At 70.4% G+C, this 51,890-nt stretch carries 37 protein-coding genes and 1 tRNA gene; 26 read left to right on the top strand and 12 right to left on the bottom strand.

Annotation, left to right across the window (positions count from 1 at the left end; all coding sequences use genetic code 11):
• Positions 1-161: 161 nt before the first annotated feature.
• A complete protein-coding gene (locus AB0M92_RS35280) occupies positions 162-542 on the top strand; it encodes a recombinase family protein (protein WP_366106444.1) in 381 nt (126 codons plus the stop codon).
• A gap of 63 nt (positions 543-605) precedes the next feature.
• Here AB0M92_RS35280 and AB0M92_RS35275 read toward each other — a convergent pair whose 3' ends face one another.
• A complete protein-coding gene (locus AB0M92_RS35275) occupies positions 606-3,563 on the bottom strand; it encodes an Ig domain-containing protein (RefSeq protein ID WP_366106443.1) in 2,958 nt (985 codons plus the stop codon).
• A 477-nt stretch (positions 3,564-4,040) separates the two neighbouring features.
• Positions 4,041-4,799, bottom strand: coding sequence for a DeoR/GlpR family DNA-binding transcription regulator (locus AB0M92_RS35270; protein WP_366106442.1), 759 nt, complete (start codon positions 4,797-4,799; stop codon positions 4,041-4,043).
• Between the two features lie 204 nt (positions 4,800-5,003).
• Between AB0M92_RS35270 and AB0M92_RS35265 the strand changes: the two genes are divergently transcribed.
• Genes AB0M92_RS35265 through AB0M92_RS35250 form a run of 4 tightly spaced genes read left to right on the top strand, consistent with a single transcriptional unit; the run spans position 5,004 to position 8,635 of the window.
• Positions 5,004-5,876: a sugar isomerase gene (locus tag AB0M92_RS35265; RefSeq protein WP_366106441.1), complete on the top strand. Its 873-nt coding sequence runs from the start codon at positions 5,004-5,006 to the stop codon at positions 5,874-5,876.
• Between the two features lie 49 nt (positions 5,877-5,925).
• Positions 5,926-6,843: an ROK family protein gene (locus AB0M92_RS35260; RefSeq protein WP_366106440.1), complete on the top strand. Its 918-nt coding sequence runs from the start codon at positions 5,926-5,928 to the stop codon at positions 6,841-6,843.
• Positions 6,840-7,787 (top strand): 1-phosphofructokinase family hexose kinase, encoded by a 948-nt coding sequence (locus tag AB0M92_RS35255; protein WP_366106439.1) that lies wholly within the window; start codon positions 6,840-6,842, stop codon positions 7,785-7,787. Before AB0M92_RS35260 ends, AB0M92_RS35255 begins: the two co-directional genes overlap by 4 nt.
• Positions 7,778-8,635 (top strand): class II fructose-bisphosphate aldolase, encoded by an 858-nt coding sequence (locus AB0M92_RS35250; protein ID WP_366106438.1) that lies wholly within the window; start codon positions 7,778-7,780, stop codon positions 8,633-8,635. The genes AB0M92_RS35255 and AB0M92_RS35250 overlap by 10 nt, the downstream gene beginning before the upstream one ends.
• A gap of 52 nt (positions 8,636-8,687) precedes the next feature.
• Here the strand turns inward: AB0M92_RS35250 and AB0M92_RS35245 are convergent, their stop codons facing one another.
• Entirely contained in the window at positions 8,688-10,694 is a 2,007-nt protein-coding gene (locus tag AB0M92_RS35245; RefSeq protein ID WP_366106437.1) for a family 20 glycosylhydrolase, read from the bottom strand.
• 345 nt (positions 10,695-11,039) lie between these two features.
• On the opposite strand from AB0M92_RS35245, the gene AB0M92_RS35240 reads away from it, so the two are divergent.
• On the top strand, positions 11,040-13,994 hold the full coding sequence (locus AB0M92_RS35240; protein WP_366106436.1) for a glycoside hydrolase family 2 TIM barrel-domain containing protein: 2,955 nt from the start codon (positions 11,040-11,042) through the stop codon (positions 13,992-13,994).
• Here AB0M92_RS35240 and AB0M92_RS35235 read toward each other — a convergent pair.
• Positions 13,981-15,153, bottom strand: a complete 1,173-nt coding sequence (locus AB0M92_RS35235; RefSeq protein ID WP_366106435.1) for a LacI family DNA-binding transcriptional regulator — start codon at positions 15,151-15,153, stop codon at positions 13,981-13,983. The two genes, AB0M92_RS35240 and AB0M92_RS35235, sit on opposite strands and share 14 nt — an antisense overlap.
• A 132-nt stretch (positions 15,154-15,285) precedes the next feature.
• Between AB0M92_RS35235 and AB0M92_RS35230 the strand changes: the two genes are divergently transcribed.
• The 7 genes from AB0M92_RS35230 to AB0M92_RS35200 all read left to right on the top strand — a co-directional run bounded on the left by AB0M92_RS35230 (position 15,286) and on the right by AB0M92_RS35200 (position 24,562).
• Complete coding sequence (locus AB0M92_RS35230) at positions 15,286-16,599, top strand: extracellular solute-binding protein (protein ID WP_366106434.1); 1,314 nt, start codon at positions 15,286-15,288, stop codon at positions 16,597-16,599.
• Between the two features lie 89 nt (positions 16,600-16,688).
• Positions 16,689-17,597 (top strand): sugar ABC transporter permease, encoded by a 909-nt coding sequence (locus AB0M92_RS35225; protein WP_366106432.1) that lies wholly within the window; start codon positions 16,689-16,691, stop codon positions 17,595-17,597.
• Between the two features lie 29 nt (positions 17,598-17,626).
• The gene (locus AB0M92_RS35220) at positions 17,627-18,571 is read left to right on the top strand and encodes a carbohydrate ABC transporter permease (protein WP_366106431.1); all 945 of its coding nucleotides are present in this window, start codon (positions 17,627-17,629) and stop codon (positions 18,569-18,571) included.
• Between the two features lie 226 nt (positions 18,572-18,797).
• Positions 18,798-20,123 (top strand): alpha-glucosidase/alpha-galactosidase, encoded by a 1,326-nt coding sequence (locus AB0M92_RS35215; protein ID WP_366106429.1) that lies wholly within the window; start codon positions 18,798-18,800, stop codon positions 20,121-20,123.
• Positions 20,123-21,052: a carbohydrate kinase family protein gene (locus tag AB0M92_RS35210; RefSeq protein WP_366106428.1), complete on the top strand. Its 930-nt coding sequence runs from the start codon at positions 20,123-20,125 to the stop codon at positions 21,050-21,052. Before AB0M92_RS35215 ends, AB0M92_RS35210 begins: the two co-directional genes overlap by 1 nt.
• Before the next feature lie 159 nt (positions 21,053-21,211).
• Positions 21,212-24,373 (top strand): putative Ig domain-containing protein, encoded by a 3,162-nt coding sequence (locus AB0M92_RS35205; RefSeq protein ID WP_366106427.1) that lies wholly within the window; start codon positions 21,212-21,214, stop codon positions 24,371-24,373.
• A 115-nt stretch (positions 24,374-24,488) separates the two neighbouring features.
• Positions 24,489-24,562: transfer RNA gene (locus AB0M92_RS35200), tRNA-Met, on the top strand.
• An 85-nt stretch (positions 24,563-24,647) separates the two neighbouring features.
• Here the strand turns inward: AB0M92_RS35200 and AB0M92_RS35195 are convergent.
• The 3 genes from AB0M92_RS35195 to AB0M92_RS35185 all read right to left on the bottom strand — a co-directional run bounded on the left by AB0M92_RS35195 (position 24,648) and on the right by AB0M92_RS35185 (position 29,220).
• Entirely contained in the window at positions 24,648-26,759 is a 2,112-nt protein-coding gene (locus AB0M92_RS35195; RefSeq protein ID WP_366106426.1) for a phosphocholine-specific phospholipase C, read from the bottom strand.
• A gap of 544 nt (positions 26,760-27,303) precedes the next feature.
• Entirely contained in the window at positions 27,304-27,582 is a 279-nt protein-coding gene (locus tag AB0M92_RS35190) for a hypothetical protein (protein ID WP_366106425.1), read from the bottom strand.
• A gap of 345 nt (positions 27,583-27,927) precedes the next feature.
• Positions 27,928-29,220, bottom strand: coding sequence for a hypothetical protein (locus AB0M92_RS35185; RefSeq protein WP_366106424.1), 1,293 nt, complete (start codon positions 29,218-29,220; stop codon positions 27,928-27,930).
• 977 nt (positions 29,221-30,197) lie between these two features.
• Here AB0M92_RS35185 and AB0M92_RS35180 point away from each other — a divergent pair.
• The 4 genes from AB0M92_RS35180 (at position 30,198) to AB0M92_RS35165 (ending at position 37,108) form a co-directional block, all read left to right on the top strand.
• Entirely contained in the window at positions 30,198-31,436 is a 1,239-nt protein-coding gene (locus AB0M92_RS35180) for a DNA/RNA non-specific endonuclease (RefSeq protein WP_366106423.1), read from the top strand.
• 843 nt (positions 31,437-32,279) lie between these two features.
• Positions 32,280-33,260 (top strand): hypothetical protein, encoded by a 981-nt coding sequence (locus AB0M92_RS35175; protein ID WP_366106422.1) that lies wholly within the window; start codon positions 32,280-32,282, stop codon positions 33,258-33,260.
• A 483-nt stretch (positions 33,261-33,743) separates the two neighbouring features.
• On the top strand, positions 33,744-35,114 hold the full coding sequence (locus AB0M92_RS35170; protein ID WP_366106421.1) for an MFS transporter: 1,371 nt from the start codon (positions 33,744-33,746) through the stop codon (positions 35,112-35,114).
• Between the two features lie 32 nt (positions 35,115-35,146).
• The gene (locus AB0M92_RS35165; RefSeq protein ID WP_366106420.1) at positions 35,147-37,108 is read left to right on the top strand and encodes a helix-turn-helix domain-containing protein; all 1,962 of its coding nucleotides are present in this window, start codon (positions 35,147-35,149) and stop codon (positions 37,106-37,108) included.
• Here the strand turns inward: AB0M92_RS35165 and AB0M92_RS35160 are convergent.
• Positions 37,090-37,983 (bottom strand): MBL fold metallo-hydrolase, encoded by an 894-nt coding sequence (locus tag AB0M92_RS35160; RefSeq protein WP_366106419.1) that lies wholly within the window; start codon positions 37,981-37,983, stop codon positions 37,090-37,092. The genes AB0M92_RS35165 and AB0M92_RS35160 overlap by 19 nt on opposite strands.
• A gap of 200 nt (positions 37,984-38,183) precedes the next feature.
• Between AB0M92_RS35160 and AB0M92_RS35155 the strand changes: the two genes are divergently transcribed.
• Positions 38,184-39,110 (top strand): AraC family transcriptional regulator, encoded by a 927-nt coding sequence (locus AB0M92_RS35155; protein WP_366106418.1) that lies wholly within the window; start codon positions 38,184-38,186, stop codon positions 39,108-39,110.
• A 90-nt stretch (positions 39,111-39,200) separates the two neighbouring features.
• Here AB0M92_RS35155 and AB0M92_RS35150 read toward each other — a convergent pair whose 3' ends face one another.
• The gene (locus AB0M92_RS35150; RefSeq protein ID WP_366106417.1) at positions 39,201-39,881 is read right to left on the bottom strand and encodes a DUF4360 domain-containing protein; all 681 of its coding nucleotides are present in this window, start codon (positions 39,879-39,881) and stop codon (positions 39,201-39,203) included.
• Positions 39,882-40,098: 217 nt separating this feature from the next.
• Between AB0M92_RS35150 and AB0M92_RS35145 the strand changes: the two genes are divergently transcribed.
• Entirely contained in the window at positions 40,099-42,042 is a 1,944-nt protein-coding gene (locus AB0M92_RS35145) for a galactose oxidase-like domain-containing protein (RefSeq protein ID WP_366106416.1), read from the top strand.
• A 76-nt stretch (positions 42,043-42,118) separates the two neighbouring features.
• Here the strand turns inward: AB0M92_RS35145 and AB0M92_RS35140 are convergent, their stop codons facing one another.
• Positions 42,119-42,628, bottom strand: a complete 510-nt coding sequence (locus AB0M92_RS35140; protein WP_366106445.1) for a MarR family transcriptional regulator — start codon at positions 42,626-42,628, stop codon at positions 42,119-42,121.
• A gap of 84 nt (positions 42,629-42,712) precedes the next feature.
• Here AB0M92_RS35140 and AB0M92_RS35135 point away from each other — a divergent pair, with 84 nt between their 5' ends.
• The 6 genes from AB0M92_RS35135 (at position 42,713) to AB0M92_RS35110 (ending at position 49,104) form a co-directional block, all read left to right on the top strand.
• The gene (locus AB0M92_RS35135; protein ID WP_366106415.1) at positions 42,713-43,630 is read left to right on the top strand and encodes an EamA family transporter; all 918 of its coding nucleotides are present in this window, start codon (positions 42,713-42,715) and stop codon (positions 43,628-43,630) included.
• 233 nt (positions 43,631-43,863) lie between these two features.
• On the top strand, positions 43,864-45,945 hold the full coding sequence (locus AB0M92_RS35130; protein ID WP_366106414.1) for an RICIN domain-containing protein: 2,082 nt from the start codon (positions 43,864-43,866) through the stop codon (positions 45,943-45,945).
• A 140-nt stretch (positions 45,946-46,085) separates the two neighbouring features.
• Positions 46,086-46,721 (top strand): hypothetical protein, encoded by a 636-nt coding sequence (locus AB0M92_RS35125; protein ID WP_366106413.1) that lies wholly within the window; start codon positions 46,086-46,088, stop codon positions 46,719-46,721.
• Positions 46,722-46,876: 155 nt separating this feature from the next.
• The gene (locus AB0M92_RS35120; RefSeq protein WP_366106412.1) at positions 46,877-47,761 is read left to right on the top strand and encodes a pirin family protein; all 885 of its coding nucleotides are present in this window, start codon (positions 46,877-46,879) and stop codon (positions 47,759-47,761) included.
• A gap of 145 nt (positions 47,762-47,906) precedes the next feature.
• The gene (locus AB0M92_RS35115; protein WP_366106411.1) at positions 47,907-48,266 is read left to right on the top strand and encodes a DUF6204 family protein; all 360 of its coding nucleotides are present in this window, start codon (positions 47,907-47,909) and stop codon (positions 48,264-48,266) included.
• Between the two features lie 73 nt (positions 48,267-48,339).
• Positions 48,340-49,104 carry a hypothetical protein gene (locus AB0M92_RS35110; protein WP_366106410.1) on the top strand — a complete coding sequence of 255 codons (765 nt, stop codon included), beginning with the start codon at positions 48,340-48,342 and terminating at the stop codon, positions 49,102-49,104.
• A 100-nt stretch (positions 49,105-49,204) separates the two neighbouring features.
• Here the strand turns inward: AB0M92_RS35110 and AB0M92_RS35105 are convergent, their stop codons facing one another.
• On the bottom strand, positions 49,205-49,495 hold the full coding sequence (locus AB0M92_RS35105) for a hypothetical protein (protein ID WP_366106409.1): 291 nt from the start codon (positions 49,493-49,495) through the stop codon (positions 49,205-49,207).
• 134 nt (positions 49,496-49,629) lie between these two features.
• Positions 49,630-51,138 (bottom strand): MFS transporter, encoded by a 1,509-nt coding sequence (locus tag AB0M92_RS35100; RefSeq protein ID WP_366106408.1) that lies wholly within the window; start codon positions 51,136-51,138, stop codon positions 49,630-49,632.
• A 137-nt stretch (positions 51,139-51,275) separates the two neighbouring features.
• On the opposite strand from AB0M92_RS35100, the gene AB0M92_RS35095 reads away from it, so the two are divergent.
• Positions 51,276-51,719 (top strand): MarR family transcriptional regulator, encoded by a 444-nt coding sequence (locus AB0M92_RS35095; RefSeq protein ID WP_366106407.1) that lies wholly within the window; start codon positions 51,276-51,278, stop codon positions 51,717-51,719.
• The last annotated feature ends 171 nt before the right edge of the window (positions 51,720-51,890 follow it).

Genomic DNA, 51,890 nt, shown 5'->3' with positions numbered 1-51,890 from the left:
CCGGGCGACACCCGCACCAGCTGCCCCTGACGCCCTGACCCACCCGGCGTCCCCACCGGAGAACCGTCGCCATGAACACGGCGACGGCTCTCCCCATGCCCGGAAGCGTTCGCCCCCACCCCTGCCGGCCTTCCACCGGCTCCGAACAGTCGGACATCCCCATGCCCAGCTCCCCTGCCCTCCCGAACCTGTCCCCCGCCGCGTACCTGCGCTGCTATCCCCGCGACCCCGCCGGCATGCGCGCGCATCATGAGGTCATGCACCGGTTCGCCGCTCGGCTGGGCATGCCCGCGCCCGTCGTCTACGTCGACGACGGTGTTCCCTGCACGGGACTGCGGCCCCAGTTCGAGCAGCTCACCCGGGCCGTGGCCGCCGGCCGCCACCGCGTCCTGCTCGTACCGGGCCCCTGGGTCTTCAGCCCCGACGACGCCAGGGCACGCACAGCGCTCCGCATGCTCACCGCCGCCGGTTGCCGCCGCATCCTCCAACTGCCCCGTAGTGCGGCACAGCAAGGACGGCGCCCCACCTCGGGAACTCGATGAACAGGGTGGTCCCACGCGTCACGGACGCGTGGGACCACCCTGTTCACACTGCCGGTGCAGCCGTCATGAGCCTCGAACGACGGTGAGGGCGAAGGTGTGGATCTTCTGGTTGGCAGGCAGGGTCACGGTCGCGATGGTCTTGGCGGGGTCGAGCGCGATCTCGTTGTGGAAGAGCCGGTAGCTGTTGGCGGTGTTGGCATAGCCGGCCTGCGTGTTGCGGCCGGTCGTGGAGAAGGCCAGCGTCGATCCGAACTCGGTGGCGCTGGAGGTCGTCCAGTTCGGGAAGCCGATCGATCCGGTGGACGTGGTGCCGTCGGTGTAGGTGACGGTCACGGTGTCGGTGACGTCGCCGGCCTCTGATCCGAGGAAGGCGAGCTTGTTGCCGCTCCTGCCGTTGCCCTGGATCACCGCGGAGCCGCCGGCGATGTTGTTCGGGGTGCCGGTGGCCGCGCCGGGCCAGGTGAAGCTCACCCCGTTCGCGGTCACGGTCGCACCGGGCGTCACCCCGACCGAGGCCAGCTGCTCGGCGGAGAAGCTGTTGCCGATGCCGTCGAAGTTGCCTGGCGCGACCGCGCTCTGCGAGGTGACGCCGACGTTGTTGTAGGCGGACGAAAGGTCCAGCGGACCCGCGGCGGCGGCCACCGCGACGGTGAAGCTGCGCTGGGCGTCCGCCGTACCGGGCGCACCGTAAGCGGTGATGGTGAAGGTGGCGGCGCTGGTGGCGGTCGGCACGCCGGTGATGCCACCGGTGTCGGCGTTGAGCTTCAGACCGGCCGGCAGCGCGCCGGCGGTGACGGCGTAGCGGACGGTCGTGGGGACGTTCGTCTGCACCCGGGCCTCGTAGAGGCTTCCGGTCTGCAGGGCGGGCAGGGAGGTGGTGGTGAACGCCGCGGTGGGGACCGCGACGGACTGCGCGCCCCCGATGGGGTTGCCGGAGGCGTCGACTTGTTGCAGGGACCAGGTCTTGCCGGCCGTGACGACGCTGAGCTTCCAGTGCTTGGACACGTCCTGGAGCTGCGTGCGCTGGGCGGCGGTGAACGCGCCGAGGTTGCGCGCGGTGTCCCACTGCTTGATGGCGTCCAGCAGCACCGGGGTGTTCGATCCGGTCAGCTTGGACAAGGAGGTCTGGAAACCGGCCCCTGCGTTGAGGCCGGCCCCGCGGGCCAGGGTGTCCTGGAGGGTCTGGAGGTTGTCGGTTCCGCGGAGCCCGATCCAGCCGAGCATGCCGGGCAGGTAGTTGTCCCGGTAGTACGCGTTGTTGACGAACACCTGGTTCATGCTGGTGATGCCGATCTCGCCCCAGCTGGCCCGGGAGACACCGTCCCAGATGTTGGAGCCCATCCGGCTGGCCTCGGCGATGAGGCCGTCCTTGGAGGTCCGCTGGCGGTAGGTCCCGTTGACGAGGCTGGCCATTCCGTACGCGCCCCAGCCGGACTGGGAGGCCGACTCCAGCCCGTCGTAGGACATCGCCTTGATGCCGGTGGTGTTCCACGCGGTGGCGAACCGGCCGGCGATGGTGTTGATGATGTTCAGGTTGCCCAGGGCCCCCTGATACCCGTTCTCTGCAATGCGGGAGGCGGTCTTGCCGACCGGGTAAGAGGCAGCGACGGAGCTCCACTGGTGGCGGGCCAGGCCGGTCACCTGACACTCGCTGCCCACCTGCGCGAAGCCGGTATAGGTGACGTACTCGGTGCCGATCAGCAGCCGCTTGCCGTTCATGCCGCCGGCCATCGGAGCGCAGCCGGCGAGGTACGCGGTGGTGTCGGTGGCAGCGAGGGCGCGGGTCAGCGAGGAGCTCTGTCCGACGACGAGGTCCGGGCTGGGCGTCGGCGTGACGTACCCGTCGTGCGGCTCGATGAAGTCGGACAGGGTGTGCACGCCCAGGTTGACGCCGTTGGCCTTCGCCTGGTTCACCGCGTCGGCCGCGCCGCTGTCGCTTCCGCCGAGGGTCGAGTCGAACTCGAAGTGGCCGCTGGACTTCCACGGCCCCTGGTTCCTCATCGAGTAGATCACGTTCATCCCGGCGGCTTTGGCGAGCCCGGCGGCCTGGGGGATGTTGCCGGTGTTCAGATCGTCGAGGACCAGGATCGACTGGGACGTGGCCTGGGCGGTCTTCTGCCATTGGCCGTTGATCGTCGGGTACGGCAGGTTCTCGCCGGTCGCGATGCCCGAGAGCACCGTGGGCGCCATGTCAGGCGTCGTTCCGAACAGGGCGATCTTCGATCCCACGACGCTGCCCTGCCCGGACGGCAGAGGCGGAACCGTGATCGGGTAGCCGGTACCGCTGTACACGACGGTCGAACGGGTGCGCTGCTTGGTGTAGTCGAAGGTGAACGCGCGGAGCAGGGTCCCCCAGGAGGTACGTGCTCCGGCGCTCCACTGCTCCAGCGGGGCCACCTGGAGGTTGGACGGGTTGCCCGAGACCTCGTTCTGCCAGCCCATCCCGGTGTACTCGCGGGGCCAGCCGCCTTCGGTACGGTCGGTCAGCGGCTTCATGCCGATGGCGAAGTCGCCGTTGCGGACGATGCCGACGGACTCGCCCAGGGTCTGGGTGACGCTCGTCGGGATCGGGCCCCACAGCAGCGTCTGGACGTCCGCGCCTTCGGGTGCGATGACCTTGGTGACGGTGAGGGTCGAGTAGACGGACTGGTCCTGGACCGCCACGTGCACTTCGTAGCCGGCTGCCGTGTTCTTGAAGACGAGCGAACCGTCGGTGCCGAGTGCCAGGGACGTCGGCTTCACCTGCTGCCCGCCGATCACCAGGCTGACGAGGGGAGCCGTGCCGTGCCCGCTCGCCAGGTGGTTCTGGGCCGTGCGCCTGTCGACCAGGCTGGTGACCTGGCCCGTGGCGTCCATCCCCAGGCGCAGGTATCCGGCGTCCACCACGACACTCCCGGAAGCGTCCGAGACGACCGCCGCCGAGACGGTGCCCGCGCTCAGGCCGGTGAACGTTGCGGTGATCAACGCTGCGGCCGCGAGGGCGGCCATGGTGCGTGTTCCGAATTTCGGTGCAAGTTGCATGGGACATCACTTCCTCGTGAGGTAACTGCCGTGCCACTGCTGTGGTGCCGTGCCGCGCCGTCCCCCCGCGAGGGCAGGGCCGAAGGTCCGGAAGGTGGGTGCGCGGCTCCCGCTGGGCTGTCGCTCGACAGCGGGGGGGGGTGGGTGGCCTGCGAAGCAAACCGATCAGCAGGTTGATCGAAACTGCTTGAAATCTGCCGTTTGTGAGCAGATATGAGAAGCCGGTCTGCGGTGGGGTGAGTATTAACGAAGGGGACCGGCCAGGTCTAGCCACCGTTATCGGACCGTTGCCCGGCATCGCTGCGGAAATCGGAAGCCGTTCGGCCTGGGTGGAGCCCTGCTCACGGTGGCGAACCCACCGGTTAGCGGAATGTGTTCGACGGACGGTCGGGCCACGGAAGTGCTCCGGACCCGACCATGGTCTGCCCGCACTCGAACGTCGGCCGCGCCGCCGGGGCGAGCCGGCCGACGGGGATCTCAGGCGCGCAGGACCCGGACGCCGCAGGCGGCGATGGCCTCTTCCTGATCCGCGGTCAAGTGATCGTCGGTGACCAGATCGTGGACCTCCGAGAGCGGGCAGATTTCCGCGAAGGTCACCCGGCCCACCTTGGTGCTGTCGGCCACGACCACGGCTCGGGCGGCGCTGCGCAGGAAGGCCCGGTCGGTGTGGCCCTCCATTTCGTCGTACGTCGTGCAGCCCTCGCTCGCGGTCAGGCCGTCCACGCCGATGAAGGCGATGTCCAGGTGGTACTGCGACAACATGCGCTCCGCAGCCGGGCCGACCAGTTCGTAGCTCGCGCTGCGCGCGTTGCCACCCACCACGACCAGACGGATCTCCGGCCTGACGATGAGGTCGGCGGCGATGTTGACGGCGTTGGTCATGATGGTGATCCCGCCGCGTTCGGCCAGGACGCGGGCCAGCTCACTGGTCGTCGTGCCGCCGGTCAGCCCCACGACGGCACCGTCCGGCACCAGCCGCTCGGCGGCCAGGGCGATGCGCCGCTTCTCCGCCTGCTGCTTGCCGTGCCGGTGGCGCAATGGCAGTTCCAGATTGACGTTGCCGACGACCGCGCCACCCCGCGTCCGGTGCAGCCGCCCCTGATCGTGAAGTTCCTGGAGGTCGCGCCGGACCGTCGCGGCCGAGACGTTCAGCAACTCCGCCAGCGCATGCACGTCGGCGCTGCCCACCTCGGCGACGTGGGAGAGGATCCGGGCGGTGCGGTCGGCTTTGAGCATGGCGAGAGTCTAGAGCAGGCCGTTCGAGCGGCCCGCTGAGCGTGCCTCAAGGGCCTCGTACACCCGCTCCGGCCCCGGCCGACCACCCGATCCGCGTCCCCGTGGAGCCACGGCCCCTTGCTCACACTTGCGCGTTCTTGCTCAAAGAGGCTATACATCACTCATCTTTGAGCAGCACCGTTCAATTTTGCACAGGAGGACGTCATGGCCCACGTCGATGCGGAGATCGCCAGTCAGCCGGAGTGCTGGCAGCGTGCCCTCGATCTGACCCCCAAGGGTCTTCCGGAGTCCGGCGAGCGCGTCGCGGTCGTCGGCTGCGGCACGTCGTTGTACATCGCACAGGCCTACGCGGCCTTGCGTGAGGCCAGGGGCGCCGGCGAGACGGACGCGTTCGCCGCTTCCGAGTTCCCGGCCCGGCGCCGGTACGACCGGGTCGTCGCCCTCACCCGCTCCGGAACCACCACCGAGGTGCTCGACGCCCTGGCCCGCAGCGGTGACACCGCGACCGTCGCGATCACCGGGGATGTCGCGACGCCCGTGGTCGATGCGGCGCAGGACGTCATCGCCCTGGACTTCGCGGACGAGCAGTCCGTCGTACAGACCCGGTTCGCGACCACTGCGCTCGTCCTGCTGCGCGCGCACCTCGGCGCCGTCCCGGCGAACCTGCCCGCACAGGCCGAGCAGGCCCTGGCCGCTCCGCTGCCCGAACGAGCCCTCGCTTCTCAGCAGTTCACCTTCCTGGGCACCGGCTGGTCTTGCGGCGTCGCCCACGAGGCGGCGCTCAAGGTCCGTGAGGCGTCGTCCTCGTGGACCGAGTCCTATCCGGCCATGGAATACCGGCACGGCCCGATCAGCGTCAGCGGACCCGAGAGCACCGTCTGGTTCTTCGGGCCGCCGCCGGCGGGCCTGCCCGAGCAGATCGCGCGGACCGGCGCCCACGCCGTGATGTCCACGGTCGACCCGCTGGCCGAGCTGATCCGGGCCCAGCGCCTGGCCGTGGAACTGGCCAAGGCCCGCGGCCTGGACCCCGACCGCCCGCGCAACCTCACCCGCTCCATCGTGCTGGACCAGCCGTGACCCCTCGGTGCGACGTGACCGGGCCGGGCCCCGCCGAGGCAGGCAGACGGTGAGCGTCATCGCCCTCGACGTCGGTGGCACCCACATCAAGGGGACCGTCGTCGAGGAAGGGCGGATCCTGAGCCACGCGCACTGGCACACCCGGGCCGAGCGCGGTCCCGACGCCGTCATGGACACCGTCCTCGGCTGCGCCGACGCGCTCGTGGCCCGCGCTCGGCGTCACGGCTCCGAGCCGCGGGCCGCCGGGGTGGTGGTGCCCGGGCTGGTGGACGACGAGGAGGGCACCGCGGTCCTCGCCGCCAACCTCGGCTGGCACGACACTCCCGTACGCCTCTGGATGACCGAGCACCTGGACCTCCCGGTTGCCTTCGGTCATGACGTCCGGGCCGGCGGGATCGCGGAGGGCCGTCTCGGGGCCGGCCGCGGTCACTCCGATTTCGCCTTCGTCCCGGTGGGGACGGGGATCGCCGCCGCGCTGATCATCGGCGGCCGCCCGTTCGCCGGGGAACACGGCTTCGCCGGGGAGCTCGGCCACCTGGTCGTGCGCCCCGGCGGCCACCTCTGCTCCTGCGGGAACCGCGGTTGCCTGGAAACCCTGGCCTCCGCCTCGGCCATCGCCCGCCGCTACGCCGCCACGACCGGCGAGGCCGGGGTCAGCGCGAAGGACGTCCATCTGCGGGCGCAGGCGGGCGACCCCCTGGCGGCATCCGTCTGGACCGACGCGGTCGATGCGCTGGCCGAGGGCCTGGCGGCCCTCACGACCGTGCTCGATTTCGGGCGCATCGTCATCGGCGGGGGACTCGCCGAAGCGGGCGATCCGTTTCTGGGTCCGTTGCGGACGGCCGTCGCCGATCGCCTCACCTTCCGCGGCCCGCCGGAACTGGTCGCCGCCGAACTCGGCCACCGCGCCGGGAGTCTGGGGGCGGCCCTGCTCGCGCAGGACCTGCTGGACGGCAGCGATCGATGATCCTCACCGTGACCCTCAACACCGCCCTCGACCTCACCTACCGGCTTCCCGAGGTCCGCCGGCACGCCAGCAACCGCGTGCGCGAGGCCAGCCAGCAGGCCGGCGGCAAGGGCGTCAACGTGGCCCGCGTGCTGGCCGCGCTGGGACACGCCGCGGTCGTCACCGGCTTGGCCGGAGGGGCGACCGGACGAGCGGTGCGTGCGGACCTCGCCTCGGCAGGACTGCACGACGAACTGGTCGAAGTGGCCGGAGAGACCCGCCGCACCGTGGCCGTGGCCGAAGAACTGGACGGCGACACCACGATCTATCTGGAGCCGGGCCCGCTGGTCTCCGCGGCGGAGTGGCACGACTTCCTGGAGCACTACGAGCGCCTGCTGCCCGGGGCGTCCGTGGTCGTGCTCTCCGGGAGCCTGCCGCGCGGACTGCCGACGGACGCCTACCGGATGCTCGTCGAACGGTCCACGGCCCACGGCGTTCCGGCTGTGCTGGACGCCGACGGTCCGGCACTGCTGCACGGGCTCCCGGGCCGTCCTGCCCTGATCAAGCCGAACGCCCATGAACTGGCCGCCACGTCCGGAACCCAGGACCCGCTGGAGGGTGCCGAATTCCTCCGCTCCGGCGGAGCTGCGGCTGTCGTCGCCTCGCTCGGGCCGCGAGGCCTGCTCGCCTGCACCCCGCAGGGCCGCTGGCAGGCCCGCCCGCCGGGCCCGATCTCCGGCAATCCGACCGGTGCGGGCGACTCCGCGGTCGCCGCGCTGGCCCTCGGGCTGGCCACCGGGGCCGCATGGCCGGACCGGCTCCGGCACGCGGTCGCCCTGTCGGCCGCCACCGTCCTGGCACCGCAGGCCGGCCGCTTCGACGCCGCTGCCTACGACCGCCTGCTCAACCTCGTCCGAGTCGAGGAACTCGGCCCGGCACATCATCGAGGAGAACCATGCCCCTGACCGCAACCGGCGAGATCGTCGACCCTGCGCGCCGAAGCGGCCGCGGCGTCGGAGCCTTCAACGTCATTCAACTGGAGCACGCCGAGGCGATCGTCGCGGGAGCCGAGAGCGCCGGCGCCCCGGTCATCCTTCAGATCAGCGAGAACGCCGTGCGCTACCACGGCGGCTTGGCACCGATCGGCCGCGCCACCCTGGCGGTGGCACAGGGCGCCGGCGTGCCGGTGGCCGTCCACCTCGACCACGCCACCGACCGGTCGCTGGTCCAGCAGGCAGTCGCGCTGGGCTTCACATCAGTGATGTTCGATGCCTCGGTTCTCGACTACGAGCAGAACGTGCGGGCCACCGCCGAGGTCGCGGCCTTCTGCCACGACGCCGGCGTCTGGGTGGAGGCCGAGCTCGGCGAGGTCGGGGGCAAGGACGGCGTCCACGCGCCCGGCGCCCGAACCGACCCGGGCGAGGCCGAGGCGTTCACGAAGCGCACCGGTGTGGACGCACTGGCCGTGGCCGTCGGCACCTCGCACGCCATGCTCACGCGGGACGCCGTCCTGGACCTGGAGCTGACGGCCGCCCTGCGTGCCGCCGTCCCGGTGCCGTTGGTACTGCACGGCTCCTCGGGCGTGGCTGACGAGAACCTGGCCGCAGCCGTCACCCACGGCATGACCAAGATCAACATAGCGACCCACCTGAACCAGGCCTTCACCGCGGCCGTCCGCCGGCGTCTGAGCGCGGACTCCGTCCTGGTCGACACCCGGGCCTACCTGGGTGACGGCCGCGCGGCCGTCACCCAGGAGGTGTCCCGCCTGCTGCGGATCCTGACGGAGCCCCACGCCGGACGGGCCACCGGCTGAGCCAAGGAATGACCCGACCCCGCGGGGTCGGGTCATTCCGGGAGCTCCGTGCTCAGCGGTAGACCTCGACGCCGTACAGGGAGTAGCCGTAGACGGTTCCGCGCTGGGTGAGACTGAGCCTCAGGAACCGGCCAGACCCGACGAGGCCGGTCAGATCGTCCACCCCGCCGTCACCAACAGCGGTCGAGTAGATCGTCGTCCAAGTACCGCCGTCCTCGGAGGTCTGCACCTCGTACGCCTTGCCGTACGCCACCTCCCAGGACAACCGCACCCGCCCGATGCGCTGCGAGGACCCCAGATCCACCCGCAACCACTGCGGATCACTCCGCAGACTCGACCACCGCGTCAGCCCATCCCCGTCAGTGGCGTTTCCGGCCGCGTAGTGGTCGGTGAGGGTCGTCGTTCCGTCGGCCCGCATCACGGCTTCGGTGCTGGAGGCGGCGGCGGGCCGGTCCTGGGCGAGGTTGCCGGGGACCGCAAGCGGAGGGTTGCCGGGGGCACGGCCGGCCGCTCCGATGACCGGCAGGAATTCGGCGAAGGTGGCGGTGGGCTTCGGGGATCCCCAGGTCTGCTGGGCGAGTACCCGCAGCGCCTTGGCCACCCCTGCGGCGACCTGCTCCTCGGTCTCCGCTGACGGGGTGTCGCACCAGATGTGGAGCTTGGCGCCACGGTTGCGGGTGGCTTCCGTGACCGTAGTGCCGTCGTCGAAGGTGTCGGGCCTCCAGCTCTCGTACAGGGCTGCGGTCGGCGGCTTGTACCGTCCGAGGACGTAGTACAGCCACGAGCGGGCCTCGTTGGTGACGGTGTGACCACGGGCGATCAAGGTCTGGGCGGAGAGGCCACTGGAGTTCCACTTCTCGCCGAGGATGCCGGGGGCCGGCTCCACGGTGCCATCGCCCTTGATGCCGTCGGTCCAGATCCGGGTGGTCTTCCCGGCGGCGCGCACGAGTTCGTCCACGTGATTGATGAACCCGTAGTAGGTGTCGACGGCCTTGGCGCCGCTGCCGTACTGCTCCCGGGCGTAGGCCAGAAGCTGCGGGTACCGCTGGTAGTCGGTGACGTACTCGTCCGCCCCGGTGTGCCAGTAGGGGGCGGGGAACAACGGCAGGTATTCGGTGACCAGGTCGTCCACCATCCGGCGGGCTGCGGGCAGGGACAGGTCGATCCTGCCGTCGGCCGCCCTGCCCAGGGTGTCCTTGAGCTGGAGTTCCGGGTGGGCTGCGATGACCGGGGCCATGTGGCCGGGCGCATCGATCTCCGGGACGACCATGACGTGGAAACGGGAGGCATAGGCGATCAGGTCGGTGATCTCCCGCTTGCTGTAGTGCTGCGCGGAGACGATCTCGGGGTGGCCGGCGCTCTCGATCCGGAAGCCCTGATCGTCGGACAGGTGCAGGTGGAGGTAATTGAGCTTGAGATGGGCCATCTCCCGGATTTGCTCCTGGAGCCAGTCCACGGTGAAGTATTTGCGGCCGACGTCCACCATGAGGCCGCGCTCTACCTTGTCCGGCCAATCACGGGCGGTGCCCCCGGGGATGGCCGGGCTCTGGTGCAGCAGTTGCAGGAGGGTCCGCGTTCCGTGAAACACCCCGGTGTCCGTCCGGCCTCTGACCGTCAGTACGGTGGCGGAGGTGAGGCTGTAGCCCTCTTCGCCGAGTTGGGGGTCGGTGGATCCGAGAGTGAGGACGATGTCACCGGTCCGCGCGTGGCCGGGTGCGGCGGCCTTCACGGGTGCGTCCACGGCGGTCAGCTCTCGGAGATCGGCTGCCAGTTGTCTTCCCTCGTCGCCGAGTTGGGCTGTGTAGACGGGGTCGATCAGGATCCGGGCCGCCGAGGTGAGGACGAAGCCTCCCGGCGAGGGCGCCCACTGCTGGAGGGCCGGAACCGTTCGAGGGGCGGCGGTGGCTGCGATGGCGGCCGTTTCACCGCGCGCGGGCGCCGCGCCCGGGACTGAGAGCCCAGTGACGACGAGAGCCGCTCCGGCGAAACCGGCGAGACGGCGGACCAGCGGAAAACGGGGACCCTTGCCGGCGGGCGCACAGGTGGGGACGGATGCCACGGGCGACTCCTTCGTGTGGCCGGGCTGCGAGGCGGCCCGGTGAGTCGGTCGGACTGCGAAATGGTCGGGAGCCGCCGTTCCCGCGCTGCGTGCACACCGCCGCCGGCTCCACCTCTGGCCCAAGTCATGGGATGTATTGGACCGATGCACTGGGCCCTCACCATGACAGCGCGGCTAATTACGGGCAAGACGCGTGTGGGACATGGGATGAATTACCTGTCGAAGCCTTGACGAGCAGCCGGGGAGCCGCCATAAGATCTCTCGCACAGTTGAGTGAATGTGGCTCGAAGCCCGGCCATCCAGGCACCTGCGTGCAGCACTCCTCCGTGGAACAGGAGCGTCACCGTGTCGCCTTCCCTCCCGCTGCCGAAGCCGTCTCGCCGAGCCGTGCTCGGCGCTGCGGCACTGGCCGCAGCGCCGTTCCGGCCGGGCACCGCCGCCCCCGCAGTCGCGCCGCTCACCTTCCTGCGGCCCACCGCCCGTGAGTTGACCGGACTGACCGACGTCGAGGTGTCCGCACCACCGGGGACCACCGCCGTCCGCTTCAGCCTCGGCGGGATCGCCTTCGCGGAGCTCACCGACCTCTATGCCCGGGGTACCGCCACCGCTCCGATCTGGCGCACCGCCACCGATGCCGCCTGGTTCCCTCCCGGCGCGCAGTCGCTGCGAGCGGAGGCAGACGTCCCCGGTGGCACGCTCAGCGCCGAATGGGCCGTCACGGTCACCGCCCCGGCGCCCGCGCCCCCCGGGAGGACCTTCCTCAACGGCGGCTGGCGCGTGGCCGCGCAGGCCGAGCTGCCGACCGGGGCGCTGGCCGGCGGCTCGCCCCCGGCGTGCCGGCCGGCGTTCGACGACGGCGCACTGACACTCGCCGTCGTCCCGGGCTCGCTCGGCGCGGTCCGTCAGCGCTGGAACGATGCGGCAGGCCTGGTCGCCCTCTACCGCCGCACCGTCGATCTGCCCGCGGCGGCAGCCGGCGAGCGCACCTTGCTGACCTTCGCATCCTGCTACTTCACACTGCGGCTGTTCATCAACGGCACGGCGGCCGGTTCGGCGACCGGCGGCTACCTGCCGGAGACGTTCGACGTCACCGATCTCGTCAAGGCCGGCCCCAACACGGTGGCCGTCGTCGTGGACCACCGGGCGAGCGAACTGTTCCCGCTCAATCCGGCGCTGTACTGGAACTACGGCGGCATGATCGGCGAAGTGCACCTCGACCGCACCGGTCCACTGGCCCTGACCGACATCACCGCGACCGGCACCGCCGGCGGGGAGCTGACCCTGCGGGGCGCCGGAGTGAACACCACCGGGTCCAGTCGGCAGGTCGCCGCGACGGTCCAGCTCACGGGACCGGACGGAGTCGACCTGCCCCCCGCTCCGGTCGTCCTGGTCCTCCCCCACGGCCAGGGCCGGGTCGCGTCCGCCCCCGTGACGGTGACCGTCCCCGCACCGAAACTCTGGTCCCCCGAACGACCCGCGCTGTACACCGTCCGGCTCTCACCGCGCTCGGGCCGACCACTCACCACCCGGACGGGCTTCAGGGACGTGCGCGTCCAGGGCGATCAACTCATGCTCAACGGCGAGCCGGTGACGGACCTGCAGGGATTCAACCGGCACGCGGACCATCCCGGGCTCGGTCGCACCCAGCCGGACGCTCTGGCCCGCAGAGAGCTGGCCCGGCTGCGCGCCAAGGGCTTCAGGCTCTACCGGCCCGGCCACTACCCCGCCACCCCCGGCGAGCTGGACGCCGCGGACGAGCTGGGACTGCTGGTCATCGAGGAAATCAACGTCACCCAGCGCAGCGCGGCCCAGCTGACCAGTCCCGCCGTCGTCGCGTTCGCCAAGGAGCGGCTGACGAAGACGATCGAGCGAGACCGTTCCCATCCGTCGATCATCGCGTGGTCGGTCGGCAACGAGAACGGCACCCACGTCGCTTCCGGCGCCGACTACGTCCGCCAGCTCACCGGCTTCGGCCGCGCCCTGGACCCCACCCGGCTGTACACCCATGTGACCGGCTGGGGCGCGGGGGATGCCGCCTTCGCCCATGACGACCTGGTCTGCGTCAACGTGTACGACGGCTGGTACTACGGCACCTTCGGCACCCTGACCGACCCGTCCGGCGGCGACTACGGCCTCCCCGCGATCCAGAGCAGAGCGGGCACCAAACCCGTCCTGCTCAGCGAGTACGGCGCCGAGGCCGTCGCCGGCAATTCCGGCCTGGGCATGGGCACGGAGCACTACCAGGGCTTGCTGATCGACGAGTACGACCGCCTGCTGACCGGTCGCAAGGGCGTCATAGGCCGGATGTACTGGACTTCCAGCGAGTTCGCCCTCAACCCGACGGGCGGCGGCGGCAATCCCCGACCGGTGCCCGGGTACCACAACAAGGGTTTGCTCACCTACTGGCGAGAGCCCAAGCTCGGCTGGCGGGTGATCTTCTCACCCGCCCGGATCGACTGCCTGCCGCCCCTGCTCCTGCCCTCAGGCGCGGAGGTGCCCTTCACCGTCACCGTCCGGGACACACACGGGCACGGCGTGCAGGGGACGCTGCTGATCACACCACCGGCCGGATGTACCGTGGCGCCCGCCTCCTCCCGGCTGGCCATCGCGCCCGGCGCCAGCACCACCGTCACGGTCCGACTGCGCGGCGAGGCGCCGCCGGACGGGGCGGCGGGCCTGGTCCGGTTCGTGATCGACAGCGACACCGAGGCCCAGCCGAGGCCGTTGCGGCCGGCCGAACCCTCCCCCTCACTGGCTGCGGCCTTCAACAACGTGGGCATCACCGACGCCTCCGCGCCGGACGCCTCGACCTTCACCACGAGCAAACGCAGCTACTCCGCGGAGGCCCTGGCGTCCCTCGGCATCCTCCCGGGCCGGACCCTCACCCACCGCGGTACCGCATTCGCCTGGCCGGCCACCCGGGCGGGGCAGCCGGACAACGTCGCCGCCACCGGCCAGTTGATCCGCCTCGACCGTACGGGCAGCGTGATCAGCATCTTGGCGGCGGCCACCTACGGCGCGCAGGGCGGGCCGGGCACCGTCCACTACGCGGACGGGACGACTTCCTCGTACACCCTTCGCGTCGGGGACTGGTACACCACCGCGTCCGCCGACCGGGAGGCGGCCGTCGCCGTGACGCCGTACCACCACGGTCCGGCCGGCAGGATCGACGGCGCGGTGACTCTCTGGCGTGCCGACGTCCCGGTGGACGCGGCGCGCCGCGTCCACGCATTACGCCTGCCCGACAGCGGGACGCCGCCGACGGGATGCCTGCACGTCTTCGCCGTCACCGTGGCCTGAGCCCGGACATCGATGGTGGCGGCGCCGTGGAGTCACGCACCACCACGTGGGCCGGAATCTCGACGGGCCCGGGGGCGCTGTCCTGTTCGATGATCTGCAGGAGCGTTTCCACAGCTTTCGCCCCGATCTGATCGACGTCCTGGTGGACGGTGGTCAGAGCGGGCCGCATCAGGGTGCACAGGTCGAGGTCGTCGAAGCCGATCACCGACACGTCCTCCGGCACCCGCAGCCCCTGGTCGGTGAGAGCACGGATCACGGCGAACGCCTCGATGTCGCTCTCCGCGACCACCGCGGTGAACTGCACGCCGCTGTTCAGCAGGGTGACGGTCGCGTCGTAGGCGCCTTCGGGTGTCCAGTCGGAGGCGATCACCAGTCTGGGATCCTCCGTCACACCCCTCTCGGCCAACGCCGCCCGCGCACCGGCGATACGGTCGCGCCCGGGCAGGACGGCTTCGGGTACCGCGATCCGGGCGATTCTCCGATGCCCCAGCTCAAGGAGGTGCCGTACTGCTTGCCGGGCCCCGTCGACGTTGTCGGAACTGACGTAGGTCGCTTTCGGCCCCGATCCGACGGCGTCGATGAACACGGTCGGGATGGCGGATTCCAGCAGCGCCTGCCTCTGCGCCTCCTCCGGGGCCCCGAGTGTGATCACCCCGGCGACCTTGCGCGAGCGGAGGCGGCGGACGTAGCTGCTGCTGTCGGGCCGTTCGGGCCGGGACGGCATCAGCAGGTCGTAGCCGACATCCGTGGCGCGGGTCTGCAGGGCCCGCAGTACACCGATGTAGAAGTACAGATCGGGTCGCGTCAGGAGGGACAGCAACGCCTGGTCGTGGCCGAAGGCGCCACTGAGGGCGATCGTCTTGGACGTCGACCTGACGAGGCTCTGGGCCGCGGCGTCGGGCTCGTACCCCAACGTCGCCGCGGCGGCCTCGACCTTGGCGCGGGCGGCGTCACTCACCCGTGCCGAGCCCGAGAACGTGCGCGACACGGTGGCCTGGGAGACACCCGCCAACCGCGCCACGTCTTCACTGGTGACCATCGCATTCCTCTCCGGATGGCTCATAGCCTGGACACGGCCTGAATGCGCATGCATTGCTTGATGCGCCCCATGCTGCCGACGAGTGTGAACCTTGTCAACCAACGCCATGAACTGGTGCAACAGCAGGTCTTGACGGAGGCGTTCCGCATGGTTAGCGTCTGCGCCACCTTGAATACGCATTCACAGAGTGCTTGAGGGGTTCGTGCCTATCGCCGCCGGCCTTCGTCGGCGGCCATGCAGAGGAGCACCACCATGTCCAGACGCTCCCGTCGGCTTTTGTCCCTCTCCGCGTGGGCCGCCGCCGTCCTCACCCTGACCACGGGCTGTGCGGCCGGTGGCGGTTCGACGGCGAAGAGCGGCGACACGTCGGCGAACGGCGACGTCACGCTGACGTTCCTGACGTTCGAGACTCCGAACCTGACCACCGAGTACTGGGACGCCGCGATAGCGCGGACCAGTGCGAGGGTCCCGGGCGTCAAGATCAAGAAGCTGGTCTCGCCGAACACCGACTACACCGGGTACGCCAAGCAGCTACTGGCCTCGGGCCAGCTGCCCGACCTGATGATCGGCATCGCGCCGACCGACTTCGTCAAGGCCGGCGCGCTGGCACCGTACTCGGCCGACCAGCTGAGCACCTTCGTGGACCCCACGGCCGGCGCGATCAACGGCAAGAGCTACCAGTTGCCGTGGGCCACCCAGGCCGTGCCGCTCGTCTATTACAACAAGGACGACTTCGCCAAGGCCGGCATCGCGAGTCCGCCGAACACGTGGGCGGACTTCCTCGCCACGTGCGCCAAGCTCAAGGCCGCCGGCATCACCCCGATCGAGATCGGTGGTGGCGGCACGGACACCTGGGCCGATCAGTACCCGCTGGTCGCGACGGTCAGCACCGACCTCTACCCGTCGGATCCGACCTTCGTGGCGGACCTGGCCTCCGGCAAGGCGTCCTTCACCGATCCGAAGTTCGTCGCCGCCGTCCGCAAGGTCGCGACGCTCGCGTCGAGCGGATACCTGGACAAGGCGGGCCTCAGCCGCAGCTACGACAACACCGAGCAGGCCTTCCGCGACAACAAGGCCGCGATGTACCCGATGGGCAGCTGGTTCCCGGCTTCGGCGGACACCAAGCCGCCGTCGTTCGGAGTCGGCGTGTTCCCGTGGCCGACGGACAGCGGGCAGACCGTACTGCCGGTCGACACCGGCGGTGGAGTGGCGGTCAGCGCCAAGGCCGCAGACGTCGCACTCGCGCAGAAGTGGGCGCTGGCCTTCTCCACCGACACGGCCAACCTGGACGCCGCGGTGAACGCCGACGGGGTGTTCATGGCGATCAAGGGCTACACCCCGCCGGCTGACGCCGGCCCCAACTACCTCGCGAGCTACAAGCTCTACCAGGACGCTCTCGCCAACAAGCAGACGGTCAAGGCGTTCGCAACCAACGACGCCCTGCCTTCCGGTGTCACCGACGACATGACGAAGTCCCTCGTCGATCTGATCAACGGGAGCAGCAGCCCGGAGCAGTTCGCCCAGAACCTGCAGAACTCCTACAAGAAGAACACCAACGGCGGCTGACAGCCGGTCCGCACCTCGAACCGGTGCGGCGCCCGCCGGGGAGGCGCCGCACCACCCCGGACCACCGTCCGTTGATCTGGAGGAGAACAGTGCCCAGAGCACTCGCCATGGCACCCAAGGGCAAACGGCTGCGCACAGGAACGTACTGGCTCGGCTTCGCGGGTCCCGGGATCCTTGTCTACCTGGCCTTCGTCACGATCCCCACGGTCATGGCGCTATGGCAGAGCTTCACCAACAAGAACGTGTTCAACCCTCCGACCCGGTGGATCGGGCTGGCGAACTACCGCGATCTGTTCGCCGACCCGGCGTTCCAGCACGCACTGGCCAACACCATGATCCTGGCCGTACTGACGATCGTCATCCCCAACGTGCTGGGACTGGGACTGGCGATGCTGATCGACCGCACGCATCGCTTCTACCGGGCCCTGCGCAGCGTCTTCTTCGTGCCGGTCATCCTGTCCGGTGTCGTGGTCAGCGTCATCTGGCAGTCGATCCTGGCCGACGGCGGGATCCTGGACACCGTGCTCGTCCAGGTGGGCGTGAACGACCCGCCGGGATGGCTCACCGACCGCCACCTCGCGCTGTACAGCGTGGCCACCGTAGCCATCTGGCAGAGCCTGGGCTTTTGCATCGTCGTCTACCTGGCCGGCCTGCAGACCATTCCGACCGAGCTGAACGAGGCTTCCGCCATCGACGGCGCCTCCGCCTGGCAGCGATTCCGGACCGTCACGTGGCCGCTGCTCGCGCCGGCCACGACCATCAACACGGTCATGCTGCTGATCAATGCGTTCAAGACCTACGACCAGGTGCAGGTGATCACCAACGGCGGCCCGGGCACGGACGCGACCACCACCCTGGCCTACAACATCGTCACGATCGGCTTCACCGGCAATCGCGTCGGCTACGCCTCGACCTACGCCGTGGTCATGCTCGTGCTGACCGCCGTGGTGTCGATGGTGACCCTGCGGCTGCTGCAACGGCGGGAGCGGCACCTGTGAGCACCCACACTTCACCTCAGGACACTGCCATGGACATCGACGCCGAGCCCGCCCCGGCCCCCCGCACGCCGCGTACGCCCGGTACGGAGACCTCGTACGTCCGGACCCGGGAAGCCCGTCCGGACCGCCGCTCGCTGCGGCGCTGGTCCGACGACCGGATCCCGTGGCTGCGCCCGGTGCTGTCGCTGCTGTGCGCGACGCTCTATTCCGTTCCCCTTTATCTGGTCGTCGCCAACGTGTTCAAACCCGGCGAGCAGATCAGCGCCACGCCGTGGACGCTGCCGGTGCGCCCCACGACGGCGAACCTGCGCCAAGTGCTCGGCGGCCCGGACCACCTGTTCTGGACCGGGTTGCTCAACAGCGTGCAGATCACCGTGGTCTCCATGGTCGCCGCCACCGTCATATCCGCCATGCTGGGCTACGCGATAGCACGCTCGCGCCACGTCGCCGCCAAGATGCTCCTGTTCTTCCTGCTGGCCGGGCTGATGGTGCCGGGAGTGGTGATCCTCAACCCGCTGGTCCAGGTCCTGGACAGCATCGGCCTGATGAACACGCTGCCCGGGCTGGTCCTGTGCAACATCGGGTACTACGTACCGTTCGGCGTATTCCTGTTCGCCGGCTTCGTACGGACCGTTCCGATCGAGTTGGAGGAGGCCGCAGCGCTCGACGGCGCCGGCCGCACGTACGTCTTCTGGCGCGTCGTCTTCCCCCTGCTGCGACCGGCCACCGCCAGCGTGCTGATATTCCTGGGCGTCTGGATCTGGGGCGACTTCCTGGCCCCGCTGATCATCCTCGGCCCGGAATCCGGCACCACCGTCACCGTCGGCGTCTACCGCGCGGTGGGAATGCACTCAGCCGACTACGGGCAGCTGTTCGCGTTCATGCTCCTCGCCTCGCTGCCCATCCTCATCCTGTTCCTCGCCTTCCAGCGGCACTTCGTCAAGGGGCTCACCACCGGAGCCTCCAAGGGCTGACGCCCCGGGCGCGGCCGGTGGTCCGGGACCGCGACGACGGCCACCACCTGGAAAGGGCCCCGCCCCCGCGCCCGCCGAGAGGCCGGCTCCGCCCGACCGCACGCTCAACCGCTCGGCCGCCCGACCCGACCCGGCGCGGCCGCCCGGTCGATGGGTCGCGCCCGGACACCGGAGCCCGGAGCCTCTCGCCCTTCCCGCCATTCACGGACAACGAATCGAGCATTCCATGACCCGCATCGCCTTCGTCGGCGCCGGCTCGGTGGTCTTCACCCGGCAGCTCTTGAACGACATCCTTTCCTACCCCGAGCTGTCGGGCGTCGACATCGCCCTGCACGACATCGACCCGGAGCGGCTCGAAGTCGCCGCCGCCCTGGCCGCGCACACCGCCCGGACCCTCGGCGCCAAGCCGACCATCACGGCCACCACCGACCGCCGCACCGCACTCGCCGGCGCGGACTTCGTGGTGAACATGATCGCCGTCGGCGGACATCAGGCGACGATCACCGACTTCGAGGTCCCCGCCGCTGCCGGACTGCGCCAGACCATCGGGGACACCCTCGGACCCGGCGGCATCTTCCGAGCTCTGCGCACCTTCCCGGTACTCGACGCCATCGCGGCCGACATGCTCCAGGTGTGCCCGGACGCATGGCTGCTGAACTACACCAACCCGATGGCCATGAACATCCAGTACCTGGCCGCCGTCGCGCCACGCCTCAAGGTCGCAGGCCTGTGCCACTCCGTGTACTACACGGTGAAGAGGCTGTGCGAAATCGTCGGAGTTCCCCAGGACGAGGTCGACGTCCTGTCCGCGGGCGTCAACCACCAGGCGTGGATCCTGCGCTGGCAGCACCAGGGGCGCGACCTGTACCCGATGCTCGACGTCGCCATCGCGGCCGATCCCGAGTTGGCCCGACGGCTCCGGATCGACATGTACCGGCGCCTGGGCTACTTCCCCACCGAGAGCAGCGAGCACGGCAGCGAGTACGTGCCGTGGTATCTCCACGACGACCGCGAGATCGCCCGGCTGCGGCTCCCCGTCGACGAGTACATACGGATCAGCTCGCAGAACCTGGCCACCTACACCGCCCTGCGCGACACGATCACCGCCGGTGGCGACCCGGCCGGCGACTGGGAGAGCACGGCCGTCGAGTACGCGCCCCAGATCATCCACAGCCTGACCACCGGCACCCGGCGCACCATCCAGATCACCACCGCCAACACGGGCCTGATCACCAACTTGCCCGACGGCGCCGCCGTGGAAGTCCCCGCCACCCTCGACCGCCTCGGCATCCACCCACACCACGTCGGTGCACTGCCCGTGCAGCTCGCGGCACCGAACCGGCACTTCCTCAACGTCGTCGAACTCGTCGTCGCCGCCGCCACGCAAGGCGATCCCCGCCACATCCGGCACGCGGCCATGGCCGATCCCGCCACCGCGGCGACACTGACAGTGGACGAGATCTGGCAGCTGTGCGACGACATGGTCGTCGCACACGGCGAGGCCCTGCCCGAGCCGCTGCGTCGTACCCTGCCGGCCGTGCGGGGCCGATGATGGGCACCTTCGACCTCGTGGTCGTCGGGGATGCCAATCCGGACGTACTCATCGCCGGCGCGCCCGCCGTCCCGGCCTACGGCCAGACGGAGACCCTGGTCCGGGCCGGCACCCTGGCGCTGGGCGGATCAGCGGCGATCGTCGCCCACGGAGCGGCCAGGCTCGGCCTGGCCACGGCCTTGGTCTCGGTCGTCGGCCGGGACTCCGCCGGCTCCTTCGTTCTGGACACGCTGGCCTCCGCCGGAGTCGACGTCAGCCGCGTCACCCGCCACGACGAGGAACCCACCGCCCTCACCGTGTGCCTGGGCGGCCCGGACGGTGACCGAGCCATCCTCACCGCCACCGGCGCTCTCGCCTCCTTCGATCCGCGCGAGCTGCCGCGGGCGCGCCACGTCCACGCGGCCTCGTACTTTCTCCAGCCGCGTCTGGCCGGGCGACTGACCGGACTGTTCCGCGACGCCCGCGACCTCGGCGCCACCACTTCCCTCGACACGAACCACGACCCGTCAGGCCGCTGGAACCTGGCCCCGGGGCTGCTCGGGGCGTGCGACTACGCCTTGCCCAACGAGTCCGAAGCCCTGGCTCTGTCCCGCACGGGCAGCGTGGCGCAGGCGATGGCTGCGCTGGCCGGGTCGGGGACCACGCCGGTCGTGAAACGCGGTCGGGACGGTGCGGTGGCTCTGACCGAGGGCGGCGTCGTCACCGCCCGCAGCCATCCCGTCGACCCCGTCGACACGGTGGGTGCCGGAGACAGCTTCGACGCGGGGTTCCTGGCCGGCCTGCTGGACGGCGGCGACCTGACCCGGGCCCTCGCACTCGGCTGCGCCTGCGGCGCCCTCTCCACGGGGGCCGCAGGCGGCACCGCTGCCCAGCCGGCGTGGGAGCAGGCCTTGGCTTTCGCGCGGCAAGGCCATGAGGAGGGGAGGTGATAGCAGGGCGCTCGCCGGGGGGCGGCGTCTCCACGAGGAGCCCGGGCTTACCGGTCGATCGGCCGTCCCCGGCCGATCGACGCAGGCGCCGCAGGACGGCGCCACACATCTCATGCCGACAAGGGAGCTTCCATGCGAAGAAGAACGATTGTCCCGGCGATGGCTGTCATCGGCCTCGCCGTGAGCCTTGTGTCCCCGGTACCGCGAGCGGTGGCGAGTCCGCCGGCCACCACCAATCTGACGAGCGACGGCGGGTTCGAGTCGGGGGCGCTGGCCTCCTACGAGAACAGCTACGGGTCGGGCATGTCAACGGCCGCATTCCAAGGGGCGTACGCGGCCCGTGTAGGAAATGACGGAGCCGCCGGAGCGGTGTCCCAGGTCCACACCGGTCTGGTGCCGGGCGGCGACTACGTGGCATGGGTGACGGGGCGTACCACCGACGCGGCATCGGCCCTCAAGCTCACGGCCTCCCAGCCCGGCGGAAACGACGTCTCGGCACAGTCCGCGTCCACCTCTTGGGCGCCCCTGACCGTGGACTTCACGGTCGCGGCCGGAAACGACCGGGCCGCCGTCTACTGCTACAAGGACGCGACGCCCGGCTACGGCCTCTGCGACGAGATGAACGTGCACCGGGTCAACAAGATCGCCGTGGCGGACGCGGGCTTCGAGTCCGGCTCGCTCGGGGCCTGGACCCACAGCTACGGGTCCTCGGTGACCGACGCGACCGCCCACACGGGAACCCGTTCCGCCAAGGTCGGCTCGTCGGGCGTTGCGGGCGCCGTATCGCAGCGCATCAACGGGCTCAAACCGAACACCTCGTACGTGGCCACCGCTTGGGCGATGACGAGGGACTCCAGCGTCGCCCTCGTCGCCTCCCAGTACGGCGGGCCGGATGTGAGCCACTCGCTCCAGTCCTCGCAGTTCGCCCCCGCGCGGGTCATGTTCACGACCGGCCCGACCGGGACCGGGGTCAACCTGTACTGCGCCAAGGGTGCGACCGGTGAGGCGTGGTGCGACGACTTCGCGCTGCGGGAGCTACGCCCCAACGTGGACGATCCGGTGACCGGCACCCTCCAGATCCCGGCCGGATACCTCACGGTCGGCCTGGACTCCGCGGGCACGGTCGTCGACCTGGTCGATTCGCGAAGCGGAGCCGACCGCATCGCGCCGGGCAAGCGCACCTCCCTGGTCAGCCTGGTCGTCAACGGCCAGACGTACCAGTCCACCTCCGTGACCCGGTCGCCCGGCGACGCCGATCTCTACACCTTCGCCAACGCGCAAGCGGGGTACCAGGTCGATGTCCGCACGGCCACCAAGGCCGGCTACACCACGCTGGAGGTCACCCGTGTGACCGCCCCCGCCGGCGCGGACGTGCAGACGCTGCTGTGGGGCCCGCTGCCCGTCGCCATCGGCCAGACCGTCGGCGAGTCCGTGGGCATCGTGCGCGACAACGGGTTCGCCATCGGCCTCAAGCCCCTGACGGACCGCACCGAAGGCGCGTGGCCCAGGGAGTACAAGCAGACCGGTTGGCAGAGCGACGTCATCGCCAACCCCTACTACCTCCAGGACGACGAACAAGAGGAATGGAGCGCCGCGGCCAAGACCACCTGGGGATCGCAGCTTCGAGCCTTCACGTTCGACTACACCAAGGAACGCCTGCGCAAGAACCGTCTCGGGCACGCCATCCCGGTCGGCCCGCTGACCGCGGAGCCCACGGTGGTCGGGTCCAAGATCGCGCTGTTCGGCATGGCGCCCGAGCTGGCGCCCACCGTGCTCTCCTCCGTCGCACTCGGCGAGAAGCTGCCCTACCCCAGGCAGAACGGCCAATGGCAGAAGGCTTCCCAGGCCAGCAGCCAGTCGCTCCTCGTCCTGGAAGACCTGCACGCGGACAACATCGAGGTGGCGAGCGGGTTCGCCAAGGCGGCCGGAATCAATTCCGTCTACGCACTGACCCCGAAGGGCCTGGGACCGTGGCGGACGGACGGCTCCTACCAGTTCGCCCCGGACTTCGGTGGCGATGACGACGGCGCCACGGCGCTGGTCGCGAACGCCGAAGCCAAGGGCGCCCATGTCGGCGTCCACACCCTGTCGGACTTCATCGCGCCCGGGGACCCGTACATCACGACGGCCGATCCGCGGCTCGCCCTGGCGGGCCGGGCGAAGCTCAGCCGGCCGCTCTCGGCGACCGACACGAGCCTGTTCCTCGACGGCGGCGCACCGGTCGCGGCCGGCATCATCGGCAACACCCTGCGCGTCGGCAACGAGTTCATCCGGTACACGGGGGCGACCCAGGTCGGTTCGGAATGGCAGGTGACGGGCCTGAGCCGCGGACAGTGGGGCTCCACGGCGGCGGGCGCCACCAGCAACACCACGGTCTCCCGCCTCATCCAGAACAGCTATGGCGGAGCGATCGGCGGCCTGGGCATCATCGACGAGATCGCCACCCGCTTCGCCACCATCGCGAACACCACGGGTGTCCGGGCCCATTCCTTCGACGGCCTCGAATCGGCCAGCCAGTCGGGCTGGGGCAGTTTCGGCATGGCCCGGCTGGTCAACAGCACGTACGCGCAGACCGACCGCAAGGACGGCTACGTCACCGAGACCAGCCGGACGACCTCCAACACCTGGGACGCGGTGACCCGGGCGAGCTGGGGCGAGATCAGCATCACCTCGATGGACCAGCTGTTCAAGAACGACGTCTTCTACGAGGCGAACTACCTCCCCTCGATGATGGGCTGGCTGGGCCTGAACGGAGGGGACAGCCTCCTGAACGTCGAGGCCAAACTCGCTCGTGCGGCGGGCCTCGACGCCGGCGTCGATTTCGTGGGAAGGGTCGCCAACCTGCAAGCCGGTTCGCGGACCGGCGTACTGCTCGACGCGATCAAGCAGTGGGACACCGCCCGTAACCTCGGGGCGTTCACCGAGGCGCAGAAGGCAGCGCTGCGCGACACCTCCACCTACTGGCGGCTGACGGTCGTCCAGCCCGGCAAGAGCTGGTCGCTCCAGCAGCTCAACGCCAGTGGCAACCCGGTCGGTTCGGCTCAGAGCGTCTCGGCCCCGACGCCCCAGCTGGACTCGGCGGCACTGCCCGCGGCGGGGCTGGACAAGCTGTACGAAGCCAGGGTCATCTCGAACACCCCGGCCACCGTCCGCTTCGCCGTGACCGCCGGGTCCCTGCCGGCCGGTCTTCAGCTGAACAACGACACCGGAGGGATCATCGGCACCCCGACCGCGGCGGGCCAGTCCACCTTCACCATCACGGCCACGAACTCGGGCGGACTGCAGAACGCCCAGCGGACCTACAGCATCACCGTGAACTGACCCCCTGGAGCAACCCGTAACGCGGGGGGCTCTTCCCCTGGCATGACGGGGGAAGAGCCCCCCGCGACAACCTGGCGAGGACCAGGCCAACGGTGCCGTATGGTTGAGGCATCGACGCGGGGTGGAGCAGTTCGGTAGCTCGCTGGGCTCATAACCCAGAGGTCGCAGGTTCAAATCCTGTCCCCGCTACTGTGCAGAAGGGCTCGGATCCCCAACAGGATCCGGGCCCTTCTGCTGTATCCACTGCCGACGTTCTCATGCGCGTCTGCGGCGTTCAGGCGAGGGATCCGGTCCGGCCGGCCTGCCCGGTCTCGATGTGGCCGATGAAACGCTGGGACCAATGGGGGTCATTGCTCACGGTGACAGTGAAGTCGTACCAACCGTTGCCGTAGGAGAGTTGGTTGAAGAAGTCGTCCACGGCCTGGCCCGCCCCGACGGTGTAGGTCCAGTTGCCGGTGCGGTAGTTGTTCGAGGTGATCGTGAACGTCGCGGCGGCGGGACCGTCGTTGCGCATCTGGAACCAGAGGGCGATGGGGTCGCGCTGCGGCGCGAAGTAGCTCCTCACCCGGGCGTAGCGACCGGTCCCGGTGGCGGTGTTGCCCTTGAAGCGGCGCTGGAATCGGTTGGGGCCGGTGATGGTGAGATCGTATTTGCCGTTGCCGTAGCCCGAGCCGATGTTGAAGTAGTCGGTGGCGGTACCGTTCGGGTTCACGGTGTACTGCCAGGGGCCGCCTCCGCGGTAGGCGTTTGCGTGCGCGGCGAAGTGGGCGGCTCCGGTGGCCAGGGGGCCGAGGTTCTCGATGGTGACCCAGATCGACTGGCTGCCGGCGGCGTTGGTCCCCTCATACCGGTCGAGGTAAGCGTTGGTCTGGTAGGGCAGGGCGCAAGCGGTCTTGTTGCCGGATTCCTGCGCGGGCCGTGCTCCGCCGCCAGCGGGAGGCTTGGCGGATGCCGTGGTGCCGCACGCCGTCTCGGTCATGAGCGTGTGGCCGGCCGGAACCGGGCCGGGCAGGGGCGGTAGGGGGCCGAACACAGGGTGTGCGAAGTCGAAGGCGGAGGTGAGGTCCCCGCAGACCGCACGACGCCAAGGGCTGATGTTGGGACACTGCACACCGGTCCACTTCTCCAGGAAGCGCAGCACGGAGGTGTGGTCGAAGAGCTGGGAGTTCACCCGGCCGCCGCGGGTCCAGGGGGAGACGATGATCATCGGCACGCGGAACCCGAGCCCGATCGGCAGCCCTCCGACGTACTCGGTGGCGTCGGCCGAATTCGCGGGCACGGCGGGCGGAACGTGGTCGAAGAAGCCGTCGTTCTCGTCGTAGGTGAGCATGAACACGGTGGAGTTGAAGATGTCCTGGTTGTCGTTCAGTGCCTCAAGAACACGCTGGGCCACCGTCGCGCCGACGCTGGGGCTGGCGCTCGGGTGCTCGGAATTGGCGTAGTCGGTGACGATCCAGGACACCTTGGGCAGTGTGTTGCTGACCACGTCGTCGCGGAGCGCCTCCACGATGGCATCCGCCACGTCGCCCCCGCCGTAGGGGACGCCGGCCACGCCGCGCTGCCACAACGCCGGGTCCCCCGTACCGTCCTCGTAGGGGTCGGCGCTCATGAAGGGCGCGAAGTACTCCAGGGCGTTGTCACCATAGTTCCGGTCGCCGTCCGGGTCGTAGACCTGGTAGACCTTCCAGTCGATGCCCGCCAGCTCCAGGGCCTCCGCGTAACTCTGCCAGTTCTGCTCCGAGCGCCGGAAGTCGCCGCCGTCCTTGTTCACCTGGTTCGCGCCGGCCAGGCCGGCGCCGATGGACCCCGACCACAGGTAGTTGCGGTTCGGACCGGTGCCGGTCATCGACGAGCAGTGGTACGCGTCGCAGATGGTGTAGGCGTCCGCCAGGGCGTAGTTGAAGGGGATGTCGGTGCGGGTCATGTACCCCATCGTCATGCCGGTGCCGCTCTTGGCGGAGTACCAGTTGTCCATCCGCCCGCCGTTCCAGGCACTGTGCTGATCGCTCCAGCTGTGGCCACCGCCGTCGACCTCACACTCGGAGCTCTCCCAGCTGTTGGGGGCGGCGCTCAGCTGCCAGGGAAAGATCGAACCGGCGCCGCGCGGCTGCTGGAAGACCGTCTTGTTCGACGGAGCGGTGGATGTCCCCGGCAGGTCGATGACACTGTGATCACTGAAGCCCCGGACGCCCTTGAGCATGCCGTAGTAGTGGTCGAAGCTGCGGTTCTCCTGCATGAGGATCACCACGTGCTTGACGGGCGCGAGGAGCGGGTCGGGAGCCACCGCCGCCACCGGTTGCGCCGCGAAGCGCTTGCCCGTGTCGGCTGGACCCGGTCGCCCGACCACGACAGCCGCCGCTGCTGCGGTAGCCGACGCGAGAAACATCCGACGTCTGATTCTGTTTGTCATGGGGAAAGCGCCTCCTGCTGCAGATGTCGCACGAACCGGAGCGGTTCCGGGGACCATCGCGCGCTCGCACACCCCGCATAGGAGAGGGGTCGTTGACACCGCTTCTGGTCACCCGGCTTGGCCTGCGACAACGAGGTGATGTGGGCCCGTGCGGCGAGAGCCGGCACGTCCGACGCGGCGTCTGCCCGTCGGCGGTTCAGGCTCCGTCCCGAAGATGAACGAGACGCATCCCGTGGACCACCAGCAATCAAGGAGCGGACGATCGCTTCCCCAATAGATCCCATGTATGACCCCATGGGACCGAAGCTGCCCGTGCGGGCCCGACCAGAACGGCCGGGAGTTCGGGGTGCCGGAGGCCTCGGGGAAGCACCTCCGGGGGGTGCGCACATGTGGCGGGGTTGAAGTGCGGTGACGACTCTCCGCTTGCGGCCAGCGACATCAGCCGCAACCCGACGGCATCGAGGTGGATCGACCGAGCGCCATCATCAGCCCCGACTTGGTGGAGTTCATCGTGGTTGATCTAGGCGGCGAAGGCGGCGGCGATCTGACGACAGGCGTCGGCGGGGGTGCCGGCTTTGGAGTGGGCGCGGGCGGCGCGGGCGTGGAGCATGGCCATCATGCGGGGCGAGGAGATCTTGCGGTGGTCGGCGAAGGCTCCGTCGAGTAGGTGGAGCGCGCCGTGGGAGTCGTTCGCGCTGTAGCGGAGGTTGGCCCAGCAAGGCGAGGGTGACCGCTCCCAGGGTGGGGTCCGTCGAGGAGGCGCAGGCGCCCACGGCCAGGGCGGTGCGTGCTTCGCCACAGCTGCGTGATCGCCGGATGCGCGACTCCCTTCGAGGGCGGGCACAGATCGGCCATCACCACCCGGCCAGAAGCAGGACCACGCATTGGCCATGATCCCAAAGCAGTGCGAGGCGGCCGGTGGTCGTGGGCGGCGCGTCGGCGCACGAGAGGCGCCGTCGTCGCGGACGGGGATGAGGTGGGCATCGGGTGGAGGACGTGGAACGCAATCCCGCGCAGACCTGGTTCTTCCCCCGTGGCTGGGCTTGAGGTAGAGACGCGGAAGGCCCCGCACAGAGGCCGGATTTCCACTGGAACAGGAAGCCGGGGGTGCACGTGCGGGGCCGCGCTCACGGGGTGGGAGCCGTCAGACTCGGGTCAGGGCGTAGGTGCCCGTACCGTCCTGCCTGCCGCCGGAGTACTGACGGACCAGCTCCCCGTCTGCGTACCGGTCGTGGCCCAGCATGGACCCGGTGTACTTGTTCTGCAGACCGATCTTCGAGCTGCCGGGTACGTCGCGGTAGATGTAGAACCGCTGGAGGTCGTCCTCCCCGCAGGTGGCCGTCGTCAGGTAGGCCTGCTCCAGATTGGCGATGTCCGCCGGGATGGTCGCGCATCCGCCGTTGCCCCAGTTCCAGAGGGTCGCCTCCAGGACTCCGTTGTTCTCCGTGACGTTGCACAGGCGCCAGTTGTCCAGGTGGGCGCTGAAGAAGGTCGACTCTCGCAGGCGGATGCCGTCGTTGGCCAGCAGCGGTGCGCTCCAGTTCAGGGGCTTGCCGGGGACATCGATTTTGTAGACGGCGGGTTGGCAGTCCAGGGCGGCTCGCGTGGCGGGCTGGGCGGCCTGGACGGCCTTCATGCTCTGGGCGGCTGTGACGGCTTTGTCGGCGTCACGCTTGGCCTGATCGGCATTGGCCGAGCGGACGGGTCCGGCCGGGTGCTTCGCGGTCGCGACGGGAGAGCCGCAGTCGAGGAGATCCTGTGCCTTGCGCATGATGCTGCTGGCCGGGACGGTGTCCTCGCAGCGGACCGCGCCTTCTTCGAGGGTGGTGTAGGTGGTATAGCTGCCGCTCTCGGGCCCATCGACCCACTTGGTGGCGCTGTTGCCGTTGCCGGTGGCGACGCGGTTGCAGTTCAGGCTGCCGTACTGGCCTGTGACCTTGCGGGTCCCCTCGTACAGGGCGTAGTAGCCGGGCCTGCGGAAGTCCCAGGAGATCGACTTGGACTCGCTGCTGGTGGTGCTGGAGGATATCTGCACGTTCAGGCCCAGGCTTCCGCCCACCTGGCCGAGCAGTTCAACCTGGAAGCTGCCCTGGATGTTGGCAGAGAGGCCGACCTGGACCGTGACCACGGTCTGTGTGCTGGTCTCGATCGTCTGGGAGCCCGTTGACCCCTCGGTTACGTACCAGCCCTTGAAATGCGTGATCGTCGGAACGACCTGGGTGGACTTGATGTACGGGTAGCGCTTTCCGAGGTCGGCCGGTGTGCAGGAATCGCCGAGCTTCGGCTGGCCTGCCGCCAGAGCGGCCGGCTTGGCCGTGGCCGGAGCCGCGGCGGCCGGAGCGGCCGTCGCCGTCGTGGCGGCGAGCGCGGAAACAGCGAGCGCGCTGAGGGCTGTCAGCCCTATTCGCCAGAGGCCGGATGATCGTGAATGACGCATCGTGCTCATCCCCCTTGGGCCAGGCTCCGCGTTGGGCAGGCGGGAGTCCCGGTCGGTGGTCGGTGTGTGGTGAATGTTTCCTCACCACGGCGAACTTAGCGTCGGCAGTGGCGCAGTGACGATGGCGGAATCAGTCAGTTCCGGGGCACAACCCATAGCTTTTTACGGACTGTTCGGCGGTCCTACCCTGCACGAATTCATCAGGATTTCATGGGTGTAGACATAATGCATCACCGCCTCGCCCCAACGGGCTGGCTGGTCGTGAATCTGTCGCCGTCACCCCGCCGACCAGTGGCTGTCACTGCAGTCCCTCGCCGTGTGACGGCACGTGAGGCCGCCACGAAAGCCTCACGGAATTCGGTCAACTCTGCTAGTCCGAAACCGTGTTCCTTGGGTGGGCCGCGACAGCCCGAATATTTGCGCACTCGCCCGAACAGCTCTATTAACAACGGAAGCAGACATCACGAGCACGGTGAATGGAATCCACCGAAGGTCGTTCGCCTGCCCTCTGAGAGTTCTATCGGAGCCAAAGAGCAAGATTTCGATCGAGGAGGCCATGTCGGGGTAAATCGACCCTCGCCGCGTGAAATCAACGCTGCCGTATCTGTCCCCGTACAACGTCGCCTTCCTGAGGTGAGGAAGGCTGTCCAGGGCCTCAGCTGCTCGGATGAGCAGCATCCCTTTCGACCGGGGATCGGCTGTGCTTGCCGGGCCGAGCGTGGGTGCGAGCACAGGGTCGGCCGACGTTTGAGCAGGCCATCGCCTAACGGCAGGGATGCCAATCTCGCCTGCCGCCATGCCGAGAGACCCGCAGCCGGTGGCCCACTGCTCCCCACAGCCGGCCAGCAACGTCCGCATGAGTCCCGAGGGCCTCACGTACGCACATCGAGATCGCATCCACCGCGAACACGGAGAAGCACATGTCCATTCCAGACCCATGTCCCGACCACGGCCGGCGAACCCGAATACCGGGCCGGGTGCGCCGCGCGCTGATAAGGGTGACAGTGGCCGCGACGGCCGTTGCTGTCGTGCTCGGTGGCGGCACAGCGACGGCCGCCTCCGCGCCGACGCATCCTGCCGACCGCGGGAGCGCCGTCGCGGAAGACACCATCACGACCAAGATGGCCACAGTGCGGGTGACGGAACTGGTCACCAAAACACCGGACCGAGCGGGCAACGTCACCGTGCGACTGGCCGACGGGAGGACCATTCCCATCCCGGCGGCCAACACGGAACTTGTGATGCGCCGCGCCGCTCAGCAGGCCAAGACCCGTCCCATGGGCACCGGCGACATCACATGCGGCATCGCCTGGATCAGGCTCAAGGAGAAGTCCAACAAGCACCCGGTCGCCATTGAGACCGGGTTCGACCTGGACAAATTGGAAGCCATCGACTTCACCTGGTTCGCCACCATCAAGGGGCCGAACTACTCCTACGAGTACAGCACTCGCGGGACCCCCCTCTACGGCGACAGCTGGGAAGGCAGCTATCAGAGCGACAAGGACCAGGCCGAGGGAACCTACACGGCCATGGTCGACCGCTCCACCATCGTGTTGACCAACGGCGCAGTCTGCACCAACGTGGAGACGGCAAAGGTCACGCGGAGCCTCACCAAGCCGAAGGCCGCATGCCTGAAGATGATGCAGGCCAATTCCGGCGACGGATGGATCCTCAACAGCACCCAACCGGTCCCGCACCGCAACCAGACCGACCCGACCAGCCCGGCCGGGACCAGGGCAGCCGGAGCGCAGGCCTGCCTGCGGAAGAAGCTCGGCGACGGCAGCGCGGCTTCGCCGGCTGTGGGGGACATCACCGGCTGGCTGGACGCGATGCAGTTCGTCGCCGCGAACTCGCCCGGAACCACGATCGCCCGATGTCACCTGATCGCCAACACCCTCGGCGGAAAAGGGCAGGTACTGGACGGCGGGCAGAACAACCTCGTCCCCTGCTGGCAGGTCGGGATGAACACCGGAACGCCCAGCATGCGGACCTACGAGAAGCAGGTGAAGGACGCAGTCGAGGCGGCCACCATGGGCCCGGATGATGCGGTCTACTACCAGGTGACACCCCTCTACAAGGACAGCGCCAGCACGATCCCCACGGGTGTCGCCATGAGCGCTGCGGTTCACCGGGCGGACGGAACGCAGAGTCTGCTGCCCATCACCGGCGTCACCAACACCCAGGGGACCACTGGACGGCTCAACCTCGGCAACTGATTCCAACCCGTTGATGCCTACGAGAGCCAGCATGAGTGGCCCACCCCGCCGCGGCCGTTTGACGTCACGGAGTCTTCCCTCAACTGGCCCCTATGGCACGCACAGCGACCTGGTTGCCGCGGCCGGGTCCCCGTGGGTGCGCGGCACCTCCGTCGACGGCGGGCAGCCGCTGTGGCCCGCCGACGAGCCGTGGCGGGGCGCCGTGAGGTGATCCCCTGAGAAGGGCAGGAGAAACCGCTCGGGGAGTCTGATCCAGTTCGCCGTGATGAGCTTGGCTGTCTTCGATGACGACCTTGACGGCCGGCGTCGGGCCAATCCCGAACTGGCCGTCACTCGAACCGGTTCGCTGGAGTCCTTCGTCTGTGCCTCCAGCTTCCTGGAATGTCGACTCGGTACTTCGCGGTCCTGACCGGTCCGAAGGCCGCCGCCGCAGCCCGTCGAGCACACCGTCCAAGAACATAGCGGCATCCACGGTGCACCCACCTTCCTGAACGCGCACGGAACCAGGGGTCCCGAGCGGGGCACCTCCCACGCTCGGGATCTCGACCAGCCCATGGCATGGCAGCTACTCCGCCGTCGCCAACACCTTCACGAACGGCGACCCCTGACCAATACGGATTCGTCAGTTCCAGAGTGCTGAGCCGGGCCGGGGGCGATGAGAGCCGTCCCCGGCCGACCAACTCCTCGAAGAAGCCCGCCACCAGATCGAGGTCACTGAAGATGAACTCGCCGAGGCCAAGCGCCGTTTCCCGGATCAGCCATCTACTTCAACGGCAGCGCAGCCTCCGGACTCGGTCTGGTGACCCCTGGGATCACCAGCGTGCGGGCCTGGGCTCCGTAGAAATGGGCGTCTGGTACGGCGTCCAGCCACAATGGTGGGCCCCTCTTGAACGGGATGCGCGGCATCGCTTCGGCACCGATCTCAAGCACTCGTACGACAAGGGCCGGCTGACCTATCGCCTGACCGGCCTCGACGTGATCGGCGAAGCCACGCCAGTACCCGTCACCATCTGCTTCTTCGCCGATCCGTGCTACCCCACCTTCGGGCAGCTCCCACAGGACTTCCCACGCGTCTTCGCCAACCCCGGCGCAGCATCGAAGCACCGCTACAACACGGACGGCGCCATGTGTCTCTGGTATCCGTACGACCCCGGGGAGCACCGATGGACGAGTTCGAAGGGTCTCCTCCATCTGTTCGAGATCGTCCGGACCCATCTGTTCCTGGAACACTGCTGGCGCCTCACCGGCGGAGAGAACGGCGGTCAGTGGCTCGTCGAGGACGCACCACACGGCCTGCCGGGGAGTAGCGCGTGGAAACCGCCTTCTTCATCTCGGCTGCGGCGCAGGCGAGCGGCTGGACGTGGGCAGGCACAGACCACCGCACTGATCGTTCCCGTCATTGCATTGGGCGGCGTCTACGTCACGTACGCGCTGAATCACCGGGCGCTGCGACGCGAGCGCCGCTCCAAGACGTTCGCCGAAGCGCTGACGGCGGTCGAGGAGTATCTGCAGATGCCGTACCGCATCCGCCGACGGCCGTATTCGCCGGACATCCACCGCGAGCTGACCGATGCGGCCAGCGCCCTCCTCGCACGGATGGCCTTCCACCACGCCTGGCTCCAGATCGAAGCCTCCGCGGTCGCCGAACCGTACGCCGCGCTCGTCGCAGCCGCCCGCTCCGAGGCCGGCGGCCACATGAGCGAGGCGTGGCAGCAGCCGCCGATCGACACCGACAGCGGCATGAGCCTCGGCGCGGCCTACTCCCGTGACCGGTCGAGCGCCGCCCGCGCTCTCTGCATCGAAGCCATGCGACGAAACCTCTGACAAGCGCGCGTAGGCGGGTGCTCTGAAGTGGGTGTCGGAGGGCTGTCGTAGCCCTTCATCTCACCGAAACAACTGCCCTCCATCGAGTTCTTGCGAGCCTGTGCGTCCGTGGGCAACTGCCACCTCGACTGGGCCCTTGTTTGTGCGACCGCGCTTCTGTGCCCGACCCGGGTCCTGCCTCTGCATGGAGCCCTGCCCGTCGGGGATCAGTGGCGAATGTCCGGGTTCAACGCTGCGTAGTCAGCGCCGATCCAGCACGGGAGTCAGCACCGTGGGGTCAGAGCATGCCGAATCGGGGCATTCTTGATGGGCGGGATTTTGGGGTCGCGGGAGGGCTCGTCGGGGCGTCTTCGTCGTGGGGTGGGGGGTGCGCACATGTGCTGGGGTTGAAGTGTGGTGACGGGCTACATGTGCCGTTGACCTGGGCGTTCCTATGGTGTGGCGACACGCACACGTCCCCTCCCCCATCCGGAAGTGGTACTCATGGCCGCCTCTGCCCCGTCGTCAGCCAGTCCTGGGAACATCAAGAGAATCGTCGCGGCGAGTCTCATCGGGACCACCATCGAGTGGTACGACTTCTTCCTCTACGGCACCGCCGCCGCGCTGGTGTTCAACAAGCTGTTCTTCCCGACCAGTGATCCGCTCACCGGGACGCTGATCGCGTTCATCACCTACGCCATCGGGTTCCTGGCGAGGCCGCTCGGCGGGGTGGTGTTCGGGCACTTCGGGGACAGGGTCGGGCGCAAGAAGCTCCTGGTGCTCAGCCTGCTCATGATGGGCGGGGCCACCTTCGCCATGGGGCTGCTGCCCACGTACGCGAGCATCGGCGTCGGGGCTCCCGTCCTGCTCACCGTCCTGCGGCTGGTGCAGGGGTTCGCGCTCGGCGGGGAGTGGGGCGGGGCCGTGCTGATCGTCTCCGAACACGGCGGGGCCGAGCACCGGGGGTTCTGGGCGTCCTGGCCGCAGTCCGGTGCGCCGGGCGGGAACCTGCTGGCGACCGGGGTGCTCGCCCTGCTCGCCGGGGTGCAGTCCGACGCGGCGTTCCTGGCCTGGGGCTGGCGCGTGCCCTTCCTCCTGTCCGGCGTCCTGGTGGTCGTCGGTCTGTGGATCCGGCTGTCCGTCTCCGAATCCCCGGTGTTCCTCGCCGCGCGGGCCGCCCGGCAGGGGCGTGAGGAGGACGCGCCCGTCGTCCAGGTGTTCCGGCGCGGCTGGCGTCAGGTGCTGACCGCGATCGGCACCCGGTTCGGCGAGAACATCTCCTACTACGTGCTGACCTCCTTCCTCCTCGTGTACGTCACCGTGCACTTGGGGCTGGCCAAGAGCACCGCACTGAACGCCGTCCTCATCGGCTCGGCCGTCCACTTCGTCACCATCCCGGCCTGGGGCGCGCTCTCGGACCGGATCGGCCGGCGGCCGGTGACGCTGATCGGGGCGGCCGGCATGGCCCTGTGGGCGTTCGCGTTCTTCGCCCTGGTCGACTCGAAGTCCTTCGCCGTCATCACCCTCGCCGTCACCGCCGGACTGCTCCTGCACGGCGCCATGTACGGGCCCCAAGCCGCCTTCATCTCCGAGATGTTCGACACCGACGTCCGCTACTCCGGCGCCTCGATGGGCTCGCAGCTGGCCTCGATCGTCGCCGGGGCGCTGGCTCCGCTCATCGCCGTCGAGCTCCTCAAGGACTACGGCTCCTCCGTCCCCGTTTCCCTCTACCTCTGTGCGGCCGCCCTGGTGACCACGCTCACCGTCGCGTTCGCCCGCGAGACCCGCGGCCGGGACCTCACCCGGGCCCGAGTCGAGTCGCCCTCCGGGGGTCGGGCGGCTCCGCTGCCGGCCGCCGTCGACCACCCCGCCTGATCCCGGCCCTGCGGCCACGGGAGAATGCCGCCATGACCTCCCCGCGGGAATCCGCCCTGCTCGAACTGCTCGAACTGCTGCGCCGCGGCGCTCCGGTCGAGCAGTTCGACCGGCCCGCCGCCGACGCCCGCTCCGCCGGGGCGGGCCCCGCCGAGCAGGCCCTCGTGGAGGAGGCCACGCGGGTGGCCCTGGACATCCGGCGTACGCTCGACCAGCACCGGCGGCGCGAGGCCGAGCTCACCGCCCTGTTCGACACGGCCGGCGACCTCGCCGCCCTGCGCGAGCTCGACGCGGTGCTGCGGGCCATCGTCCACCGGGCCCGCATGCTGCTCGGCACCGACGTCGCGTACCTGACCCTCAACGACCCGGCCGCCGGCGATACGTTCATGCGCGTCACCGACGGCTCGGTGTCGGCCGCCTTCCAGCAGCTGCGGCTCGGCATGGGCGAAGGGCTCGGCGGTCTGGTCGCCCAGACCGCCCGCCCGTACGCCAGCGCCGACTACCGCGCCGACGACCGCTTCCGGCATACGGACACCATCGACAACGGGGTCCGCGAGGAGGGCCTGCGCGGCATCCTCGGCGTCCCGCTGCGCGTGGGGACCCGCGTGATCGGGGTGCTGTACGCCGCCGACCGGGCGGTCCGCGACTTCGCGCCCGACGCGGTCGCGCTGCTCTCCTCCCTCGCCGACCACGCCGCCGTCGCCATCGACAGCGCGCGGCTGCTCGAAGAGACCCGGACGGCCCTCGTCGAACTGGGGGTCGCCACCGAGACCGCCCGCGCCCAGAGCGAGGCGACGCGGCTCGCCGCCGAGACCCACGACCGGCTCACCCGCCTCGTGCTGCGCGGCGGTGACGTGGCCGACGTCGCCCGTGAGGTCGCCGCCCTGCTGGGCGGCAGTCTGGTCGTGCACGACGCCGACGGCGCCGAGCTCGCGCGGGTCGGTACGGATACGGCGGTCCCGCCCGCGGGCCCGCCGGCCCACGCCCTCGCGGCCTCGCGCTCCGGCGGCCGCGCCGTCGCCGTGGACGGCGCATGGGTCTGCGCGGTCCTCGCCGGGCCGGAACTCCTGGGCAGCATCACCCTCGGCGGGCGCGGCGGCGGCCTGCCCGACACCGAGCGGCGGCTGTTCGAGCGGACCGGCCTGGTCACGGCGCTGCTGCTCCTGCTGCGTCGGTCCATCGCCCACGCCGAGGACCGGGTCCGCGGCGAACTGCTCGGCGACCTGCTGGCTCCGGCGGCCCCCGGACGCGTCCGGGACACCGGCAGCCAGGCGATCCGGGCCCGCAAGCTGGGGTTCGACCTCGCCCGCCCGCACGCCCTGGTGGTGCTGCACTGCGACCCCGCGCTGCGCTCCCGGCTGGCGGCGGAGGCCGCGCGCCACGCGCGCGCCCGCGACGGGCTGGCCGGGGTCCACGAGGGCCGCGTCGTCCTCCTCGCCGCTACGGACGACCCGGGCCCGCTCGCCCGCTCGCTCGCCGCCGAGCTCGGCCAGGCCCTGGGTGCCCCGGTGACCGCGGGCTCCGCGGGGCCCGCCGCCGGTCCGGAGGGGCTGCCGGGCGTGTACGCCGAGGCGCTGCGCTGCCTGGAGGCCCTGCACGCCCTCGGCCACACCGGCGGCGGGGCCGGCCTGCCCGACCTGGGCTTCCTCGGGGTGCTCCTCGGTGACGGGGCGGACCTGGGCGCCTACGTGGACCGGGTGTTGGGGCCCGTCGTCACGTACGACGCGCAGCGCGGAACGGAACTGGTCCGCACCCTGGAGGCGTACTTCGCGCACGGTTCCAGCCTGGCCCGCACCAAGGACGTCCTCCACGTGCACGTCAACACGGTGGTGCAGCGCCTCGACCGGGTCCGCCAGGTCCTCGGCGAGGACTGGAACACCCCGGCCGGGGCGCTGGAGATCCAACTCGCCCTGCGGATCCTGCGGGTGGCGGCGGGGCCGCGGCCCACCTCGGTGCCGCCCTCCCCGGCGTCCCGTCATCCGACCTCGCGGTGAGAGGCCCACGCCCCGAGGGTGAAGTCCTGCCCCTGGCGGCGGACTTCGACCGCTCCCGTCCCGCCGAAATGGGCCGGGACGAGCAACTCTGCCCGGTCGGCGGCACGTTCGAGGATGCGCCGACGGCTGGCGGCGGCCTGCGCCGGGTCCATGCAGAAGCAGCTGTTGCAGGCGGGGTGCAGGATCTGCACGGGGCTGTGCAGCAGGTCGCCGACGAAGACGGCCCGGTCGGCTCCGGAGGCGAGCCGCACCACGGAGGATCCGGGGGTGTGCCCGGGAGCGGACTCCAGGGTGAGGTGCTCGTCGATGCGGTGCGCGCCGTCCCAGAGCACCACCTGCCCGGCGCGGTGGACGGGCGCGATGCTGTCCTCGTAGATCAGCCGGTCGTCCTCCCGTGCTCCGCCGCCGTAGCCGTTGTCCGGCCCGAAGTGGTGGTCGTCCGCGGCCGGGACGAGGTACTGGGCGTTCGGGAAGGCGGGCACCCAACCCCCCTCCTGCGCAACGGTGTTCCAACCGACGTGGTCACCGTGGACGTGGGTGTTGACGACGATGTCCACGTCCTGCGGCCGGACGCCGGCGGCCCGCTCCAGCTCCCCGAGGAAGTCCCCCTCCCGCTGGTGGAAGAGCGGGGAGCCGGGCCGCTCCCGCCCGTTGCCCACCCCCGTGTCGACCAGGATGACCTTCCCGGCGCTGCGCAGGACCCAGGTCTGGAGGGCGAGCACCGCCCGGTCGCCGTCGACCTCCCAGTGGTCCGGTGACAGCCAGTCCTCGTTCTCCTTCCACACCTCGGCCCCGACCTCGGGCACGAGGCCGCGCGTGGGCCCGAGCGGCCCCTGCCACTCGACGACCCGGGTGATCTCGACATCACCCAGCATGATGCCCTGCCTGTTCCGACCGCCCTGGCCGCTGCGACTGCTCCGACTGCTCCGACTGCTCCGACTGCTCTGACTGTTCCGACTGCTCTCGCTGTTCATGACGTCGAGTCTACGAAGGGCAGTTGAGCCCCTCAATGTCTGTTCGGCTCATGAAGATACGCAGCCGTCTCACCTGTTGCGCCTGCGGATAATCTGGTCCCATGGATGTGGTGAGCGACGCCATCGCGGCCGTACGGATCGGGCAGCCCTCCTCCAGCCGGTTCAGGGTGAGCGGGAGTTGGTGCGTGCGCCTCGCACCGTACGAGGGCGCCGGCTTCCACGTGGTGCTGGAGGGCGGCTGCTGGCTGCTGCCCGACGGTGGCGGTGCGCCGGTGTCCCTCGGCGCCGGCGACGCGGTGTTGTTGCCGCACGGTACGGGGCACGTGATCGCCGACTCCCCCGCCGACGCGGCGACCGTGGCGCGGGCCCTTCCGTTCGAGCCGGCGCCCGGGGCAGCGGCGCCGGGCCGCGCCGGAGATTCGGTCGGCGGCGCGGTGGAGATGCTGTGCGGCAAGTACCGGCTCGATCGCAGCCGCGTCCACCCGCTCATGCTGGAGCTGCCGAGGGTGGTCCACCTGCCGAACCGGATCGGTTCCCACCCCGAACTCCGGGCGGCCATCTCGCTCTTGGGCGGTGAACTGGGCGGGCAGCGGCCCGGGGCGTGCATGGCGGTGCCGAGCCTGCTCGATCTCCTGCTCGTCTACATGATCCGCTCCTGGATGGCCGAAGGGCCGGGCGGGGCCTGGTCCGCCGTACTGGGTGATCCGGTCGCGGCCGCCGCCCTGCGGGCGCTGCACTCGGATCCGGCCGCGCCCTGGACGAACGAGCGCCTCGCCGCCGAGGCGGGCGTCTCCCGGCCCACGCTGGCACGCCGGTTCACCGCGCTGGTCGGCCGCCCGCCGATGGCGTACCTGACGTGGTGGCGGCTGACGTACGCGGCCACCCTGCTCCGGGACACGCCGGATTCCCTGGCCTCGATCGCGCGCCGGGTCGGCTACGGCACGCCGTACGCCTTCTCGCACGCCTTCAACAGGGAGTTCGGGACGACGCCGGGCCGCTACCGGGCGGGTGCGGCGAAGGCCTCGTGAACAAAGGGCCCGGCGCGACGGCAGGGCGCCCGCGAGCGGCGGGGGCGGGTCGCCGCCGCCGCTCGGGGCGCTCAGGGACCGGCCACCCGCTCAGCGGCGGACCGGGCACTGCTTCCAGGAGAAGTGGTACACGGAGTTGATGCTGCCGTCCGTGGAGTCGACGGTCATGTAGCTCGTCTTGTTCTTGTCGGAGGTCCCGACCTCCGCGCGCAGCTCGGTGTTGATGTTGAAGTTGCGCTGTTCGCCGCAGGGGGCGAAGACCAGGGCCTCGATGCCGGTCGTGTCGGTCACCTGCCAGTTGTCGGCGAGCGCACCATGGAACTGGTGGGACCGGTTGGCGGTCTGGCTCATGCCCTGGAAGTAGTAGCTGGCCTTCTGGGTACCGACCGCGCCGGGCTGCAGGTCGGCGTAGCCCCGGTAGTCCACGTGGGACACCGCGTACGTGTAGCCCTGCGGTACGTGTACGAGGAGGGAGAGCAGACAGTTCTTGCGGCCTTCGGTGGCGGCGACCCCGCCACCGGCCGAGGCCAGGTACTCGCTGTAGGTGACGGTGAAGGCCGAGTTGTCGGAGGCGACGGCGACGGCGGCGCTGCCGGGGCGGCAGCCCGAGCCGTTGACGGAGGCGACGTCGACGGTCACCCGGCCCGGGGGTGCTGCGGCAGTGGTGGCGGTGGCCCCGGCCGATGGGGAGAGCGTGACGAGGCATCCGGTCACGGCCGCGGCGGCCAGTGCGGCGCGAGCCTTGCGGGTGGTGCGAAGTGGCTTGATCACGTCGCCATGGATAGCCGCCGCGGGGGGCCGTACGGCCGCTCCGGGTACGCAGTCTCACCCGGTCGGACGGGCCGGTTCACCGGAGAAACGATTCAGCGCGCCGATCCCGGCGGCCGAATGGCCCGCACCTTCCGTCACCGCCCGCCTCGGCCGTGCCGTTCCTCACTAATAGTCCCGTATTTCTTATGATGGGCATCCCGCCGACGGAGGAGAGCCCATGCCCGGTCCGCCCGGCCCACCCCGCCCGCCCGGCCCGTCCGGCCCGCTCGGTACGCCCCTACGGCGGTCCGCCGCGCTGCTGTCCGCGTGCCTGACCGTGGCCGCCGCCCTCGCATCCCTCACCGCGGCCGCCTCACCCGCCTTCGCGGCGGCCACCCCCGCGCACGTATCCCCGCCGGGTCACCACCACACCGACGACAGCGCGTTCACGGCCGGGGCCGACCCCGCCGACCCCGCCGAAGCCGCCGAAGCCGCCGTCATCGGCGAAGAGCACGCCCGGGAGCACGCCCAGCGGCGGAGCGCGGCCAAAGGCCCCAAGGAATACCCGCAGTCGAAGCGCACCGCGAGCCTGGCCGCCCTCACATCCTCGCAGCAGAAGACCAACGCCCCCTTCCAAGCGGCCCGGTTCGGCCGGTTCACGGAGTTCTTCCCCTCCCCCGACTTCGGCGTCCACACCGCGCTGCTGCCGACCGGCAAGGTGCTGCTCTTCTCCTTCGAACGCGTCGAGACCAACCCCACCAAGGAGACCGGGCCCACCGACCGGATCGGCCCGACGAACGCCGGCCGCGCGTACCTGTGGGACCCGGCCAAGGGCACCGGGGCCCGGGCGTTCAAGAAGGTGGAACCCCCGACCGTCCTGATGCCCGACGGTACGTACACCCCCCGCCCGGCCCCCTTCTTCTGCGCCGGGCACGCCTTCCTCCCCAACGGCATGGTCGGCGTCTTCGGCGGCAACACCGGCGGCAAGGGCGGCAGCGGCGCCAAGCTGTCCTTCGTGTTCGACCCGTGGACCGAAACCTGGTTCCGCAACAAGGACATGGCCGTCGGCCGCTGGTACCCCTCGGTCGTGACGGGGGCGGACGGACGCCAGATCATCATGTCCGGCCAGTCCGAGCGGGGTACGGGCACACCCACCCCGGTCGTGGAGCGCTTCCCCGCGCTGCGCCATCCCGTGCCCTGGCGGACGTACGACATCCCGGTCGGCCTCGCGGCGGAACGGCTCCGCGCGGACGCTCCCTTCCGCAACGACTACCCGCACCTCTTCTCGCTGCGCGACGGCATGGTCTACGGGCTCGGCCGCGACGCCGACCAGCAGTGGCTGTTCGACCCGGTCAAGGAGACCCGCTCCGATCTGCCGCGGCGGCCCGCCGATTTCAGGGGCTACGGTTCGGCCGTGCCGCTGCCCGCCGGGTTCCGCGGTCCGGACTCCGTGCTCGTGCTCGGCGGCGATCCGCGCGACCCGAACACCTACCGGCTGTCCGGCGGCAAGTGGACCACCGAGGAGCCGCGCGCCTTCGGCCGTACGCAGGACGACACGCTGATCCTGCCGGACGGCACGCTGTTGACGGTCAACGGCGCCCTGGACACCCGGAACTACGGGCACGGGCCGTTCAATCCGCAGGCCGACCTCTCGTACCGGCAGATCGAACTGCGCGACGCCCGGGGCCACTGGAAGCTCGGGCCGGCGCAGCGCCTGCCCCGCGGCTACCACTCCAACGCCCTTGTGCTGCCGGACGGCCGGATGATGGTGACCGGTGACGAGCTCCAGCAGATCGCCAACGACCCGGACATCAAGGACACGATGGACGGCAGCATCGAGCTCTACGAGCCCGCGTACCTGCACCGGGGCGGCAGCCGGCCCGCCCTGGACCGGGTTCCCGGGGGCGAGTTGGGCTACGGCGCCGCATTCGAGGTGGGCAGTTCCACGGCGGCCAAGGTCACCCGCGCCGCGCTCCTCGCACCGACCACCGTCACCCACGCCGTGAACACCAGCCAGCGCCACCTGGAACTCCCGATCACCGGCGTACGCGGATCCTCGATCGGGCTCCGGACGCCGCCGGGCGCGGCGGACGCCCCACCCGGGTACTACATGCTGTTCCTGCTCGACGCGAAGGGGGTGCCGAGCACGGCGAAGTGGGTCAAGCTCGGCAGCCGCCGGTAAGAGCGGCCGCCCGCCGCAGCGGCCGCCCGCCGCAGCGGCCTCCGGTAGGAGCGGCCGCCGGTGGACCCCTCGCCCGTCAGGGCCCCGGCGGCGGCTCGACCCGGGCCAGCCAGGCGGTGAGCAGCACCTCCAGCTCGGCTGCCTGCCGCGGGGTGAGGCCTTCGAGCAGGCTCCGCTCGTTCTCCATGTGCTCGGTGAACGCCCGGTCGATCAGCTCGCGCCCGGCCGGGGTCAGCGCGACCACGCGCCCCCGGCCGTCTGCGGCCGAGCGGCGGCGCGCGACGAGGCCGTCCCGTTCGAGGCGGTCGATGCGCTTGGTCATCGCACCCGTCGTGACCATGGTGTGCACCGCCAGCTCGCCGGGGGCCCTCTCGTACGGGGCCCCCGCGCGGCGCAGTGCGGCCAGTACGTCGAACTCCCCCTCGCTCAGGCCGTAGCGGCGGTAGACGAGGCAGAGCCGGTCCGTCAGGAGCAGCCCGAGCCGGTGCAGCCGCCCGATCACGCCCTGCGGGGACACGTCGACGTCCGGGCGCTCGCGCGCCCACTGTGCCTGGATGCGGGCGACATGGTCTGCGGGCGCAGGCACGCGCGCCCCCGTCCGCTCTTCGTTCGGTTCCGGTTCCTGCTTCACCGGACCAGCATACCTTCCATGGAAGGTATTATAGCTTCCATGGAAGCCAATCTCCGGTGGTCGCTGGTCACGGCGACAGCGCCGATCGCGTGGGGTACGAACTACTACGTCACACGGGAGTTCCTCCCCGACGGCCACCCCCTCTACGGCGCGGCCTTGCGGGCACTGCCCGCGGGCCTGCTGCTCCTGGCCGTCCGCCGGAAGCCGCCCCGCGGATCCTGGTGGTGGAAGTCCCTGCTGCTCGGCTTCCTCAACATGAGCGCGTTCTTCGCACTGATCTACGTGGCCGCGCAACGGCTGCCGACGAGCGCGGCCTCGACCGTCATGGCGACCGCGCCGCTGGTGATGATGCTGTTCGCCTGGGCGCTGATCGCCGAGCGGCCGGGGCCGCGCCGGCTGACGGGCGCCGGTCTCGGCGTGGCCGGGGTGTCCCTGACGCTGTTCACCGGGGCCGTGCCGATGGACCCGGTCGGCGTGCTGGCCTCTGTGGCCGCGATGGCGATGTCCTCGTTCGGCTACGTCCTGGCCAAGCGGTGGAGCGCGGAGGTCGACGTCCTCGCATCGACGGCGTGGCAGTTGCTGGGCGGCGGGCTCCTGCTGCTGCCGTTCGCCATCGCCGTGGAGGGATCGCCGCCGGCGCTCGACCTTCCCGAGCTGCTCGGATTCGCCTATGTCACGGTCGTCGCGACGGCGGTGTCCTTCGCGGCATGGTTCACCGGGCTGCGGCGGCTGCCGGCCGCGACGGTCGGCTTGCTCGGGCTGCTGAACCCGGTCACGGGCGTGCTGTTGGGTACGGCGATCGCCGGAGAAACACTCACCCTTCGACAGATCTGCGGACTCCTGCTGACCCTGACGGGCATCCTGCTCGGGCGGAAGGGAGGATTCCTCACAGCTCGTGACGGCAGGAATTCGGCACGTAGCGATAACATAAATTCCGGACTGAATTGCCGTCAATAAGGGTTTGGTACATATCTCGATTAGATAACGAGATCCCTAAAATGGCCTGGACCAATAACACCCTACGCGCGTAACTGGCCTTATTTTTAAGCAAGTTGACGGTTCATCAAATCAGGCCAGAAGGTAACGGTCTGATATCTCGGGCCCCATTCCAGTTTGTCCGAATTCTCCACCGCGTCGGTCTGGCAGGCTTCCGCGCACCCACTCCTCCCGACCAAGGATTTGAGGTGCGCATGACTAGACATCGCAGGAAGCCGCGCGAACACCGGCGCAAGCCCCGCAGGTTGATACTCCTCACCGCCGCCATGGCCACGGCGGCGGTGATAGCGGGCGGCATCGCCTACTCCGGGCTCGGCGACGACGCCCAGGCAGGGACGCCCGTACTGGCCGAGGCGGCCGCGGACTCCCTCACACCGGCCTCCGCACCGGCCCGTGACGCGGAGCCGGCACCCCTCGTGGGCGAGCCCGCCAGCGAGACCGCCAAGGGCATGGTCTTCGACGGACTCAAGGCCGCGCCGAAGGGCGACCGTTGCGTCGGCGTCTACCGCACGGAGGCCGGGCTCTGCACGCACGGCCCCGACGCCCCGCCCAAGGACGTCGACATCAAGGCCGACGTGGCCCCCGTCATCAAGACGAAGGCCCCGGCCGCCGACCCGGCCAAGCCCGATTCGGGCGACGCCGCCGCGGCCGAAGGCAGCGGGCGCCCTCAGGACGCGCCCGCAGCCGACGCCGGCTCCGCCAAGTCCGCCCCCGCCGCGGCGCCCTCGCCGGCGGCGGCCGGAGGCAGCAGCCAGGCCGTCGCGGCCGGTCCCGCCGGCCAGACCGTCCAGTGCGACGGCGACGGCAGCACCGGCAACCGCGTCCAGGTCGTGTACGTCCACGGCTCCGACCGCGACCGCTACTCCGAGTACCTCGCCTCGTTCCGCAAGTGGGCGGCCGACGCCGACCTCATCTACTCGACGAGTGCCCAGGAGACCGGCGGCGTCCGCCACATCCGCTTCGTCACGGCCGCGGACTGCACGCCGACGGTGCTCAACATCGAGCTCCCGGCCTCGGCGCTCTCCGAGTTCAGCGCGACCAACAACGCGCTCGCCGGCAAGGGCCTCGACCGCCGCGACCGCAAGTACATGATCTTCGCGGACACCCAGGTCTACTGCGGCATCGGCACCTTCGCGGGCGACGAGCGGCCCGGCCAGGACAACCAGAGCAACTTCGGTCCCTCGTACGGCCGTACGGACTCCGGCTGCTGGGGCGGCCACACCGCGGCGCACGAGCTCGGCCACAACCTCGGCGCGGTCAACAACAGCGCCCCCAACACCAGTCGCGGCGCCCACTGCACGGACGAGTGGGACGTCATGTGCTACTCGGACACCCCGTACTACCCGCAGATGCGCAACGTGTGCACCAACCAGGCCGCCGAGAACATCCTGGACTGCAACCACGACGACTACTTCCACACCAACCCCAAGGCGGGCAGCTACCTCGCCACGCACTGGAACATCGCGAACAACCAGTTCCTGATGAAGGCCAACGGCGGCGGCGGTGGCACCAACCCCGACCCGAACCCGAAGCCCACGCCGAGCCCCACGAAGAAGCCCACCCCGACGCCGACCAAGAAGCCCACGGGCGGCCCGAAGGTGACGGCGGCCCAGATCCAGTCGGACTCCGTCGTGGTGAGCTGGCCGAAGGTCGACGGGGCCGCGTGGTACCAGGTCCTGCTGAACGGCAAGCACCTGACCTGGGTCCAGTCGCAGGCCCTGCGCATCTACAACCTCAAGCCCGGCACGGAGTACAAGGTCGCCGTCTCGGTCCGCGACACCTCCGGCCGTGACAGCGGAGCCGGCTCCACCACGGCCTTCCGTACGAAGGGTGCGGGCGGCGGCACCACCACCCCCGGTGCCCGCTACACGCTCGGCAACGGCAGCACCGGCATGAACGCCGAGCTGTGGGGCGGCCGCAGCGCCGACGGCACGGTCCTCGTCGGAAGCCGCGCCAACGGCTACGCCCAGCAGCAGTGGCTCTTCGAGGACGCGGGCAGCGGGCTCGTCCGCCTCAAGTCCGCCGTCTCCGGCAAGTGCATGCAGGCGGGCGGCGCTCCGGCCGCCGGCATGTGGATCGCGCAGCAGCCCTGCGGCGGCAACTCCGCACAGCAGTGGAAGCTGTCGTCCCGCGGCGGCGGTGTGACCGTCACCGACGCGAGCGGCGGCTACGCCCTGACCGTCAGCAGCCGCCCGTACTACGGCGCCTGGCTGCTCGACCTCCAGCGCACGGACGGCCGCGCGTCCCAGGTGTGGACGGTCCAGAAGGCCGGCTGACCTTCCGGATCCGATCCCGCCCGCCGCCGGTGGACGGCCGCCCCCACGCGGCCGTCCACCGGCCCCCTCATCTCCCGCGCACCGCGGCTCATCCCCGCAGCGCAGCACCTCGCATCCCACCGCACCAGGAGCACCCAACGATGCGTACACGTCCCGCTTTCCCGGTCCGCAGCGGACTCGGCTTCCTGTTCCTGTTCCTCGCCCAGGCCCTGGCCGTGGCCGTTCCCATCGAAGCCCAGGCCCACGGCGACACCGTCAAGGTCGTGATCACCGGGCAGCGGGAAGGCCATGTCACCACCGAGATCACCTGGGAGAACGACGGGGACGCCATCGACGAGGCGGTCGCCGCGACGGTGAACTCGGCCAGCCCCGACGGCTCCCGCCTGATGGGGCCCTGGCGGCTGGTGCGCGACGCCGGGTCGCGTACCGGCTGGAGCACCGCCGAGGTGCTGCCGCCCGGGACGTGGAAGGTGAGCGTCGACGTGGGTTTCCCGTCGCTCGGGCACGGAGAGAAGGAGATCGCGGTCCCGGTGGTCGACCCGGCGCCGTCCGCGGCCACGCCGAGCGCGGCCGCCCCGTCCGGCGCCGCATCGCCCGACCCTTCGGGCGCTTCGGCTCCTCCCGCGTCCTCCGGGGCGGCTGCCCCGGCCCCTGCCGCTGAGAGCGAGGGCACGGACCGTACCGTCTGGTGGACCACGGCGGGTGTGGCCGTGATCGCCCTGGCCGGCGCAGCCGGCGGCGTACTGCTGCGCCGCGCCCGGGCCCGCAGGCTCTGAGGCCGAGGCCGGAACGGAAGCCGAAGGCGACGGCGACGGCGACGGCGAAGCCCAGGCCTGGGCTTCGGGGCGTCGTGGCCGAAGACGGTGGTACGACCTGACAGCCGAACGCGTCCGCGTTGACAGTGGAATCGGCCGTGCCGTTCATTCGGCGCATGCACCTCACCACCGCCGCCGCCGTACGCTCCACCCTCCGCGTCGTCCGCCCCTTCCACACCTTCGAGGGTGAGGGCTTCCCGGTCCGCCGGCCCTTCCCGCAGCCGGATTTGCCCCTGGTCGACCCCTTCCTGATGGTCGACCAGGTCGGCCCGCACCTGCTCGGCCCGGGCGAGGCCAAGGGCACGCCGCCGCACCCGCACCGCGGTTTCGAGACCATCCAGTACGTCATCGAAGGCCCCATGGAGGACGTCGACTCGGCGGGGCACGTGCGGGTCATGCACCCCGGCGAGGTGCAGTGGCTCACGGCCGGGTCGGGGCTGGTCCACCTCGCCCGCCCCGCCCCCGAACTGCTGGCCGGCGGCGGCCCGCAGCACCTGCTCCAGATCTGGGTTAACCTGCCGGCCCGGCTCAAGTCCACGCCGCCGCGCGTCCAGTACGGCTCCGCCCCCGGCGGCATTCCGCGGGTGGTCACCGAGGACGGCGGCGCCGAGCTCACCGTGATCGCCGGCAGCACCCACGGGGTGCGGGGACCCTTCGAGACCCACACCCCGGTGCTCGTCGTGCACGCCCGCCTCACGGCGGGCGGGCGGGCCGAGTTCACCGTCCCGACCGGGCACAGCGCCCTGCTGTACGTGCTGTCCGGGACGGCCGCCACCCCCGACGCCCGGCTCCCCGACGGCCACCTGGCCATCCTCGGCCGCGACGCGGAGCGGTTTGCGGTCCAGGCACCGGAGGGGGCGGCCGAGGTGCTGGTCCTGGCGGGCGAGCCGCTCGGGGAACCCGTGGCCCGCACCGGCCCGTTCGTCATGAACACCGCCGCCGAGATCCGGCAGGCCCAGATGGACTACCAGCACGGCCTGATGGGGCACATCGACGGCTGACGGGACGGGCGATCTCGGCCCCCGTCACGGCGAGCGCACCGCCGCAGCGGACCGTTTCACCGGGCCGGTCCGGCTGCCGCCGGGCGCGAACGACGGGCGGGAAATCCCGGTGCGCCGTGCCGTCCGGGCTGCCTACCCTGCCGGAATGAGTACTCGCACCTTCCGGATCACCGTCCGCGGCTCTTTCGACGGCCTCAGCGCCGAGCAGCGCGCGGAGCTGCTCGCCGCGGCGCCGGAGCACGACATGATGCGCTCGGCCTACACCACCGAGGGCCACCTCTCGTACGACATCGCCGTCGGCCCCTTCTTCACGTTCCGCTTCCTCGACTCGGGCGAGGCCGAGGAGGACATCCTCGACGCGACGGCCCGCGCCGAGCTCGCCGCCGAGAGCCGGCTCACCGAGCGCGGCTACGGTTTCAAGCGCCTCACGTCCCGCGCGCAGGACCTCTCGCTCGCCCCGCTGAGCAAGCGCCAGCGCCAGGCGGCTGCGCGCGGCGAGGCCTGAGCGCTCGGCTCGGTGACCCCCGCGCGGCCTGCGACAATCGGCCTTTCGAAACGATCGGGGGGGACGGCACCGCATGTACGGAGTCGGGAACACGAAGCGGCTGGGGCGAACGATGGGCCTCGTCATGGGCGCCGCCGCGCTGGTGGCGGGTACGGCGGGGTGCGGCGGATCCGGGAACGCGGCCGGGGCTGACAAGGCGGGCGCGCCGGCCGGCGGCGCCGTCGCGAGCCCGAGCGGCACACCGGGGCCCGGTCCGGAGCGGCTCAAGGCCCTGCTCGTCGCGGAGGGCGAGAAGTTCGGGCCGTACGAGGTCGGCGATCCGCTCCTCGACGAGCCCATGAGCGAGGACTACGAGGCGCAGCCGGCGCAGTGCCGTCCGCTGACCAGCCTCGGCAAGGCGGGTCACACGGCCCAGGCCTTCGCCAAGGCGGACGTGCCCGGCGAGTGGCAGGCGGTCGGCACCGAGATCCTGCTGCGCTCGTACCGGGACGCCGGGGCCGCGGCCGCCGCCGTGAAGTCCCTCGCGGACGCGGGCGTCCGGTGCGCCGGCGGCTATGCGGAGGACCGTGCGCTCGTCGAGGCGAAGGTGCTCAGGGTGGAGCCGGTCCAGGCGCCGGCGCTGGGCGACGAGGCGCGCTCGTACCGCATCGTGACGCAGGACGTGAAGGACCCGGGGATCTCGCTGTACAAGTACCTCACACTGATCCGCTCCGGGTCCGTGACGCTCGCGTTCCGCTCGGACGTCATCGACACCAAGGACTTCGGCGGGGTACCGCAGGAGATCGTCGCCGGACAGTGGGAGAAGTTCACGAAGGGCGCCGCGGCCCCCGCTTCCTAGGGGGTTGTCCGCAAAGTGGCGGCGTCCGCCCGCAGGGCGGGCCGGGACTTTGCGGACACCCCTGGGCCGACACCCCCTGCGGGTGCGCCGGCGCTGTGGCTCAGTCCTTGATCCCGGGGAAGCCGTAGTTGTGGACGGGGAAGACCTCGGGGCGGCCGCCCGTGCTCTGCCAGCCCTGGGCTTCCACGACGGGCATCAGCTTCTCCGCGAACACGTTCGCGTGCAGCTCGCTCTCCCACATGTCGTAGATGTCCAGGCCCTCGGGGCTCGCGACGCAGACGTGCGAGAGGCAGCCGTCGAACATGCCGGGGATCGACAGGAGCTCCGCGTGGAGGGCGTCGTACTGCTCCGCCGTGATGCCCGGGACGGTGGCGTGCATCAGGATCGCCATGGCAGGTCACTCCTCGCGTGCCGGGTCAGGCCCCTCCACCGCCGCCCGGTGGCGGCCCCTGTCCACGGGGACAGGACAGCACGCAAACGAGGGGACGGCATCCGCGAACGGTGCCGTCCCCTCGAAGGGCCAGGTCAGACGGTCTGGGCCGGCTCCGGCTCCGCCACCTTCGCGGGGGCCTCGGCGGGCGTGCCCGACTCGACGGTGCGCGGTCCGTGTGCTCCGCGCAGGCCGATCCAGCTGATCACCGCGACCAGGGCGAAGGCGACGGCCCCGATCCAGAAGGTGAGGGTGAACCCGGACTCGGCGGGCAGGGCCGGGACGCCGGCGGGCAGGTGCTCGATGGTCTTCGACGCCAGGATCGTGGTGACGATGGCGCTGCCGATCGCGCTGCCGGTGGAGCGGGAGATCGAGTTGATGCCGTTGGCGATGCCGCTCTGGTGGTGCGGGACGCTCGCCATGATGACGGCGGGCATGGCCGCGTAGCCGAAGCTGACGGCCGCGCCGACGATCAGACCGGCGCCGATCACCGAGAAGCTGTGGCCGTGGTCGAGCGCGAGCCAGCCGAAGCCGACCGCGCCGAGCCCGGCGGCGAGGCCCAGGGCCACGCGCGGTCCGCGGTGGCGGACCAGCTGGCCGCCGATGGGCGAGGCGAGCAGGGAGACGATCGCGCCGGGCAGCAGGAACTGGACGGAGGCGCGCAGGATGGAGGCGTCGAAGCCGTAGCCGGTGAGCTTCTGCGGCATCTGGACGAGGTACGAGACGCCCAGGAAGTTCGCGAACATGCCGAAGCCGACGAGGATGCCGGCCAGGTTGGCCATGAGAACCGGGCGGTGGACGAACATCCGCATGTCCACGAGCGGCTCGCTGACCTTGAGCTCCGTGAAGACCCAGACGGCGGTCATGACGGCGGCGCCGGCGAAGCTGCCCAGCGTACGGCCGGAGGTCCAGCCCCACTCGTGGCCCTGCGAGATGGGCAGCAGGAGCAGCAGGAGGGTGATGCCGAGGGTCAGCGCGCCGAGGAAGTCGGTACGGCCGCCGGTCTTGTGCCGGGTCGCGGGGACCAGGAACGCGACGGCGAGCAGGGCGAGGACCGCGAAGCCGGTCGCCATCCAGAAGGCGTTGCGGTAGTCGGCGTCGGAGCCGGAGGTGAGCAGGCCGGTGGCGACGAGCGCCAGGCCGCTGCCGAAGGCGAGGGTGCCGCTGACCAGGGCCATCGCGCCGGGGAGCTTCTGCGGGCGGACTTCCTCGCGCAGCACCGAGAGGGCGAGCGGGAAGATCGCGGTGGCGGCGCCCTGCAGGACGCGGCCGAGGATCAGCAGCGGGAGCGAGGTCGCGACGGCGGCGATGACGGAGCCGACGACCATGACGCCGAGGACCGCCACCAGCGTGGGCTTCTTGCCGTGCTGGTCGCCGAAGCGGCCGAGCAGCGGGGTGAAGACGGCGGCGGACAGCAGCGTGGCGGTGGTCACCCAGCTCACGTTGGCGGTCGAGGTGCCGAGGTCGGTGCGGATGAGGCCCAGGATCGGGACCGGCAGGGTCTGCATCATCGACACGACCATGGCGGCAAGGCTCAGGGCGAAGACGATGACCGTCTCGTTCCTGTTCTTGGCCTCGGCGGGGGCGGGGGCGGCGGTGCTCATGGCTGGCAGGACCTTCTTAGTGCTTCAGATCGCAGATGTTTGATGTCATCAAGTAACTCCGTCGACGGTAGACGTCGATAGTTAAAGTGGTCAAGTAAACAATTGACAATGTCAACCACCTGAGTACGCTCGACGGCATGAGCGCCAGCACCCGACCCGCCCCCACCAAGCTCGAACTTCTTGAGCTGCTCGCCGCCATCGGAACCGCCCAGTGGCGCGATTTCGCGGCCGCGGCGGCCCACTACGGCCTCACGTCCACCCAGGCCCGGGTCCTCGCCCAGCTGAACGGCCCGCTGCCGATGCGCGGCCTGGCCACCCTCCTGGTGTGTGACGCATCGAACGTCACCGGGATCGTGGACCGCCTGGAGGCCCGGGAGCTGGTGCGGCGCGAGCCCGACCCCTCCGACCGCCGCGTCAAGAACGTCGTGGCCACGGACGCCGGCCGCGAGATCATCCGCCGCGTGCGCGAGGAGATGCAGGCGACGCACGGCGCGCTGGACACCCTCGACGCGACCGAGAGCGCGACGCTCTACGCCCTGCTGGAGCGGCTGCGCCCGACCATGGAGAAGGACGCGACCTAGGGGGTGGCCGCGAAGTCCCGCCTGTCCCGCGGCGCCCGGCAGCCCGCCCTGCGGGCGGACGCCGCCACTTCGCGGACACCCCCTAGTGACCTGGTTTTGAGGTCGTGGGTCGCCACGTGAGGCGTCCCCTGTTTCAGATTGCGGTGTTCGCCCGCGGCAGAGCGGGGGTTC

Origin of the sequence: Streptomyces sp. NPDC051582 (genome assembly GCF_040681715.1) — a bacterium.
Lineage (GTDB): Bacteria > Actinomycetota > Actinomycetes > Streptomycetales > Streptomycetaceae > Streptomyces.
The sequence above is the reverse complement of the archived record's forward strand: the minus strand, read 5'-3'. Positions and strand labels throughout refer to the sequence as shown.

What these genes read in the sequence shown, in the direction of transcription:
- AB0M92_RS35280 (WP_366106444.1), top strand. Translation starts at nt 162, where the DNA reads ATGCCCAGCTCCCCTGCCCTCCCGAACCTGTCCCCCGCCGCGTACCTG.
- AB0M92_RS35275 (WP_366106443.1), bottom strand. Translation starts at nt 3,563, where the DNA reads ATGCAACTTGCACCGAAATTCGGAACACGCACCATGGCCGCCCTCGCG.
- AB0M92_RS35270 (WP_366106442.1), bottom strand. Translation starts at nt 4,799, where the DNA reads ATGCTCAAAGCCGACCGCACCGCCCGGATCCTCTCCCACGTCGCCGAG.
- AB0M92_RS35265 (WP_366106441.1), top strand. Translation starts at nt 5,004, where the DNA reads ATGGCCCACGTCGATGCGGAGATCGCCAGTCAGCCGGAGTGCTGGCAG.
- AB0M92_RS35255 (WP_366106439.1), top strand. Translation starts at nt 6,840, where the DNA reads ATGATCCTCACCGTGACCCTCAACACCGCCCTCGACCTCACCTACCGG.
- AB0M92_RS35250 (WP_366106438.1), top strand. Translation starts at nt 7,778, where the DNA reads ATGCCCCTGACCGCAACCGGCGAGATCGTCGACCCTGCGCGCCGAAGC.
- AB0M92_RS35230 (WP_366106434.1), top strand. Translation starts at nt 15,286, where the DNA reads ATGTCCAGACGCTCCCGTCGGCTTTTGTCCCTCTCCGCGTGGGCCGCC.
- AB0M92_RS35220 (WP_366106431.1), top strand. Translation starts at nt 17,627, where the DNA reads ATGGACATCGACGCCGAGCCCGCCCCGGCCCCCCGCACGCCGCGTACG.
- AB0M92_RS35215 (WP_366106429.1), top strand. Translation starts at nt 18,798, where the DNA reads ATGACCCGCATCGCCTTCGTCGGCGCCGGCTCGGTGGTCTTCACCCGG.
- AB0M92_RS35210 (WP_366106428.1), top strand. Translation starts at nt 20,123, where the DNA reads ATGGGCACCTTCGACCTCGTGGTCGTCGGGGATGCCAATCCGGACGTA.
- AB0M92_RS35205 (WP_366106427.1), top strand. Translation starts at nt 21,212, where the DNA reads ATGGCTGTCATCGGCCTCGCCGTGAGCCTTGTGTCCCCGGTACCGCGA.
- AB0M92_RS35195 (WP_366106426.1), bottom strand. Translation starts at nt 26,759, where the DNA reads ATGTTTCTCGCGTCGGCTACCGCAGCAGCGGCGGCTGTCGTGGTCGGG.
- AB0M92_RS35185 (WP_366106424.1), bottom strand. Translation starts at nt 29,220, where the DNA reads ATGCGTCATTCACGATCATCCGGCCTCTGGCGAATAGGGCTGACAGCC.
- AB0M92_RS35175 (WP_366106422.1), top strand. Translation starts at nt 32,280, where the DNA reads ATGGGCGTCTGGTACGGCGTCCAGCCACAATGGTGGGCCCCTCTTGAA.
- AB0M92_RS35170 (WP_366106421.1), top strand. Translation starts at nt 33,744, where the DNA reads ATGGCCGCCTCTGCCCCGTCGTCAGCCAGTCCTGGGAACATCAAGAGA.
- AB0M92_RS35165 (WP_366106420.1), top strand. Translation starts at nt 35,147, where the DNA reads ATGACCTCCCCGCGGGAATCCGCCCTGCTCGAACTGCTCGAACTGCTG.
- AB0M92_RS35160 (WP_366106419.1), bottom strand. Translation starts at nt 37,983, where the DNA reads ATGCTGGGTGATGTCGAGATCACCCGGGTCGTCGAGTGGCAGGGGCCG.
- AB0M92_RS35155 (WP_366106418.1), top strand. Translation starts at nt 38,184, where the DNA reads ATGGATGTGGTGAGCGACGCCATCGCGGCCGTACGGATCGGGCAGCCC.
- AB0M92_RS35145 (WP_366106416.1), top strand. Translation starts at nt 40,099, where the DNA reads ATGCCCGGTCCGCCCGGCCCACCCCGCCCGCCCGGCCCGTCCGGCCCG.
- AB0M92_RS35135 (WP_366106415.1), top strand. Translation starts at nt 42,713, where the DNA reads ATGGAAGCCAATCTCCGGTGGTCGCTGGTCACGGCGACAGCGCCGATC.
- AB0M92_RS35130 (WP_366106414.1), top strand. Translation starts at nt 43,864, where the DNA reads ATGACTAGACATCGCAGGAAGCCGCGCGAACACCGGCGCAAGCCCCGC.
- AB0M92_RS35125 (WP_366106413.1), top strand. Translation starts at nt 46,086, where the DNA reads ATGCGTACACGTCCCGCTTTCCCGGTCCGCAGCGGACTCGGCTTCCTG.
- AB0M92_RS35120 (WP_366106412.1), top strand. Translation starts at nt 46,877, where the DNA reads ATGCACCTCACCACCGCCGCCGCCGTACGCTCCACCCTCCGCGTCGTC.
- AB0M92_RS35115 (WP_366106411.1), top strand. Translation starts at nt 47,907, where the DNA reads ATGAGTACTCGCACCTTCCGGATCACCGTCCGCGGCTCTTTCGACGGC.
- AB0M92_RS35110 (WP_366106410.1), top strand. Translation starts at nt 48,340, where the DNA reads ATGTACGGAGTCGGGAACACGAAGCGGCTGGGGCGAACGATGGGCCTC.
- AB0M92_RS35105 (WP_366106409.1), bottom strand. Translation starts at nt 49,495, where the DNA reads ATGGCGATCCTGATGCACGCCACCGTCCCGGGCATCACGGCGGAGCAG.
- AB0M92_RS35100 (WP_366106408.1), bottom strand. Translation starts at nt 51,138, where the DNA reads ATGAGCACCGCCGCCCCCGCCCCCGCCGAGGCCAAGAACAGGAACGAG.
- AB0M92_RS35095 (WP_366106407.1), top strand. Translation starts at nt 51,276, where the DNA reads ATGAGCGCCAGCACCCGACCCGCCCCCACCAAGCTCGAACTTCTTGAG.